This window comes from Blautia sp. MCC270 (assembly GCF_018785605.1).
GTDB lineage: Bacteria > Bacillota > Clostridia > Lachnospirales > Lachnospiraceae > Blautia_A > Blautia_A fusiformis.
In genome coordinates this window covers 1-57671 of sequence record NZ_WQQD01000029.1, presented here as the reverse complement: position 1 = coordinate 57671, position 57671 = coordinate 1, and the positions used below count along the sequence as shown (strand labels likewise).

Sequence of the window (57671 nt, the reverse complement as noted above, 5' to 3'; positions counted from 1 at the left end):
ACAGAACAACATCAATGCGATCCGTACCTGTCATTATCCGGATGCATCTCCGATCTACCGTCTCTGTGATGAATATGGTATTTACATGATCGCAGAAAACAATCTGGAATCTCACGGAACCTGGGATATAGCAGAATTTACCGGAGATCACACGGATATCGTTCCGCACAACAAACCGGAATGGCTGGGCATGATGCTGGACCGTGTAAATTCCATGTATCAGCGTGACAAGAACCACCCGGCGATCCTGATCTGGTCCTGTGGAAATGAATCCTTTGGTGGAAAAGATATCTTTGAGATGTCTGAGTTCTACCACAAGAATGATCCTACAAGACTGGTACATTATGAGGGGGTTTTCCATGACCGCAGCTACAATGCCACCAGTGACATGGAAAGCCAGATGTATCCTTCCGTAGAAGCGATCCGGGAGTTCCTTGCAAAGGATGACAGCAAGCCGTTTATTTGCTGTGAGTATACCCATGCAATGGGAAATTCCTGCGGCGCAATGCATAAATATACAGATCTTACAGATACAGAACCGAAATATCAGGGTGGCTTTATCTGGGATTACATTGATCAGTCTATTTATAAAAAAGACCGTTACGGTAAAGAATTCCAGGCATACGGCGGAGACTTCGGTGAACGTCCTACAGATTATAATTTCAGTGGAAACGGTATCGCATACGGCGGAGACAGAGATGCTTCACCAAAGATGCAGGAGGTAAAATTCAACTACCAGAATATCACTGCGCAGGTAAGTGAGGATTCTGTTAAGATCATCAACAAAAATCTTTTTGTAAATACGGACACATTCCGATGTGAAGTGACTCTTGCAAAGAACGGTCATGTTCTCCGCACAGAGACACTGGATACAGCGGTGGAGCCTTTAAGCCAACAGACCTACAGACTTCCATTTGGAAAACAGCAGCGCCCGGGCGAATATACGGTAACCGTAGCCTTCCTTCTCAGAGAAAAAACACTTTGGGCAGAGGCAGGACATGAGGTTGCTTTCGGCCAGTATGTTTATCAGGTGGAAGGAACACCGGAAGCTCCTGCGTGTGGCGTGGAGCTTGTGAGAAGCCTTCATAACATCGGTGTCCGCGGGGAAAATTTCGAAGTGCTGTTTTCCGTTCTCAATGGTGGTTTGGTTTCGTATAAATATGCAGGAAGAGAAATGATCGAAGCGATTCCGAAGCCCAACTTCTGGAGAGCACCTACAGATAATGATTGCGGAAGTCTGATGCAGATGCGCTATGCACAGTGGAAGATCGCCAGCATGTACGCAAGTCATAAGGATTACCGAAAAGGCATGTATGGTCCGGCCAATGCTCCGGAGACAACGGTTCACGAAAACAGCGTGGAGGTTGCTTTTACCTACATCCTGCCAACTACGCCTGCCAGTGAATGCCGTCTTGCCTATGAGGTAACCGGAGATGGAAGAGTAAAGACAACGCTGACCTATGATCCTGTAAAAGAGCTGGGCGATATGCCGGAGTTCGGAGTACTCTTTAAATTCAATGCGGATTATGATCATGTTCAGTGGTACGGCCTGGGACCGGCAGAGACTTATGCAGACCGGAAGCATGGCGCAAAGCTCGGCATTTATGAGAATCTCGTGACAGACAATATGGCACGCTATCTTGTGCCGCAGGAATGCGGAAACAAAGAGGAAGTACGCTGGGCAAAGATCACAGACAGAAAGGGTAGAGGAATGCTCTTTGAGATGGATAAAGAAAACGGCCCGATGATGTTCTCGGCACTTCCATATACTCCTCATGAAATGGAAAATGCCATGCATCCCTATGAGCTTCCGGCAATCCATTATACCGTTGTCCGTGCCGCAAAGGCGCAGATGGGTGTTGGAGGAGATGACAGCTGGGGTGCCCGCACCCATCCGGAATACCTTCTGGATACCAATGGAAAGATGAAATTTTCCTTTGTGTTCAAAGGCCTTTAAAATGTCATAAAATAACAGAACATAAAGTCAGAAAAAAGCTTCCGGCGACTGTCCGGAAGCTTTTTCATTTCATAATAATGCACAGAAAATAAACAGGTTGAAAAAAAACCTGTGGATATTTCATGAAATGAAAAAAAACTTGGATATGCACTTGTTTTTTCATGGTAAATAGTTTAGAATGATTACATAAGTGGTAGAAAGTGGTGAATAGTGGTAGCGAATGGGGATGAGTGGCAGAACACACCATTTGCACCCTGGAAGCACGAAGGGGAGAATCGTGTTTCACGAGAGTAGGTGGGTTTCATGTTCATGGGCGAGTATAATCATACGATCGACGCGAAGGGGCGTCTGATCATCCCTTCCAGGTTCAGGGAACTCTTAGGGGAAGAGTTCGTACTGACAAGAGGGTTGGATGGTTGCCTTTCTATTTATCCGATGGATGAATGGGTTGCTTTTGAAGAGAAACTCCGAGCATTACCACTTACAAATAAAGACGCAAGAACCTTTTCACGTTTCTTTGTAGCCGGAGCTACAACATGTCAGCTGGATAAGCAGGGAAGAATCCTGGTGCCGCAGACGCTGCGCCAGTTCGCTGGTCTGGATAAGGATGTGGTGCTTACGGGTAATCTGAACCGGATCGAGGTTTGGAGCAAAGAGAAGTGGAGCGAGAACTGCAATTATGATGATATGGACAGCATTGCGGAAAGCATGCAGAACATAGGAATCGTCATTTGAGCATAACGCAGGTAGAAATCCCACAGGAGACGGATATGGAATTTAAGCATAAATCTGTATTACTCAATGAGACCATTGACGGCTTAAGGGTAAAGCCGGATGGAATCTATGTGGATGGCACTTTAGGAGGAGCGGGACACGCCACAGAGGTGTGTAAGAAACTTTCTGCCAAGGGGAGATTTATTGGCATAGATCAAGACCAGGATGCGATAATTGCTGCGAGTGAACGGCTGTCAGCCTTTAATCAGGTGACAATCATTCGCAGCAATTATTGTTACATGGCAGATGAGCTGAGATCCCGTGGCATTGAGAAGGTGGACGGGATCCTGCTGGATTTGGGAGTGTCATCTTATCAGCTGGATAATGAAGAGAGAGGTTTTTCCTATCGGTACGATTCTCCTCTGGACATGCGAATGGACAGAAGACAGAGCCGTACAGCCGGTGATATAGTCAACGGTTATGAGGAACGGGAGCTGTATCGGATTATCCGCGATTACGGCGAAGATAAATTTGCCAAAAATATAGCGAAACACATTGTGGCTGCCAGAGAGCAGGCACCGATCCGGACAACCGGAGAACTGACAGAGATCATACGGGGTGCGATCCCCATGAAAATACAGGCTACAGGAGGACATCCGGCCAAGAGGACTTTCCAGGCAATACGTATTGAGCTCAACCGGGAGCTTGACGTGCTCCGGGATTCCCTGGACGGCATGATCGATCTCCTGGATGACGGAGGAAGGATCTGTATCATTACATTCCATTCTCTGGAAGACAGGATCGTTAAGACCATTTTCCGAAAAAATGAAAATCCCTGTACCTGCCCGCCGGATTTTCCGGTCTGCGTATGCGGAAAGAAATCCAAGGGTAAGGTGATCACAAGGAAACCGATCTTACCGGGAAAAGAGGAAATGGAAGAGAATCCGAGATCCAAAAGTGCGAAGCTTCGTATTTTTGAACGGAAAATGTAGTTGAGAGATGGAAGGTAGGCAAATGGCGAAGACAGGAAGAGGGACTACAGCCAGAAGAAATCGAAATACCGTCAGGAACAGCAGAGAAATGTATGTTCAGGGAAATGCGGTAAAACGGCTGCAGGAAGTTCCTCAGAGGACTGATCTGCCCGAGATACAGGAAAGGCGACGGCTGGCTCAGAAAAGAAAACAGAAATCCGCAGTACCTGTGACACCGGCAAAACAGGTGGTAAGCAGACAGGCACAGCGGAACCGGGAAAAGGCAATGGCCATGAACAAGGGGTTCGTTCTGTTTCTTACGGCAGTTTCCATCGCGGTACTTTTTACCTGTATCAATTATCTTCAGGTAAAATCCGAAATCACGGCGAGTATGAAAAATGTTGCAAATCTGGAATCTGAGCTTGCACAGCTGAAAGAAGATAACGATGCATATTACAGTCAGGTCACTTCTGCAGTGGATATCAGCGAGATCAAGAAAAAAGCTATCGGCGAGCTTGGAATGAAATATCCTTCGGAGGATCAGATAAAGACCTATACCACGGAAGGAAACAGTTATGTGAGACAGTATCAGGATGTGGACACACACAAGTAACAGAAGTACAGTTTTTAAGCAGGTGATCGATTGAGTACAAGAAGGCGCAGGCCGGTAAAAAAAATAAATTACAGTATGAAGAAAAAGCTGGCAGTACTATTTTCCTTAGTATTGCTGGCTTTAGTCGGTTTGGTGGCAAGAATTACCTATATCAATGCCACCAGCGGAAGCAAATATCGAAAGCAGGTGCTGAGTCAGGCTCAGCAGAAATATGAAAATCAGACACTTCCGGCAAAAAGAGGAGATATCTATGACCGGAACGGGAATATCCTGGCAACCAGCAACAAGGTCTATAATGTGGTCCTTGACTGTCTGGAGGTTAATAAGGATCAGGATTCCGTGGAGCCTACCATAAAGGCTCTTGTGGAAGTCCTGGGATTGGATGAAGATGAGATGCGGAAGCTTCTCACTGACAGCAGTACAAAAAAAAGTCAGTATCAGATCGTAAAGAAACAGATCTCCATGGACGACAAAAAAGCCTTCGAAAAATACGAAGATCCGGGAGACGACAGTGAACTAACTGCCACGCAGCTGAAAGAACGTTCCAGGATCACAGGTGTATGGTTTGAGGAAGATTATCTCAGATCTTATCCGTTTAATGAGACTGCCTGTGATACCGTTGGATTTACACTTTCCAGAGATGTGGCGGATGCCGGACTGGAAGGATATTACAATGCGACACTTACCGGCGTGGATGGAAGACAGTACGGATACATCAACAACAATTCCGACGTAGAACAGACGATCATCGAACCGACGGATGGCAAAAGCATTGAGACCTCGCTGGATCTGGGACTTCAGCAGATCGTGGAAAAATACGTAAATACCTTTGAAGAAAAGATGGGAGCCAAAAATGTAGGTGTGATCATCGAGGATCCGAAAACAGGAGAAATCCTGGCAATGGACGGCGGTGATCGTTATGACCTGAATAACCCGAGAGATCTTTCAAATGTGTATTCCCAGAGTGAGATCGCTGCCATGAACGATGAGGAAACCGTGGAAGCGCTGAACGGAATGTGGAGTAATTTCTGCGTGACAGATGCCTACGAGCCGGGATCGGTTGTAAAGCCTATCGTTATGGGCTCCGCACTTGAAATGGGAGCGATTTCTGAGAGCGATAATTTTGTCTGTGACGGCGGACAGTCTTTTGGAGCGGAAGGTGCGACTACTTTTATCAAATGTGCGGTATGGCCGGATGCTCACGGGACAGAAGCTCTTTCCGATGTCATTGCCAATTCCTGTAACGATGGTATGATGCAGATCGCAGCAAAGATGGGAAAAGATAATTTCCTTAAGACACAGAGCGTTTTCAATTTCGGAACAAGAACTGGTATCGATCTTCCCAATGAGGGAAGCGGTGTGATCCATACCAGCGATACCATGGGAGAAACGGAGCTTGCATGCTCTGCTTTCGGACAGGGCTATACACTGACCATGATCCAGGAGATCAATGCAATGTGTTCTGTGATCAACGGAGGATACTACTATCAGCCTCATCTGGTGACGAAGATCAAGGACAGTAGCGGTGGAATCGTAAAAACGATCTCTCCGACACTGATGAAGCAGACGATTTCCGAGAAGATATCTGCAGATATCCGCTCTTACATGGCTGCCAGCGTAGACCATGGTACCAGCCGTACCTCCAAGGTGCAGGGCTACAGCTCCGGTGGTAAAACCGGTACTGCCGAGAAGCTTCCGCGAGGCAATGGCAAGTATCTGGTATCCTTTATCGGATTTGCACCGGTAGATGATCCGGCGCTTGTGATCTATGTAGTTGTGGATGAGCCGAAGGTAGATGATCAGGCAAGCAGTACGTACGCACAGTACATTGCACAGGGAATCCTTTCCGAAGCACTTCCGTATCTGAATGTACAGCCGGATGAGGCAGAGGATGGAGAAGTTCCGACTACAGAGCTGTGGGAACTTTTTAAGGGAATCAGCGATTCTGCAACAGGAACCGGCGCGGACGGGCAGAAGGAGGCCATTTCCGATGAGAATGTACCAAGTCCGCCGGAAGATGAGTCGGAGGACAGTGATACCGAAGATAATAACGATATGCAGAGCGAAGGTCTTACCAACGAGGAGGCCGGTCTGGAATAGATAAAAAGAATACCCTCTCAGAGGAACGTCATATATTACAGTGACGACCTCTGAGAGGGATTTTTTTATGATCCGGACCATGGTTTATCACAGGAAAAAAATATGGATGGTTTTTCTGATCTGCATAATGCTTCTTCTGGGACTTGTGGGAAGACTCTGGTATCTTATGAACGTTCGGGCAGAATATTATTCAAAAAAGGCGGAGGATCTTCATGAGAGGGAACGTGACATAAAAGCAGCTAGGGGAAAGATCCTGGACATCAGGGGAAATATTCTGGCAGATAACCGGACAGTCTGCACAGTATCGGTGATACACAGCCAGATCAAAGATCCTGAAAAAGTGATCCGTGTACTGTCCGGAGCATTGTCTGTAAAAGAAGAGGAAATCCGAAAAAAAGTTGAAAAAATTTCTTCTATTGAAAGAATACAGACAAACGTGGAAAAAAGCATTGGAGACAGGATCCGGGAATATGACCTTGAGGGAGTGAAGGTAGATGAGGATTATCGGAGGTATTATCCTTATGGATCTCTCGCTTCAAAAGTACTGGGATTTACCGGAGGTGATAATCAGGGGATCATTGGTCTTGAAGTGAAATACGATGAGATCCTGAAAGGAGAGCCCGGAAAGATCCTCACAGTTACGGATGCACGTGGTGTGGAGATCGACGGAACCGGAGAACGGAGGAAGGAACCGGTGTCAGGAAATACTCTGCGTACCAGTCTGGATGTTAATATCCAGGAATATGTGCAGCAGGCAGCCGGTAAAGTCATGGAAGAAAAACAGGCGGAGAGAGTTTCCATACTGCTTATGAACCCTCAGAACGGAGAAATCTATGCCTGTGTCAATGTGCCTGAATTTGATCTGAACGATCCGTTTACTCTGAATACAGAAGAAACAGCAGCAGAGGGAGAAAAGAAGCAGGATCTTCTGAACCGGATGTGGAGAAACCCCTGCCTGAATGATACCTATGAACCTGGCTCGACTTTTAAGATCATCACTATGGCAGCAGGGCTGGAGGAAGGAGTGGTGTCAACAGAGGATCGTTTTTTCTGTCCGGGCTATAAGGTGGTGGAGGATCGGCGGATCCACTGTGCAAAGAGAACAGGACATGGTGCGCAGAGTTTTGTAGAAGGTGCCCAGAACTCCTGTAACCCGGTATTTATTGAGGTGGGTCTGCGGCTTGGAGCAGACCGTTATTATAAATATTTTAAACAGTTCGGACTTTTGAAAAAAACAGGAATAGATCTTCCGGGAGAGGCAGGAACGATCATGCATAACCCCAAAAATATGGGCGAGGTGGAACTTGCCACGGTATCCTTTGGCCAGTCGTTTCAGATCACACCGATCCAGCTTGCAACAACCGTCAGTGGGATCATCAATGGCGGAAACCGGATCACACCTCATTTTGGGATCAGCGTGGAAAGTGCGGACGGAACAAAGGTGCGGACACTGGAATATCCGGTGGAAAGCGGGATCGTGTCCGGTGAGACTTCCCGGACAGTACGTACGATCCTGGAAACTGTAGTTTCAGAAGGCTCCGGAAAAAATGCCGGGATCCAGGGATTTTCCATTGGGGGAAAAACAGCTACCTCTCAGACACTGCCCAGAGGCTCCGGCAGATATATTTCTTCATTCCTGGGGTTTGCCCCGGCAGAGGATCCGAAGGTCCTGGCTCTTTGTATCATCTATGCACCCCAGGGTATGTATTATGGTGGGATCATTGCCGCACCGGTGGTACGCAGTATTTTTGAAAATGTACTTCCCTATCTTGGGATCGAGAGGACAGTTACGGAAACTCCATTCGGGGAAAACCGGGCAGATGGGGTTGATTAATGAGGATAAAAGCCTTATACTGTTGAAGAAGTATAAAAAAACGAAAGAATTAGAGGTGTGAGGATGGAGTTTCATGTTGTGATCCCTGTGCTGATCTCATTTGCGATCAGCCTTGTATTAGGACCGATTGTTATCCCTTTTTTAAGAAGACTTAAAATGGGACAGACAGAGAGAGAGCTGGGTGTGCAGTCCCACCTGAAAAAGAACGGTACCCCTACTATGGGTGGGGTGATCTTTCTCATTGCAACAACTGTAACATCACTGTTTTATATCAGAGATTATCCGATGATCATCCCGGTACTTTTCCTGACACTGGGATTTGGACTGATCGGATTTCTGGATGATTATCTGAAGGTAGTTCTGAAGCGTTCTGACGGACTTCTGCCATGGCAGAAAATGGCACTGCAGATCGTTGTGACAGCTGTATTTGCTTTTTATCTTGTAAATTATTCCAACGTATCCCTGACTATGAAGATCCCGTTTTGGAGCGGACATTATCTGAACCTGGGATGGTTTGCGGTTCCGGTACTGTTCTTTGCGGTGATCGGTACAGTAAACGGAGTCAATTTTACGGATGGACTTGACGGACTGGCTTCCAGTGTTACCCTGATCGTGGCAGTATTCTTTACGGTGGTTTCCCTTGGAATGAACAGTGGTGTGGAACCGATCACCTGTGCAGTTGTGGGCAGTCTGATGGGATTTCTTCTGTTTAATGTATATCCTGCCAAGGTATTTATGGGAGACACCGGTTCTCTGGCATTGGGTGGCTTTGTGGCTGGTGTGGCTTATGCCATGCAGATGCCGCTGTTTATCATCCTGGTCGGACTGATCTACCTTGTGGAGGTATTGTCTGTTATGCTCCAGGTATCCTATTTCAAGGCAACACACGGAAAAAGAATCTTCAAGATGGCGCCTATCCACCATCATTTTGAGCTTTGTGGGTGGTCTGAGACACGAGTTGTTGCAGTGTTCTCTGTTGTAACTGCTATTATGTGCCTGATCGCTCTCCTGGCATTATAAGGAGGAACAGAAAAAATGGATTTAAAAGGAAAAAAAGTTCTCGTTTTCGGAGCCGGAAAAAGCGGCATTGGAGCAGCTGATCTGCTTGGAAGTGCAGGAGCACAGCCGGTAATCTATGACGGAAACGCAGATCTTGATAAAGAGGCAGTTTTACATAAAACAAACGGAAAATACACCCCGGAGATCTGGGCCGGAGATTTTCCGGAGAGAGCGCTGGACAGTCTTGATCTTGTAGTGCTAAGTCCGGGAGTTCCCACAGACCTGCCGCTGGTAAAGAGCTTCTATGAAAAGGGCCTTCCGGTATGGAGCGAGGTGGAGCTTGCCTACCGTACAGGCAAGGGAGAGGTTCTTGCGATCACAGGAACCAACGGTAAGACAACAACAACAGCACTCCTCGGAAAGATCATGGGAGATGCCCGTGAATCTGTATTTGTTGTAGGAAATATCGGAACTGCATATACATCCAAATCATTGGAGATGAGGGAGGATTCCGTAACTGTTGCGGAGATCAGCAGCTTCCAGCTGGAGACCATCGACCAGTTCCGCCCGAAGGTAAGTGCGATCCTCAACATCACAGAGGATCATTTGAACCGGCACCATACCATGGAGGAATACATCCGTGTAAAAGAACTGATCACCAAAAATCAGGGACCGGAAGATGTATGTGTTCTGAATTACGAGGATGAAGTCCTTCGTAAATTCGGTGAAAATATCGTTCCGAAGGTGGTATATTTCTCAAGCCTTCGTAAACTGGATCAGGGAATCTATCTGGACGGAAACCAGATCATTCTGAAAACAGAAAAAGAAGAGATCCCGATCGTAAAAACCGGAGAGCTTAAGATCCTGGGACGTCATAATCACGAGAATGTAATGGCAGCAGCAGCCATGGCATATTATGCGGGCGTTTCTGTGGAGAGTATCCGCAAGAGTGTCTGTGAGTTTGTGGCAGTTCCACACAGGATCGAGTATGTGACAGAGAAAAACGGTGTTGCATATTACAACGATTCCAAGGGAACCAATCCGGATGCGGCCATCAAGGGGATTCAGGCAATGAACTGTCCGACTCTTCTGATCGGCGGTGGCTATGACAAGGAATCCAGCTATGATGAGTGGATAGAATCCTTCGACGGAAAAGTCCGTTATCTTGTTCTCATCGGTCAGACGAAAGAGAAGATCAAAGCAGCAGCAGAACGTCTTGGATTTACAGATATCATCCTCTGCGAGGATCTGAAGGAAGCTGTCCGGGTCTGTGCGGAAAAAGCCAATCCCGGAGATGCGGTTCTGCTTTCACCGGCATGTGCGAGCTGGGGACAGTTTGATAATTATGAGCAGCGCGGTGACATGTTCAAGGAATACGTGAAAGCACTGTAATAATCCGAAAAATACATACATAAGCTGAAATAAAGACCACTGTGGAGGCCATGCATGAAGGCAGGACAGAAACAGACCGGAAAGACAGATACCGTTCTCTGGGTACTGGTTCTGATTCTGGTGGTATTGGGACTCGGGGCGCTTTTTTCGGCAAGTGAATATAATGGCAGAGTACGTTTCCACGACTCTGCCTATTATTTTAAGAAGCAGCTCTTTGCCACGGCACTGGGGCTGCTTGTTATGTATCTGGCATCACGGGTAGATTACCGACTGTCTGTAAAGCTGGCGCCGGCTGCCTATATTTTTTCGCTTTTTCTGTCTGCTGCAGTCCTGCTTTTCGGACAGGAGATCAATGGATCGAAGAGGTGGCTGAACCTGGGGCCGCTTTCCTTTCAGCCGTCGGAGTTTTCCAAGGTGGCAGTGATATTGTTTCTGGTGTGGCAGATCAGCAATACAAAAAGCAAAACAACCGGATTCTGGTTTATCTGCAGGACTATGATGACTTTGCTTCCGGTAGCAGGTCTGGTGGGCTCCAATAACTTAAGCACAGCGGTGATCATTCTGGGGATCGGTGTGCTGCTGATCTTTGTGGCCAATCCCAGGTATCTGCAGTTTCTCGCACTTGGAGGTGCGGGGATAGGATTTATTGCGGTTTTTCTTGCCGCGGAGAGTTATCGTCTGGAACGCCTGGCAATCTGGCGGGATCCGGAAAAATATGAAAAAGGATTTCAGACTATACAGGGCCTGTATGCGATCGGAAGCGGAGGGATCTTCGGCAAGGGGTTCGGGAACAGTCTGCAGAAGCTGGGATTTGTCCCGGAAGCCCAGAATGATATGATATTTTCTATTGTGTGTGAGGAAACGGGGATACTGGGAGCCTTTCTGACACTTTTTCTGTTTGGTATTCTGATCTGGAGGCTTTGTATTCTGGCATTAAACTGCCGGGATCTGCAGGGAACGCTGCTGTGCGCCGGGATCATGGCACATATGGCGATCCAGGTAGTCCTGAATGTTGCAGTAGTAACGAATACGATTCCCAACACCGGGATCACTCTGCCCTTTGTAAGCTATGGCGGAACTTCTGTTGTTTTTCTTCTGGGGGAAATGGGGCTGGCCTTAAGTGTCAGCAGTCACAGACATGGAAGGATCACATAGAATAACAAGTAAGAGGCCCTTTTAGGAGTGGAATACTTGAATGAGATCGATGAGATCATCGTGACCGGAGGCAGGCCGCTGCATGGAAGCGTCCGGATCCAGGGGTCAAAAAATGCGGCACTTCCGGTTATGGCAGCAGCACTCTTAAGTACCGGGACCAGTGTACTTCGGGGATGCCCGAAAATCAGTGATGTATATTTGATGGAAAAGATCCTGAAATATCTGGGGGCAGAAACCTGGTGGGAAGGTCAAGATCTTTATCTGGACTGCAGCCATGCGGACGGCACCATGATACCGGAGTGTTATTCCGGAAAAATGCGTTCTTCCGTGATCTTAATGGGAGCAATGCTGGGGCGGAGCAAAAAGGCACAGACAGGATATCCCGGAGGCTGTGTAATCGGGAAGCGGCCGGTGGATCTTCATATCCAGGTTTTGCGCCGCCTTGGTGCAGCTGTGGTGGAAAACGGCGGGATGATCCGGGCATCCTGTGGAAAACTCCGAGGCGCAGAGATGTTTTTTCAAAAAAGAAGTGTAGGCGCTACAGAACAGGGCATTCTGGCAGCGGTCCTTGCAGAGGGGAAAACAGTCCTTAACGGCTGCGCCTGTGAACCGGAAATTTATTGGCTTTGCCATTATCTTACCGGAATGGGGGCAAAGATCCGGATTCGTGAAAATGGCTGTATCTGTATTGAAGGGGTGGAGAAGCTTGAAGCTGGCGATAGCTGCATTCCACCAGACCGTATTGTCGCCGGGACCTATCTCATGGCAGCGGCGGCAACCAGAGGAGAGATCATCCTGGAAAATCCGCCTCTGGAGGAAATGGATGGAATCCTGGACGTATATCGGAAAATGGGTGGACAATGCCGCAGGGTAGGTGGTAAACTAATAGTCAACGGAAAAAATACAGGTTTTCCCCTGGAGCTTCTGGAAACAGAAGTTTATCCGGGATTTCCTACAGACCTGCAGTCTCCTGCGATGGCGGTATTGGCCACGATCCCGGGAGTGAGCAGGATCCGCGAGAAGATTTTTGAAGACAGATATAAAACAGCTTCATGGCTCTGTAAAATGGGAGCACAGATCCAGATCCGGGATGGAGTTGCTGTGATATACGGAGGGCAGCCCCTGACCGGTTGTACTGTGGAAGCAGAGGAACTTCGCGGTGGTGCGGCACTTGTGATCGCAGCACTTGCCGCGCAGGGGATTACCAGGATCCGGGGCTGTTGTTTCATAGAAAGAGGCTATGAACATATCTGTGAGGATCTGACCGCACTGGGCGGTCTGCTGATAAAGGACAGAGGAACTTTATGAAAACATCAAAAAAAAAGCCACTGAAAGCAGTTGGCGGACTTCTTGTCCTGCTGCTGGCAGGAATTATTTTCTTTTTTACGTATTATCAGGTAGATGAAGTGCAGGTGATGGGCAGCAACCATTATTCTGAAAAACAGATCAGGAAGATGGTGCTTAGGGGGCCGCTGGCATCCAATTCTGTTCTTGCACCGCTTCTTTATACTAAGCAGAATACAAAGGATGTTCCCTTTATAGAAGGCTATACCGTAACAAGGCTGAACCGGCACACCATCTGTGTCAGTGTGAAGGAGAAGGATATCGTTGGCTGTATCCCTTATCTGGACAGTTATATTTATTTTGACAGAAACGGTATTTTTGTGGAAGGATCCACGGAACGTAACGAAAAAATCCCGTTTTTTGACGGGATCAAAGTCAAAAAAGTGATCCAGAACGAGAAACTCCCCATCAAGGATGAAACGGTGATGAACACGGCAGTTGCTCTTTCTACTATTTTTGCAAAAAATGATAAGGTTCCGGATCACATTGAATTTGAAGACGACGGACAGATCAGTCTTGTTTACGGGGATATCACAGTTAAACTTGGAAAGGATGAATATCTGGAAGACAAAATGACCAGAGTTCTGGCTATCCTTCCGATGATTTCCGAAAAAAAAGGAATTCTCCATGCAGAAAATGTAAATGATAATTCCAAGAACATTACCCTGGAGCAGGAACAGGATGAGAGCCAGACTTCCGCAGAAAACTGGACCGGAGGCTATGATGAGGAAGGAAATTACACCGGAGAAGGCGAATACGACGAAAATGGCAACTATGTAGGACCGAAACCGCAGACGGATCTGGAGTATGCGCAGGAAAACTGGGTAGGTGGCTATGATGAAGAGGGAGATTACACAGGCAGTGGAGAGTACGATGCCAACATGACCTATGTAGGCGAAGCCCCCACAGAAGAAACCATGGCAGAAAAAGGAAACTGGAAGGGCGGTTACCGGGAAGACGGAGGCTATGACGGAGTCAGTGAATATGACCGTGATGGCAATTATGTAGGCACTCTGGAGGATTATCAGGCTTCGGCAGAAAGCTCCGGAGACGGAACAGACTCCGAAGATCCAGATGCTCAGAGTACGGATACCGAAGATACAGAAAATGAAGAAGACTCTTCAGACAGCAGTACGGACAGCACCGAGGAAGAGGCTGATTACAGCAGTGATCAGGAAGAAGGCGCTGAGGATTATGATGAAAATTCGTACAGCGATTACAGTGATGAGTCCGATTATGAGTAAAGATAAAAAAGCTTTCTTAATATATAGTACCGGTATTTGGGCATTTTGCCAGAGATTGTTTTGTAAATGTTTCGGTTAATAGAAACAGTGCCGAAATTTAGTGAAAAAAGTATAAAAAAACAAAATTAATGGTTGATTAATTACCGAAAAAAATATATGATATAACTATGTGTATATGTAGCTTGGAATAGATTATTACACTGAATCGGATATCAGGTAGAAATAAAGGAGGAAGTACATTGTTAGAGATAATGACGAATGAGGCTGAGTCTTCTGCGAAAATTATTGTAATTGGAGTAGGCGGCGCAGGTAATAATGCGGTAAACAGAATGGTGGAAGAGGCCATTGGCGGAGTTGAGTTTGTAGGTGTTAATACCGATAAACAGGCTCTGACACTGTGTAAAGCTCCGACTGTACTTCAGATTGGTGAGAAAATTACGAAAGGTCTCGGCGCCGGTGCACAGCCGGAGGTTGGACAGAAGGCAGCTGAGGAGAGCATTGAGGAAGTTAAGAAGATCATCGAGGGAGCGGACATGGTTTTCGTTACCTGTGGTATGGGAGGCGGAACCGGAACCGGAGCTGCTCCTGTGATCGCCGGTGCGGCAAAAGAGATGGGTATCCTGACTGTCGGTGTTGTTACCAAGCCTTTCCGTTTTGAAGCAAAGACCCGTATGAACAATGCACTTGCGGGAATCGAAAATCTGAAGAAAGCAGTTGACACTTTGATTGTCATCCCTAATGACAAATTACTTGAGATCGTTGACAGAAGAACAACCATGCCGGAAGCACTGCGTAAGGCTGATGAGGTTCTTCAGCAGGCAGTACAGGGTATTACAGACCTGATCAATCTGCCGGCTCTGATCAACCTTGACTTTGCAGATGTGCAGACAGTCATGACAGACAAGGGAATCGCTCATATCGGTATCGGTGAGGCAAGAGGTGATGACAAGGCTATGGAGGCTGTACAGCAGGCGGTATCTTCTCCGCTTCTTGAGACAACCATCAAGGGCGCTACTCATGTGATCATCAACATTTCCGGAGATATTTCTCTTATGGATGCCAACGATGCTGCAAGCTATGTACAGGAGCTTACAGGTGAGGATGCAAACATCATCTTTGGTGCTATGTATGATGATTCTGTTGCAGATTATGCGAGAATTACAGTTATTGCTACAGGTCTTACAGACAATAACCTTCAGAACACACCATTTGGAAACAGAGCTTCCAATTCTGTATTCGGAAACACCAAAAAAACAAGCCAGTCACAGCCAGGCGGTATGAACCTTAACATGCCAAGCTTCAGCCTGCCGACTATGAATTCCACACAGTTTGGAACAAAGGCTCCTACAAGCACTGTTCAGAAAAAGGACATCCAGATCCCGGATTTTCTTAAGAACAGATAATAAATGAACATGATAAGATCCGGCAGAGACTCCATCTGGAACGCTGCCGGATCTTTTTGACTTTCTGATCAAAAGAAACAGGAATGTCTGCTCTGTATGGAAACAGGATTTCTGTTCAGGATATCAGCATTCGCAGCTGAAAGTATCACATTTTGTATCACAGCAGCGATGTGCATTGTCACCGGATACATTGATGGAAGCTGCGGTGCATTTGCAGTGCTCATTGTAGGTGCAGTTGTGTGCTTTGCAGTCGATGTTAATGGTCTCACACCCACAGCAGGGATCTGCGGAATTTTTTACAGCGCACTCTTCCTGGTCACGGAAGCTTTCACAGGCGGTGTCGTCCGCATAACGAGCATCTGCACCTTCGACACTGATGGATCCCCTGGAGCAGAGAGAATTTTTGTTATAGCAGCAGTTGTGTGCGGAGCATTTAAGACTTGTCATAAAAGTGTCCTCCTGATAATTATGATTTTACCGGAAACCGTCAGCCTGCCGGAATGCGCATCCTGTCTGATCGTCAGCACTGCGGTAAGGCTTGACAGATTCCGATGTTGCATAGTATGTCCGGAAGAAGAAAAATTTATACTCAAAAAATAAATACATAATAATATAAAAAACAGTTGACAAATAGCAGACACCATGGTATCCTCTTAAAGTACGTAGCGAAAAGAAAGCAGAGTTCACTCTCACCTCAGCGCTGAAGATAAGCGACTCAGGTCAATATTGCACAGTACTGCGAACGGACCAACCATCAGTGCGCAGGTGTAATTATTTGAAGTGTGGACATCTGTCTGCGCTTTTTTTGTGCGGCTTAAGCTACATTAATGAGAAAGAAAAAAATAATTCTATCATGTTCATGGAGGTGTACAACAATTAGCGGTTTAATGATTAACGAACAGATCAGAGACAGAGAGGTACGCTTGATTGGTCCGGACGGAGCTCAGCTTGGAATCGTGTCCGCCAGAGAAGCGATGGCGAAAGCGCAGGAGGCAGGACTTGACCTTGTAAAGATTGCCCCACAGGCGAAACCGCCGGTATGCAAGATCATCGATTACGGTAAATACCGTTACGAGCTTGCAAGAAAAGAAAAAGAGGCCAGAAAAAAGCAGAAAACCATCGATGTCAAAGAAGTGCGTCTTTCCCCGAACATTGATACGAATGATTTGAAGACGAAGGTAAATGCAGCAAGAAAGTTCCTTAGCAAGGGCGACAGAGTTAAGGTTACACTTCGTTTCCGCGGAAGAGAGATGGCACATATGTCCAGCAGTAGGCATGTGCTTGATGACTTCGCAGATCTTCTGTCCGATATAGCGACTGTAGAGAAGGCTCCGAAGGTAGAAGGCAGAAGCATGACTATGTTTCTGACTGAGAAACGGTAGATATCTCAGTCTTCACGGCAACAGCCGGGCAGAACGGGATGCTATATAAAATTTAGAAGTACCAAATCAAGGAGGAATTCATAATGCCAAAAATTAAAACTTGCAGAGCAGCAGCAAAGCGCTTTAAAAAAACAGGTACAGGAAAATTAGTAAGAAATAAAGCCTACAAGAGCCATATCCTTACAAAGAAATCTCAGAAGAGAAAGAGAAATCTGAGAAAATCTACTGTTGTTGATTCTACTAATGTAAAGAGCATGAAGAAAGTATTACCATATTTATAAGATAGAGAAGACGAACAGGAGGAGAATTAAGAAATGGCAAGAATTAAAGGCGGATTAAACGCAAAGAAAAGACATAACCGTACATTAAAACTGGCAAAAGGCTACAGAGGAGCCCGTTCCAAACAGTATAGAGTAGCAAAACAGTCTGTAATGAGAGCTCTTACAAGCTCCTATGCAGGAAGAAAACAGAAGAAACGTCAGTTCAGACAGCTCTGGATCGCTCGTATCAACGCAGCAGCAAGAATGAACGGACTTTCCTACAGCAAAATGATGCACGGCCTTAAGGTTGCAAACATCGACATCAACAGAAAGATGCTTGCAGAGATGGCTGTTAATGATGCAGCAGGCTTCACAGCTCTTGCTGAGATCGCTAAGAAAGCAATCGCATAAGTAAAGTATTAAGAGACGAAGGAGTCCAGGGAATTTTTCCCTGGATTTTTTTGTAAAAAAATTCAGACAATTTGCCGAAAAACGACACAAGCTGTACAGCGGACAAGTGTCCGTGTTGTGCAATCAGACGAAAAACAACAGATAACTAAATTTGCCCTTGAAATAAAAAATATGCGATGCTATAATTTTACCATTAAACATTAGTAACGCGACAAAGCGCAGGAGGAGAGATTATTATGAAGAATTGGAAGAAAGTAATCGGCGTTGCATCAGCAGCAGCGATGACAGCAGCTATGATGATGCCTACATCAGTTTTTGCAGCAGATGAGACATTTAAGATCGGTGTGATCGGACCGATGACAGGTGATTACGCACAGTACGGTACCAACGTATACAACGCAGCCAAGATCGCAGCTGATGAGATCAACGAGAACGGTGGATTCAACGGATATAAAGTAGAGATTCTTGACGCAGGTGATGACCAGGGAGATCCGGAGAAGGCTGTTAACGCATACAATGACCTGATCGATAAAGGAATGCAGATGCTTTGTGGAACTGTAACATCCGGTTCCTGTATCGCAGTAGGAGCTGAGGCAGCTGAGGATACATTCCTCTTCACACCATCCGCAACAGCACTTGACTGTATCACAGCAGGAACAAACGAGTTCCGTATGTGCTTCACAGACCCGGCACAGGGAACCAAATCTGCTCAGTACATTTCCGAGCACAAACTTGCAACGAAAGTAGCAGTACTTTATGATTCCGCTGCTGACTACAACTCCGGTGTACATGACGCATTCGTTGCAGCAGCTGCTGATGACGGACTTGAAGTAGTTGCAGATGAGGCTTACACAACAGACAGCAACACAGACTATTCTGTACAGCTTGCAAAGATCAAGAAGAGCGGCGCTGAGCTTCTTTTCCTTCCAAACTACTATTCCGACAATGCGCTGATCCTTCAGCAGGCATCTGAGGCAGGACTTGACATTAAATTCTTTGGTGTAGATGGCATGGATGGTATCCTCAATGTAGAGAACTTCGATAAATCCCTTGCAGAGGGTGTTATGCTTCTGACACCATTCTCCGCAACAGCTACAGATGAGAAGAGCCAGAACTTCGTAAAAGCATACGGCGATGCTCACAACGGTGAGATCCCGAACCAGTTTGCGGCAGATACATATGATGTACTTTACGCAATGCAGCTTGCAGCTGACGATGCAAAGATCACACCAGATATGGAAAATGCAGACATCAGTGCAGCAATGAGCGCATCCATGGCAAACATCGAGCTTGATGGACTTACCGGAAAAGCAAAATGGACCGAGGATGGCGAGTGTGATAAAGAGCCGAAAGCATTCGAGATCAAAGACGGTGCTTATGTAGAGATGAAATAAGGAATTTCTGTTAACGTTAGGGGTCAGGGGACGGTCACCTTTAGTGGGAACCGTCCCCTTTTTCCCTTATCAATAAACAATTAAAAGAGGTGCGTTATGAGTTTTATATCTTATTTAAAAGACGGCATCAGTCTTGGCAGTATCTATGCAATCATCGCACTTGGATATACCATGGTTTATGGTATTGCCAAGATGCTGAACTTCGCACACGGAGATGTTATCATGGTGGGAGCTTATATCATCCTTACCTGTATCACAAGAGGCGGCATGTCACCGATCCTTGCTGTGATCCTTTCCGTTGTGATCTGTACACTGCTTGGTGTTGTCATTGAGAAGGTAGCTTACAGTCCACTTAGAAAAGCTTCCTCAAACCTGGCCGTTCTTATCACGGCTATCGGTGTCAGTTATCTGCTTCAGAACCTGGCACTTCTGATCTTCGGTGCAGATGCCAAGAGTTTCGTAGCTGTTATCAAAGTTCCGTCCATCACACTGTTTGACGGTGAGCTTACCATCAAGGGAATCACCATCGTAACCATCCTTGCATGTATCATCATCATGGTGGGACTTTCCCTCTTTGTAAAAAAGACAAAACCTGGCCGTGCCATGCAGGCGGTTTCCGAGGACAGAGATGCGGCACAGCTGATGGGAGTTAACGTCAATGCGACAATTTCCCTCACATTTGCCATCGGTTCCGGACTTGCAGCGATCGCAGGCCTTCTGCTCTGTCAGACTTATCCGACACTGACTCCTTACACAGGAGCCATGCCTGGTATCAAAGCTTTCGTAGCTGCTGTATTCGGTGGAATCGGTTCGATTCCGGGAGCTATGGTCGGCGGCATCCTTCTGGGAATCATCGAGATCTTCGGAAAAGCTTATATTTCTTCTCAGGTTGCAGATGCGATCGTATTTGCTGTCCTGATCGTCGTGCTTCTTGTAAAACCTACCGGACTGTTCGGCAAGAACATCCAGGAGAAAGTGTAAGGTGGCCGATATGAAGAATATGAAAAACAAAACAACAAAAAATAACATGATCAACTACGGAATTGTCATTGTACTCTTTGTGATCGTACAGGCACTTTCCTCAACTGGAAATCTTTCCAGACTTCTTATGGGACTTCTTGTTCCCCTTTGTGTTTATACCATTGCATCAGTTTCCCTGAACCTGGTAGTCGGTTTTTCCGGTGAGCTGAGCCTTGGACATGCGGGCTTCATGTGCGTGGGAGCTTTTTCCAGTGCCCTGTTTTCACAGGTTGTTGCAGACTCCATTCCGCAGGTTCCTCGCTTTATCCTTGCAATCCTTGTAGGTGCGGCAGTTGCAGCACTGTTCGGTGTGATCATCGGTATTCCGGTACTTCGTCTCCGCGGTGACTACCTGGCTATTGTTACACTGGCTTTTGGTGAGATCATTAAGAACCTGATCAATGTACTTTACATTGGCGTGGATGACAAAGGACTTCACGTTGCAACAAGTGCAGCCGGTCTTCATCTGGAAGCCGGCGGAAAGCAGATTCTCAAAGGTGCCCTTGGTATTTCGGGAACAGCAACTCTTTATAAAGATATCAAGAATTACTTTTTCCTGATCGGCGTGATCCTGCTTCTTCTCACATTGTTTATTGTACAGAACCTTGTAAACTCCAGAAGCGGACGTGCTATTATGTCAACCAGGGACAACCGTATTGCAGCGGAGTCTGTAGGAATCAATATCACCAGATACAAACTGCTTGCATTTACAATTTCCGCAGCCCTTGCAGGAGTTGCAGGTGTGCTGTATGCACATAACCTTTCTCTTCTTAAGGTTTCTGTATTCGATTACAATATGTCCATTCTGGTACTTGTGTATGTAGTACTTGGAGGAATCGGAAATATCAGAGGATCTATCATTGCAACCATTATCCTTTATGCACTGCCTGAGCTTCTCCGTGGATTCGCAAACTACCGTATGCTGATCTATGCCATCGTACTGATCATCATGATGCTCTTTAACTGGGCACCGGCAGCAAGAGACTGGAGAGCACGCATGGTAGAGAAATTTAAAGGCAAAAAAGAGAAAAAGGAGGTGGCCTGATCATGGCAATGCTGGAAGTAAATAATCTGTCTATCCAGTTCGGCGGTCTTCGTGCTGTTGACGGCTTTAATATGACCATTGAGAAGGGACAGCTCTATGGACTGATCGGACCTAACGGTGCCGGTAAGACAACGGTATTCAACCTTCTCACAGGTGTATACAAACCAACAGAGGGAATCATCAGACTGGACGGCCAGGACATCACCGGAAAAAGCACCATTGAGATCAACAAGGCCGGAATTGCAAGAACCTTTCAGAATATCCGTCTTTTCAAGGATATGCCGGTTCTTGACAATGTAAAAGTAGGACTTCACAATCATCATCCATATTCCACACTGACCGGGATCTTAAGACTGCCGAAATATTACAAGGTAGAAAAAGAGATGAATGAACGTGCCATGGAGATACTGAGGGTGTTTGATCTGGATAAGGAAGCAGACACTCTGGCAGGAAATCTGCCTTATGGTAAACAGCGTAAGCTGGAGATCGCCAGAGCTCTTGCCACAGAGCCGAAGCTTCTTCTCCTGGATGAGCCGGCGGCTGGTATGAACCCGAATGAGACACAGGAGCTGATGGATACTATCCGTTTTGTGCGGGAGCATTTTGATATGACTGTTCTTCTGATCGAGCACGACATGAAACTGGTGGGCGGTATCTGTGAGGAACTTACAGTTCTGAACTTCGGTCAGGTACTGATCCAGGGTGAGACATCTGCAGTGCTGAAAGACCCGACGGTTATCACTGCATATCTGGGAGAATAAGGAGGAACGAGACAATGGCAATGTTGGAAGTAAAGGACCTCCAGGTCTATTATGGTGTGATCCAGGCTCTGAAGGGAATTTCTTTTCATGTAAATCAGGGAGAGGTTATTGCGCTGATCGGTGCCAACGGTGCCGGAAAGACAACCACACTTCAGACACTTACCGGAATTCTTTCTCCGAAGTCCGGAAGCATTGTGTTTGAGGGAAAAGACCTCACAAGAACACCAGCCCATAAGATCGTAGAAATGGGAATGGCACACGTTCCGGAAGGAAGACGAGTATTTGCGGATATGTCCGTTTATGAGAATCTGCTCCTTGGAGCCTATACAAGAAAGGACAAGGCAGAGATCGCAGAGAGCCTTGCTGGTGTATACAAGAGATTTCCGCGTCTGGAAGAACGTAAAGGACAGCGTGCCGGAACACTTTCCGGTGGTGAGCAGCAGATGCTTGCCATGGGACGTGCACTGATGAGCAGACCAAGGATCATTTTGATGGATGAGCCGTCCATGGGTCTGTCGCCGATTTTTGTAAATGAGATTTTTGACATTATCCGCGAGGTAAGTGAGAGCGGAACTACAGTGCTTCTGGTTGAGCAGAATGCGAAGAAGGCTCTTTCCATTGCGGACAGAGCGTACGTTCTGGAAACAGGAAGCATTACTATGGATGGAAAGGCAGAGGATCTTCTGAATGACGAGGCCGTTCAGAAGGCATATCTTGGAGAGTAGGGGGAAAGACATGGATAATTTCGTAATTACCATTGCAAGACAGTATGGAAGCGGTGGACGTACCATCGGAGAGGAGCTTGCAAAGAAATTAGGGATTTCTTACTATGACAAGGATATCATCCGCATGGCATCTGAGGAGAGCGGCATTCATGAGCAGCTCTTTGGAAGGGCAGATGAAAATGTCAGCACAAAGCAGAGATTTTTTGCAAAGTCCGGAATCTACAAGGGTGAGCTGATCCCGCCTCAGAGCAAGGATTTTACATCCGATGAGAACCTGTTTAATTATCAGGCAAAGGTAATCCGGCAGCTGGCAGAAAAAGAGTCCTGTGTGATCATCGGACGTTGTGCAAATATGATCCTGAAGGATTATTCCAATGTTCTTCGTGTGTTTGTTTACGGAGACTGGGATTTCCGTATCCGTGAGGCAAGCAAGAAGCTCAGCGGAACCACAAAGGACATTGAGAAATTCATGCATAAAGATGACAAACGCAAAGAAGATTTCTGCAAACGTTTCATGGGTGTTGACTGGGCAGACATGACGAAATACAATCTGTGCCTGGATAACGGTACCCTTGGTTATGAGAAATGCGTGGAGGAGATCGAGAGTGCACTTGAGATCCTGAAAAAATAAGACATATATCAGAGAATATTCCCCGGGAAAGAAAAGCCAAAAGTCTTTTCCCGGGGATTTTTTCATATATTGTGGAAAAGTATATTTGATCCGGCGGGAAATATGGATAAGCGAAAAAAATATTTCTGTGTAGTGGCAATGGTATTGATTCTGCTCAGCGGATATGGAAAAATCTCAGACAGTGCATTTCGGATGCGGGTGACCAGAATGATCGCCGGTGAGGGGATGCTCCGGCTGGTGGCGGCGCAGTACGGACAAAAAGCAGCAGAACCGGTGGCTGAGACAGCCTCTGACAGAAGCGAAAAAGAGGATCGTCCACGTGTGGCTCTTACCTTTGATGATGGACCGCATGCAACATATACACCTCTGCTTTTGGATGGCCTGCGGAAGCGTGGGATCCATGCCACATTTTTTCTTATGGGAAAAAATATCCGAGGAAATGAGGAAATCGTAACGCAGATGCAGAGAGACGGTCATCTCATCGGTAATCACACGTATGATCACGTGCAGCTTGATAAGCTTCCTGGTGATCAGGCATGTCAGCAGATCATAAAGACGAATAATGAGATCTACGAGATCACCGGAGAATATCCCATGTATCTTCGCCCGCCCTACGGTGCCTGGCCGAAGGATCTGGAGCTCTGTGTGACCATGCTGCCGGTATTCTGGGATGTGGATACCCTGGACTGGAAATCAAAAAATGTCCGTTCTGTGGAAAATATCGTAAAAAGACAAGTGAAGGATGGCTCCATTATCCTGATGCATGACAGCTTTTCTACATCCGTGGAAGCGGCCCTGGAGATCGCGGATATGCTTACGGAAGAAGGATATGACCTGGTAACTGCAGATCAGCTGCTGGTGATGTAACTGTGATTTGCCGAAAAGGCAGAAACGATTGCTTTTTTATGTGCAAACAGGTAAAATTATAAAAATAAGGAATCTGTCCGTATGCCGGAAACAAATGAAACGATCGTTGCCGGATACAGATCTATGAAAAGAATACGGATCGTGAATATCCGCTTTTTACAGAAAATACAGGAGTGAAAACCATGGATTTATTTGAATACGCAAAATCAAAAACGCTGGACCAGGAGTCGCCTCTGGCATCCAGACTGCGTCCGCGAACGCTGGATGAGGTGGTGGGACAGCAGCACATCGTAGGAAAAGATAAATTGCTGTATCGTGCCATAAAGGCGGATAAGCTGACATCTGTTATTTTTTACGGCCCTCCGGGAACCGGAAAGACCACCCTGGCAAAAGTCATCGCCAATACCACAAGCGCCAGCTTTACCCAGATCAATGCAACCGTAGCAGGGAAGAAAGATATGGAAGCAGTTGTAAAGCAGGCACAGGACGATCTCGGCATGTATGGGAAAAAGACCATTCTGTTCATTGATGAGATCCACCGTTTCAACAAGGGACAGCAGGATTATCTTCTTCCCTTTGTGGAGGATGGAACCATCATTCTTATCGGGGCCACAACAGAGAATCCATATTTTGAGGTAAACGGAGCGCTTCTTTCAAGATCGATCATCTTTGAATTGAAGTCCCTGGAGATACCGGAGATAAAGGAACTGATCTTGCGTGCGGTTAACGATCCGGAACGTGGAATGGGAAGCTATGGGGCGGTGATCGAGGAGGATGCTTTGGAATTTCTGGCAGATATGGCAGGAGGAGACGCCAGAAGCGCTTTAAACGCCATAGAATTGGGAATCCTCACCACACCCCGTGATACAGACGGTAAGATTCATCTGACCCTTGAGGTGGCTTCTGAGTGTATCCAGAAGCGGGTGGTGCGCTACGATAAGAACGGGGACAATCATTATGATATCATTTCTGCCTTTATCAAGAGCATGCGAGGCTCCGATCCGGATGCGGCAGTCTATTATCTGGCAAAAATGCTCTATGCAGGAGAAGATGTGAAGTTTATTGCAAGGAGGATCATGATCCTTGCTTCCGAAGATATTGGAAATGCAGATCCGCAGGCTCTCTGCGTGGCAGCAGCAGCAGCTCAGGCTGTGGAACGTGTGGGAATGCCGGAGTCCCAGATCATTCTTTCCCAGGCAGTTACATACATGGCCTGTGCACCCAAGAGCAATTCTGCAGTAAATGCCATACAGGAAGCCATGCGCTGCGTGAAGGCGAAGAAGACAACCGTTCCGGTGCATCTGCAGGATGCCCATTATGGTGGCCACGAAAGTCTGGGTCATGGTATCGGATATAAATATGCCCATGATTATCCGAATCACTATGTAAAACAGCAGTATCTGCCATCAGAAATCGAAGGAGAACATTTTTACGAGCTCAGTGATATGGGATATGAAAAGAAACTGAAAGAGCATATGAAGAAGATCCACGAAGAAGCGAAATAAATGAATATAAGTAAAACGGAGGAGCCTCTCAGAGAAGCTCCTCCATTATTTTGTCATAAACATTCTGGTATTTATAAGGCCAGCTTTCACATACAGACTGTGCAGCAGCAAGATTTGGCACATTGATGCTGAGATCAACGATGCTGACGCCGCTTTCGATGATCCGCAGACGTACCGAGTAGCTACCCTCTTTGGTGGGATAGTAATCTGCAGGAGTCAGGAGATGTTCTTCGATCTTGCAGTGGAGGGAATTGAGATATTCTTCCACTTCTTTCTTGATGTCAGAGGAAAGTTCTTTGGAAAAATATTTCAGAGTGTTTTTTCCCTCGGAGGTCAGTCGATAGTAACTGCGGTTGGACTGTGAAGACATTTCCACCAGATCTGCCTCCACAAGTTCGGAAACTGCCTGCTGGAGCTGAAAATAATTGGTGTATTTCCGGTCCAGGATAAAATCGGTAATCTGGGAATTTGTGAGATCCCCATCGGAATTCTGCAGCATATATAAAATAATAAGCTTATAGGTTGTAAAAGGTGATGCCATAAGAATCCTCCTTTTTACTGGCTGCGGGAAAGGGCTTCGAGAGCTTTTCCCTGAAAACTTGCTCTTTCTTTCATCCGGTGATGAAGAAGGTTTAAAACTTCTCGTTTGCGGCTGGCCCATAAAGGTGCGATCAGCAGATCCTTCGGTCCATCGCCGGTGACCCGGTGGATCACGATATCCGGTCTGAGATGTTCCAGACAGTCAATGACAAGGTTCAGATACTCGTCCCGTTCATAAGTGCGGAAAAGACCGGCTTCATGATCAGCGGCAAGATCTGTACCACGCAGTACATGAAGAAGCTGCAGCTTGATCCCCTGGATATCCATGGCGTTCAGATAAGCCATTGTTTCCAGGATATCCTTCCGGCTTTCACCGGGAAGCCCCAGGATGGTGTGGACGATCACTTCGATGCCGCCTGCGCGGAGATTTTTTACTGCGGTATCAAAACAGGACAGTGGATAGCCGCGCCGTATATATCTGGCGGTATCTTCATGGATAGTCTGGAGTCCCAGCTCCACCCACACCGGTTTGATCTGGTTCAGGGAATAAAGAAGATCCAGTACATCATCTCCCAGACAGTCCGGTCTGGTACCAATGGACAGTGCCACGATATCCGGATGGGAGATGGCTTCTGTGAAGATCTTACGCAGGTGTTCCACAGGAGCATATGTGTTTGTATATGCCTGAAAATAGGCGATATATTTATGGATCGGGCGTTTGGAAGAGAGACTTTTGATCTGTGTGTTGATCTGCTCTGTAATGGAAAGAGCGGCGTTTGCTGCAAAATCTCCGCTTCCGCCCTGGCTGCAGAAGATGCAGCCTTTTTTGCCCAGGGTGCCGTCACGGTTGGGACAGGACATGCCGCCGTTTAATGCAACCCGGTAGACCTTTTCGCCGTATCGCTCCCGGAGCATATAGTCCAGAGAATGATATGGCTTGTCGTTCCAGCGCTTCATTATGCCTCTTTCGGTTCGTTTTTCTCTTCGCCGTTTTCTTCGTTTTCATCTTTCGGTATATAGTTATCGAAGATCTTTACAAAGATCTTCGATTTCCAGTACGCCAGCGTAGAAAATCCCATCAGAATAAAAAGCATGATCAGGATGGATGTAAACCGTGCGTAGCTCACATAAGCAAAAAGCCACATCAGTAGGAGTGGGGACGCAGAGATCACAAGCATCAAAAGTGTCAGCGGAAGATGGCGGACGGACATCAGGAATGCATTTACAAAGGTATTCTTGACGGAATTAAAAAATTTGGAAAGGATCGGATAAATGTACAGAAGGATCATCGCATAGATCAGTGCAAATGCAATGAACAGACTGAAAAGTCCTTTGTACATAGCTCCGCTTCCGACTCTGGCGATCCGAAGATCGATAAACAGAACAGCAGCGGTGAGGAGCATGATGATATTGATGATGGTCGCCTGTTTGAAGTTCTGTTTGAAGGAGTGGAAAAAGCTGCGGGCAATATAGGATTCCTCGTCTCTTGCCATCTTTAGTGTGACATAGTAGAGAGCTGTTATGGAGGCGCCTGCGGTGACAACCGGAATGCAGCAGAGGATGCACAGAAAATTCAGAAGAAGCAGGTCTGCTACGCGTCCCATGAACACGAAGAATTTGTTGTCCATGTTGAAAAAACGATTCATTTGATAAGTCTCCTTTTCTTTTGGATATTATTTTAAGTATACCCAATCACAGCAGAAAAAGCAAATCCCAAATGTTTTCCGGGGCAGTGGAAATGGGAAAATCATGTGTCCGCCATAGAAAGACAAAAAAGAGAAATAGTTTATTAAATTTTCCTAAAAGGCTTGCTTATCACGATTTAGAGTGTTAAAATATCAGTATTGTATTAGACGAAATTCATGTATTTTAAAGGAGCGTAACAATGAGCAAAAAAATCAGGACGGAGGCTGTGGATCATCTTTTTGAAGCGATCCTGTGCCTGAAGGACAAGGAAGAGTGTTATACATTTTTTGAGGATGTGTGCACCATCAATGAGCTGCTTTCTTTATCTCAGCGCTTCGAGGTAGCCAAGATGCTTACTGATAAGCGTACATACCTTGATATTTCCGAGAAAACAGGAGCTTCCACAGCTACGATCAGCCGTGTGAACCGTTCCCTGAACTATGGAAATGATGGTTATGAGATGGTATTTGCACGTATGAAGAAGGATAACGGGGAGCAGGGCGGCGAAGCAGAATAAGGCTTACGTCCATACCGTGATGATAACGGATAATGCTGTAACGAAAAAGAGACAGGCGATCGTGCGTCTGTCTCTTTTTTTTCGGTGCGCCCGGCGACGCACGTTTATGACCGGATGTGAGCTCCGGATATTATTTGTCTTTTTTTGAGGAATCCGTATCTTTTGAGGAATTCATGTGGTCGATCATGTTTTCGATGATCATTTTTTTCATGTATACGTCGAAGCTAAGAAGACAGATAAAGGAAAACTGGTGAAGGAATTCCTTATCCTCCGGGTCGGCGTCCTCAAAAATTTCTCCGGCACTTTTGAAACGGCGCATAAGATCCTTTTCCAGGTAACGGATCTGTGACTGCTCCATACTGAAAACCTCCTGGTAGATGTAAGTCATGTCCTTTTCTGTAACGGACTTGAAGTATTTCTCGGTGATCGGTCCCAGAAGGGTCTGGATATCACTGATGGAGAGGATATTCTTAAAATAGTAGATAAAGATCAGCATCAGCAGATGCTCCCGGGAATAGCGCTTCTTTTCCGGCGGGGGAAGGAGCTTGTTCTTTGCGTAATTGTTGATCATGGTCTTGGTCAGGATCTTGTCATCATGATGACGCTTGGTGGAAGCGAGATTATCTTCCATAAAGGTTGTGACCTGATCCATGTAAAGAGCAATATTGGGAATTTCATCGGGTTTTATATAATCAAGCTCAGCAATTTTTGCAAAAATGCTGTTCATCATTTCTTTTTCGTTTTCTGTCATCGTATTATCACCTCTGCTCCTTATTATATAGTTTTAAATACTACTTGTAAAGAAACTTTTTTTCAGAGAGGTGGGTTTACCGGAAAGTAAAGTCATGATAGTATATAAAGATACTGTTCATATGGAAAAAGAAATGGAGATCAAAATGAGTATACATGATGCTTTGGACACATTGAATCCTATGCAGCGGGAAGCTGCCGTACATACAGAGGGACCACTTCTGATCCTTGCAGGAGCCGGTTCCGGAAAAACAAGAGTGCTGACCCACAGGATCGCCTATTTAATGGAAGAAAAGGGTGTAAACCCATGGAATATCCTGGCGATCACCTTTACCAACAAGGCCGCCAGTGAGATGCGGGAACGTGTGAATAAAATTGCGGGAATGGGTGCGGAGAGCGTATGGGTCTCCACCTTCCATTCCGCCTGCGTGAGGATCCTGCGCAGACATATTGAGGTGCTGGGCTTTGGCAGTAATTTTACCATCTATGATGCCGACGACCAAAAAACAGTCATGAAGGAAATCTTCCGGAAGTTTGATATCAATACCAAGATTTACAAGGAACGAGGCGTTCTTGCTGAGATTTCCCATGCCAAGGATGAACTGATCACACCGGAAGAGATGGAGCTGAATGCAGGCGGCGATCCGGATGCACGGAAGATTGCCGGTATGTATAAGGAATATCAGTCTATCCTCAGGGGAAACAATGCGCTGGATTTTGATGACCTGATCGTGAAGACTGTGGAGCTTTTTCAGCATAATCCGGATATCCTGGACTATTATCAGGAACGTTTCAAATATATTATGGTGGATGAGTATCAGGATACCAATACTGCCCAGTTTAAATTTGTAAGTCTTCTTGCTGAGAAATACAAGAATCTCTGTGTGGTTGGTGATGATGATCAGTCCATCTATCGTTTTCGTGGAGCAAATATCGGGAATATCTTAGGCTTTGAGAAGGTTTTTCCTGAGGCTAAGGTGGTGCGCCTGGAACAGAATTACCGTTCTACCCAGAACATCCTCAATGCAGCCAATGAGGTGATCGTCAACAACACAGAGCGTAAGGAAAAACGCCTCTGGACAGAGAACGAAGAGGGCGATAAAGTACATTTCCGTCAGTTCAACAACGGATTTGAGGAAGCGGAGTATGTTGCAGGAGAGATCATCCAGGGGCGCCGCAACGGGAAATTCCAGTACAAGGACTGTGCAGTACTTTATCGGACCAATGCCCAGTCTCGTCTCTTTGAGGAGAAATTTCTCCTGGCAAATGTTCCTTATAAGATTGTCGGCGGCGTGAACTTTTATGCCCGCAAAGAGATCAAGGATCTGTTAAGCTATCTGAAGACCATTGACAATGCCAGTGATGATCTGGCTGTGCGCAGGATCTTAAATGTGCCAAAAAGAGGAATCGGACTCACCAGCATCGGCCGTGTCCAGGACTATGCGGATATGATGAACCTGAGCTTTTACGATGCGCTCCGCGTGGTGGAGGAAGTACCGTCCATTGGCAGGGCAGCAGGAAAGATCAATGATTTTGTATCCTTTATCCAGGGACTGAAAAGTAAGGCAGAGGCCTATACAGTCCGTGAAACCCTGGAAGAGGTCATTGAGCTTACCGGTTATGTGAAGGAACTGGAGGCAGAGAAAACGGAGGAGGCTCAGGCGAGGATCGAAAATATCGATGAGCTGATCTCCAAGACAGAATCCTTCCAGGAAGCCATGGAGGAGGCCGGACAGCCGGCAACACTTTCTGCATTTCTGGAGGAGATCGCACTGGTGGCAGATATCGATTCTGTTGATCCGGATCAGGATTATGTGTTGCTGATGACCCTTCACAGTGCCAAGGGACTGGAATTCCCCAATGTATTTATCGTGGGAATGGAGGACGGTGTTTTTCCGGGATATGCTTCCATCTGGTCCGGTGATCCGTCGGATATCGAGGAGGAGCGAAGGCTCTGTTATGTGGGAATCACCCGTGCCATGAAGGAACTGACTTTAACCTGTGCAAAACAGCGGATGATCCGTGGGGAGACTCAGTATAACCGTGTGTCACGTTTTGTAAGGGAGGTTCCACGGGAGCTGGTAGATCTTGGACATACCATTCAGGAGAAAAAGCCCAGAGTAGATGATATCGTATCTCCGAAAAGCGCCTATGCCCAGATGAAAATGAATTTCCAGGCAAAGAGCACCCTGCAGAAAAAAGATTTCACAGTGAAGAAGGCGGACAGCCTGGACTATGGTGAGGGAGACACGGTCCGTCATGTGAAATTCGGAGTCGGTATCGTAAAAAATATCGCAGACGGCGGCAGAGACTACGAAGTGACGGTAGACTTTGACAAAGTCGGCGTGAAAAAAATGTTCGCCGGTTTTGCCAAGCTGAAGAAGATCTGAGAGGGATCTCTCCGGGCAGACTATTTCTGCAAAAAACTGTAAAAATCCGGCCTCAAGGTTGTAATTGGAAAACCGGTATGTTAGAATCAGTATCAGCGTAATTGAATTGCTGTGAAGTGAACAGTATCACCGGCACATATGCTGCCGGATACTGTGAGGAGGGAATCGGGTAAAAAGCCTGAGCGGTTGCGGCCACTGTATACAGAAGAAGGGATTTCACATGCCATTGCAGAAACTCATGTGAGAAGGCGAAATCCCGATGTCAGAGAGATTCTGGAGAAAATTCTGATACATCATTCATGATTGGCTAAAAGATGAATGGTGTATCAGTTTTTATTTTGCGGAGTTTTTTCTGAGTCTGTAAGTCAGGAAACCTGCTTGACAGTATGTAAGTGGGAGCTTCCGTACAAAGTGTTCCGTGCAGATTTTATGAAGCCCCATCTTTTCGGTTACCCATAGGCAACAGGAGATAAAACAGGCGAAAAGAGAGGAAATGAAATGAAAAACAAGTATGTATCCACAAGAATCATGGCAATGGTAATGGCAGCGGCAATGACCGTATCAGCAGCTCCGGCTGTTTATGCCGCAGAGAGAGCAGACTCCGAGACCATCAAGGAAGACAACCAGCCGGCAGCAGAAGACAGTACAGAGTCTGCAGACATCGAAGATTCTTCCGCAGAGGCAACCAAGACAGAATATCCTCTGACCATCACAACCTATGATTACGATGGAAACGAAATCGAAACCACTTATGAAAAAGCACCGGAAAAAGTCCTTGCTGTATATCAGGGAAGCATTGAGACTATGCTCGCACTTGGTCTGGAAGACCACCTGGTAGCTACCGCAGGTCTTGATAATGAAGTTCCGGAAGATCTCAAAGAAGCATTCTCAAAAACAAATTATCTTGACGAATTTACCCCATCCCTTGAAACTGTAACAATGCTGGAGCCGGACATGATCTTATCCTGGAGCTCTCTTTTCTCTGATAAGAATCTGGGAAATGTAACAGACTGGATCGACAAAGGCTGCAACACCTACTACAACACCAATACTCGTCCGGACGGCGACAGAACACTGGAAAATGAATTCACAGATATCTTAAATATCGGAAAGATCTTCGATGTACAGGACAAAGCACAGGCTATCGTTGATGATGCAAAAGCAGTGATCGACAAAACTCTTACTGCAACTGCAGATGTAAAAGACAAACCAAGCGTAATGGTATTGGAGCCTCTTGGAGATGACATCACAAACTATGGCGTAAAGAGCCTTGGCGGAGATATGGTAACACAGTTAGGCGCAACTCTTGCAAACCCGGATGCTTCCACCGTTGGAAAAGAGGATATCATCGCAGCCAACCCTGACGTGATCTTTGTGGTTTACATGCCATATGCAGGAGATGATCCGGAAACTGTTAAGAACAGCCAGCTTGCAGTGATCCAGGATGATGAGTCCCTGAAGAGCCTTGACGCAGTAAAGAACGGACGTGTTTACCCGATCATGCTCAGTGAGATGTATGCAAGTGCAACACGTACCCAGGACGGAATCGAAACTTTTGCAAAGGGATTATATCCGGACGTAAATCTTGACTGATCGGAGAAAATGCAGTGAAAGAAACAGCTTCACAGAGAAAAAAAGATAAGGTGCTCAGAACATCCATGTATGTGGCAGTTCTCATCGGACTTGCAGGATTCCTTATTTTTTCCATACTTGCAGCCATCACTTTTGGAAATGCGGATCTGTCACTGAAGGATGTATACAGCGTTATCGCTTATAAATTGTTTCATATAAAAAGTCTGTCCGCCTATGCGGAAGGCGCAGTTCATGATGTTGTGTGGCTGATCCGGCTGCCTAGAGTCCTTCTGGCTCTGGCAGTTGGAATGGCTCTTTCCGTGTGCGGCGTGGTGATGCAGGCTATCGTGCAGAACCCGCTGGCAGACCCGTATGTGCTGGGTATCTCATCTGGTGCATCTCTGGGTGCCACACTGGCCATCATGCTTGGAATCGGAAGCTTTCTTGGTGGAAACTCTGTGGGAATCACAGCTTTCATTGGCGCGATGATCACTTCTTTTGCGGTGATCGCCATTGCAAACATGGGTGGAAAGGCAACTTCCGCAAAACTGATCCTTGCGGGAATGGCGGTCAGCGCAGTCTGTTCTGCTTTTTCCAATTTTGTCATTTATATTACCAATGACAAAAATGCGGCAACAGAAGTTATGAAGTGGAGCATGGGAAGTCTTGCCGGAGCAAGCTGGACCAGAGTGGGTGTAATGCTTCCGGTCACGCTGGTGTGCGTGGCTGTTTTCTGGACGCAGTACCGGAACCTGAATCTGATGCTTCTGGGAGATGACGTATCCATTACCCTTGGAACAGATCTGCACAGACTGCGGACTTTTTATCTGATCGTTGCTTCTGTTATGATCGGATTTGCCGTGTACTGTGCCGGTGTGATCGGATTTGTGGGACTGGTGATCCCTCATGTGGTCCGGATCCTTTTTGGAACAGATCACAGAAAACTGCTCCCCTTAAGTGCGCTTCTTGGTGCATCGTTTCTGATCTGGTGCGATGTGGCATGTCGTGTGATCCTTAAAAATTCCGAGATGCCCATCGGTGTGCTGGTATCCATTATCGGTGCTCCCTGCTTTATTTATCTGCTTGTGCGGAAATCCTATGGATTCGGAGGTGCCCGGTAATGAAGATCACCACAGAAAATATTCAGGTTGGCTTTCACGCCAGACAGATCTTGAAGGGAATCTCCATGGAATCCCAGGATAAGGAACTGGTAGGAATCATCGGACCAAACGGAAGCGGAAAATCCACTTTGCTGAAATGCATTTACCGTATTCTGAAACCAGACGCAGGAGCCGTGTATCTGGACGGCGAGGAGCTTCATTCCATGAGTGTTCGAAGCTCTGCGAAAAAAATGGCCGTGGTGGCACAGCACAATTATTATAATTTTGATTTTACGGTCCGCGAGGTGGTTCTTATGGGGCGTGCGCCTCATAAAAAGACTCTGGAACGGGACAATGCAAAAGATTACCAGATCGTGGATGAAGCGCTGAAAACCGTACAGATGGAGGCGTTTGCAGACCGTACCTTTTCCACTCTTTCCGGAGGAGAGCAGCAGAGGGTGATCCTGGCAAGAGCACTTGCCCAGCAGACCTCTGCACTGATTCTGGATGAGCCTACCAATCATCTGGACATTACCCACCAGATCATGCTGATGGAGCTGGTGAAAAAACTTAATGTAACCGTGATCTCCGCTATTCACGATCTGAATATTGCAGCAGCATACTGTGATAAGATCTATGTACTGAAGGACGGAGTTCTGGAAGGTTACGGAACGCCGGAAGAAGTCCTGACCCCGGAGCTGATCCGCAGGATCTATAAAGTAGAAGCGGAGATCGTTTACGACAGCCGCGGAAAGATGCATATTTTGTTTTTATGATTCTGGCTGTGAGGCGGGATGCATAGAGGGAAAAAGATGAAAAAGATCGGGATTTTGACATGCCTTAATTCCAATGATGTGTGTACCAGGGCAGGATGTCTGTCTGCATTTCGGGAAAGAAGAGATTTTTTTTCCGGCTATCCGGAAGATACGATTCTGGCAGCTGTGATGACATGCAACGGATGCAAAGAAACCAATGCAAAAGAACCTGCTGAAGATGAGGGGATTTTGGAAAAGGCAGATCGGCTGGTCAGTGAAAAGATCAGCGTCATCCATGTCGGGGTATGCCGTCTGAATGAGGAAAAAAAGGAATGTCCGCGGATAACACAGATCTGCGGTCTGATAGAAGAACGCGGGATCAAAGTGATTCGAGGAACCCATAAAGAATAAGAGAAAACCGCCGTATCTTTCCGGAAATGCCGGAAATACGGCGATTTTTTTATAGAATGTTTCTGCGAAAATTTGTGTAAGTTCTGGTAAAACCAGACATATGGTGGTATAATAAGAACATTAAAAAAAGGCTCGGGTGCAGCGACCTCAAAAAACGCTGCGCTGCAGATTTACTGACAGAAAGTACAGCCGAACAGAAAGAAAGGATGGTGCAGTGTTATGAATTTAAATACAACAAAACTTGAAGAACTGCTCGCAACACTGAAGAAAAAAGAAGAAGAGAAAGATAAGAACACAGTCCTTTGGGTACTGGCGATCATCGGTGCTGTTGCAGCTGTTGCCGGTATTGCGTTTGCAGTATACCGTTTCTTCGCTCCGGATTATCTGGAAGATTTTGAAGAAGATTTTGATGATGACTTCGATGATTATTTCGAGGATGAGGAAGAGTAAGAACTTTCACTGCAGAGGCTGTTTTGAGCAGATCAGAATGGCTGTCTGTTATGTATGAATATGAGAAGCGGATAATTGAAGCCCCGGCGCGATACCGGGGCTTGATTTTTGAAGACGGACCGTGAAACGCTGGCGTTCATGAGCAGACAGTAAAGAGGATCCTGAATGTTCGAATTATTGTCTGCTGGTTATAAAACAGAAAGAGGATTTATGAAAAAAGGTGAAATTTACGAAGGTATTATAGAAAAAGTGGAATTTCCAAACAAAGGTTTTGTTTGGGTTGATGACCAGAAAGTAATTGTAAAAAACGGAATCCCGGGACAGAAAGTCCGGTTTATGATCAATAAGAAACGTTCCGGCCGGGCGGAAGGACGTCTTCTGGAGGTCCTGGAGAAATCTCCCCTGGAAACAAGAGAACCTGCCTGTCAGGAGTTTCCGGCATGCGGCGGCTGCATGTACCAGACCATGAGCTATGAGGCGCAGAAGGAGATGAAGGAGCGCCAGGTGAGAGAACTTCTGGATGGGGCAGTAAAAGAAAGTCTGGCTAAGATCGGGAAGAACGGTGATGGGACGGAAGAAGCTGAGGCTGCAGATCATTTATATCACTGGGATGGGATTTATGGCAGTCCTATTGAGTTTGGGTACCGCAATAAGATGGAGTTTTCCTTTGGGGATGAGTATAAGGATGGGCCGCTGTCCCTTGGACTTCACAAGAAGGGAAGCACTTACGATATCCTGAATACGGATGACTGTAAGCTTGTCCATCCGGATATGACGAAGATCCTGGTCTGCGTGCGGGAGTTTTTCCTGGAGCGTAATGCTAGCTTCTATAAAAAGCTGCAGCATGTGGGGTATCTTCGACATCTTCTTCTTCGAAGAGGCGTCACAAGTGGTGAGATCCTGGTCCATGTGGTAACCACCACCCAGGAAGAATATGATCTGGAGCCTCTGAAAGATCAGCTTCTTGCACTTCCGCTGGAAGGGAAGATCGTGGGGATCATGCACATTTTAAATGATTCTTTATCCGACGTGGTACAGAGCGACGAGACGAAGATCCTTTATGGAAAGGATTATTTCTATGAAGAACTCCTTGGACTGAAATTTAAGATCAGCACCTTTTCCTTTTTCCAGCCAAATTCCCTGGCTGCAGAGATCCTGTATTCCAAGGTGCGGGAATATGTAGGAGATACCAGGGATAAGGTAGTGTTTGATCTTTACAGCGGAACTGGCACCATTGCCCAGCTTGCGGCGTCCGTTGCCAGCGAGGTGATCGGTGTGGAGATCGTGGAAGACGCGGTAAAAGCCGCCAGAGAAAACGCTGCACTTAACGGCATTGATAACTGCCGTTTTATTGCCGGGGATGTGCTGAAGGTTCTGGACGAGGTGCCGGAGAAACCGGATATGATCATCCTTGATCCGCCCAGAGATGGCGTTCACCCCAAAGCCCTTCCAAAGATCCTGGCTTACGGCGTAGACCAGATCGTATACATTTCCTGCAAGGTTACAAGTCTTGTGAGAGACCTCCCGGCATTTTATGAGGCAGGATATGAGATGACCCACGCCTGTGCAGTGGATCAGTTCTGCCAGGGCGTTCATGTTGAGACGATTGTTCTTTTGTCCCAACATCGAGACAAGAGTACTCGTCTCGATGAACGCGGCAGTCGGCAAATCGAGATGCAAGCATCTCGGCTTGCCTCGTTGCTCGCGCAAAAACCAGATGACACGATAGAGAGCGACTTAGACTTAGATGAGTTGGATGCAACCAGTGCTGAGTTGAAGGCTCGTGATTAGATGGAATGGGTCAGATTGGTAAATGGTATTCGTAATATGGCAGAAGAGATTGTGTTAAAAGAATTGGTGTTCTAAAGCGTGGAAGGCTCCTTCGGGAGCTTTTTGCTGTTTATAAGATAAATTTTGTCGGAGATTTATTATAAAACATTGCTTTACAAGAAGAATAAAAAAGCATATAATTCTTTTATAATATATTTAATAAAAGAGGGTAAGAAAACGGAAAATAAAGATAAAAAAAATATAACAAGAAAAAGAATAATTAATTATGTGCTGAACAATCATATTACATCCAAGGCGGGAATCGCAAAAGATTTAAATTTGAGTATGCCGACTGTGTTAGCAAATGTGAATGACTTGTTAGAAAAAATGGTGTTGGAAGAAACTGGGGAATATGCTTCGACCGGTGGACGAAAGGCAAAAAGTATAGGGATTAATAAGTCATACTGTCATGCAATGGGAATTTTGATTACAGCGAATCATATAGAAATGGTATTAGTAAATCTTGGAGATGAGATTATAAAAAAAGATCGCATCCGTTTAAAATTTACGGCAGAATTATCCTATTGTACAGAAGTGGCACAAAAGGTCAAAACTTTTCTTGAAGGCGAATTAGCGAAGGATACGCTACTTGGGATTGGAGTGGCGATTCCGGGAATTATTGATCAGAAAGAACGGATCGTTTTAAAATCCCATGCTTTAGGTATAGAGAATTATAGTCTGCGCTTTTTAGAGCAGGCTTTGGAAATTCCAGTATATTTTGAAAACGATGCTAATGCTGCAATGCTTGCAGAAAAAAAGCAAAAGTATCCAAATGCGATATATCTGTCTTTGAACCACACCTTAGGAGGCGCATTCTGCATAGATGGAAAGCTGTTTCGAGGGCAGAACCAGAAAGCAGGTGAGTTTGGTCACATGATACTCGTTCCCGGTGGAAGAAAGTGTTATTGTGGTAAAGCAGGATGTGCAGATGCATATTGTGCTGCAAGTGTACTGACACAAGATAACAGGCAGTCACTGGATGCATTTATGGAAAAAATTGAAAGTGGTGATGAAAAAATTTTGCAGACATGGAATGAGTATCTGGATCATCTTGCTGTTTTGATATCAAATCTGCGGATGGCATATGATATGGATATCATACTAGGAGGTGATGTGGGAGGTGTATTGTCAGATTATATGATACCACTGGGAGAAAAAGTGATGGCATATAATGGCTTTGAGCATGATGTTTCATACTTAAAAAATTGTTCGTATAAGAAAGAAGCGTCGGCTGTTGGAGCCGCGAAATACTTTTTTACAAAACATATGGCAGAATTGTAAATTTTTTGAACGCAGATAAGCAGTCCACCGCATCTGGTGCGCAGGGCATCAAGCGTTGGGTAAGGGGATGTTCACTCTGTTGGAGTTAAAAGCTCCCACTGACAGGTTGCAAAGTGAATGCAGATGTCCGCTTTATATGTGTGAAAAACGAGAAGTTGTGTAAAATTAGAAAAAGATATTATAGTAAAAAACGGAAAGAAAACAGTAACTATGGTTTTCTTTCCGTTTTTTTGCGTGTTAATTGTAAAAAATATACAAAAAATGTATTTTGAAATTATGAAATATATAAAAATATGAAAAAACATATTGACAAATTGTGTTTACAGGGCAATAATGTAATTACTTTAATAAAATAATTTATAAAAGATAAAATAAAACAATATAAATAAGGAAGAAACAATTATGATAAAAAAGGAGAAAACAGTTATGTTACAGCAGGTAATGACAAATCCAGGAGAAATTATTTTCAGAGAGGTTCCGGTTCCGGAGGTAAAGGAAAATCAGGTGTTGGTAAAGATTATGAATATTGGTGTTTGTGGATCAGATATTCATGTTTATCATGGAAAACATCCGTTTACAAAATATCCGGTAACACAGGGACATGAGGTTTCCGGTGAGATTACAGAACTTGGAAAAAATGTCACAGAGTTTCATGTGGGACAGAAGGTGACGATAGAGCCTCAGGTATATTGTGGACATTGCTATCCATGTCGTCATGGAAAGTATAATCTCTGTGAGGAATTAAAAGTAATGGGATTTCAGACGACAGGAACAGCATCTGAGTATTTTGCAGTGGATGCATCTAAAGTAACACCTATTCCAGAAGATATGTCCTATGAAGAAGGAGCTATGATCGAACCTCTTGCTGTGGCAGTCCATGGTGTAAAACAGATGGGCGATGTGGCTGGCATGAATATTGCAGTCCTTGGAGCAGGACCGATTGGAAATCTCGTGGCACAGGCAGCAAAAGGAATGGGGGCAGCGAAAGTGATGATCACAGATATCAGTGATCTTAGACTGGCAAAGGCAAAAGAATGTGGAATTGATGTGTGTGTGAATACCCAAAATAAAGACTTCGGTGAGGCAATGATCGAAGCATTTGGACCGGATAAGGCAGATGTGATCTACGACTGTGCCGGAAACAATATCACAATGGGACAGGCAATTAAATATGCAAGAAAAGGAAGCACGATCGTACTGGTGGCTGTTTTTGCAGGAATGGCAGAAGTAGATCTTGCAGTGGCAAATGACCACGAACTTGACATTAAGAGCACGATGATGTACCGCCATGATGATTACATAGATGGAATCAGACTGGTAAATGAGGGTAAAGTTCATTTGAAACCGCTCATCTCAAAGACATTTGCTTTTAAAGATTATCTGAAGGCATACCAGTATATTGATGATAACCGCGAGACAACGATGAAAGTAATTATCAACGTCAGTGAAAAGTAAGGAGTTCGTATGGAAAATAAATATGGAATTGTCGGAGTTGCCCATGTCGGGCTTCCGACAAACGATTTGCAGAAAACAGTTGAGTTTTATAAGAGTCTTGGATTTGAAGTAATTATGCAGTCTTATAATGAAAAAGCAGGGGAAAAAGTGGCATTTTTACAGATAAAAAATTACTGTATAGAGACTTTTGAAAATGGGCAGGCGGCAATGTCAGACGGTGCGTACCAACATGTTGCACTTGATGTGGAAGACATTGAAAGTATGTATCAGAAAATCTGCAATGAAAAATACACAATTATTACAGACGGAATCGAAGAACTGCCATTTTGGGAAAATGGTGTGAAGTTTTTTATGATCAAGGGACCAAATGAGGAAAGAATAGAGTTCTGTCAGAAACTCTGATAAAAATAGGAGGGACATATGGGAAGCGAAAACAAAAATGGAAAAGTACCGCTGATCAGTAAGATTGCATATGGGTTTGGTGATGTCGGATGTAATTTTAGCTGGATGTTCGTCAGTAATTTTCTGATGATATTTTATACAGACGTGTTCGGAATCAGTATGGCGGCTGTGTCAGCACTTATGCTTTTTTCAAGATTTTGGGATGCGATCAATGATCCAATCGTCGGGGGACTTACGGATAAAACAAAATCGAGATGGGGACGGTACCGTCCATGGCTGTTAGTAGCGGCACCAATTACAGCGATTCTTCTTGTTATGACATTCTGGGCAAGACCCGACTGGCCGCAGAATGGAAAGATCATTTATATGGTAATTACATATTGTCTGCTGGTTTTGGGGTATACCTGTGTGAATATTCCATATGGAACCTTGTGTGGTGCTATGACACAGGATATTGATGAACGTGCAAAAATAAATACATCCCGTTCGGTTGCAGCGATGATTGCAATTGGTGTGTTAAATATTATCACAGTTCCACTGCTCAGCAAATTCGGCAGTCACAGTGCAAAGACAGGATATCTGACGGTGGCGGTCATATATGGATGTATTTTTACAGCCTGTCATTTCTTCTGCTTTGCGAAGACGAAAGAGGCAGTGATTACTCCGGAAAAAGAAAAAATTTCTGTAAAGATACAGTTGAAAGCAGTTATGCAGAACAGACCATATCTTCTTGCATTGGCAGGACAGATATTATTTGGATTTACATTGTATGGTAGAAACGCAGATATTCTGTATTATTTTACATATGTGGAAGGGAATGCCTCCTACTACACAACTTATTCGATGTGCATTATTATTCCTTCTATCATCGGGGCAGCCTGTTTTCAACCATTATTCCGCAAGTTGAATAACAAAGGAAGAACAGCATCTCTCTTTGCTTTATTTACAGGAATTTCCATGTTGTTTATGTTTTTCTTCAATGCCAAAGAATCACCAGCTATTTTTTATGCATTATCTGGTCTCACACAGTTTTTCTTCTCTGGATTTAATACCGCAATCTATGCAATTATTCCAGACTGTGTGGAATATGGGGAGTGGAAAACCGGACTTAGAAATGACGGTTTTCAGTATGCATTTATTTCACTTGGAAATAAAATCGGAATGGCAGTTGGAACAGCACTTTTAGCAGGATTACTTGGAAAATATGGTTATATTGCAAATCAGACACAAAATGCAATTGTACTTTCAATTATGAAACATGCATTTACGACGATTCCGGGTGTACTGTGGATTGTGACTGCGGTTGTATTATTTTTCTACCGGTTAAATAAAAAACGTTATAACGAGATTGTGGAGGAACTGAAAAATGGAAGAAAAAGTTGATATCGTGGCATTGGGAGAGTTGCTTCCTATGATCCAAATTATCGCTCATCTCTTTGGAAGAGCAAAGAGTATGCAGTGAAAAAAATGAGATCTGTCATAGAATTGGTAGATGTTATGAAGGTATCAGATGAAGAGAGTACTCTGTTGACAGAGGCGAAAAGTTATGAGCAGGCTACAGATCAACTCCTTGCCATGGGACCAAAGCTGGTTGCCATTACATTGTGAGAACAAAGCGTTCTTATGGCAACAAAAAGCAGAAAAGAAATCATCAAAGCATTTCAGACACATGCGGTCGACACGACTGGGGCAGGTGATTCATTCTGGGGAGGCGTAGATTCCAGCATGGAAGTATATTAAGTTTATGGTATTCTTACCATACGTTATCAGCTCCACGATCGTTGGATTTTTTGCAACACTGATATTTGACCCGAACCTGGGATTCCTGAATAACATTCTTGCAAAAATGGGAATGAGTGCGGGAGCATGGTTTGGAGACACCCACTGGGCATTTAAACTGTTGATGCTTATGGTACTCTGGCAAGGTTCTGGATCTGGTATTATGATCTTTTATTCAAACTTTATGGATATTTCTCAGGATGTTATGGAAGCGTGCCGTGTGGACGGCTGCAAAGAGTGGCAGAGATTCCTCTATGTACTTCTGCCGCTGTCTCTGCCATCCTGTGCATCGATTATTACCATGAGTACCATCTGGGCACTGGCAGTGTTTGACTTTCCGTTTATTTTGGGAGGAACCAACGGAGGTGTAAGTGGATGTTTGGATTTTGCAAATACAGTATTCTACCGATATACCTTTGGAAGTGGACTGAATGGAAAATCAGACCTGGGATTTGGTGCGGCAATCTGTATTGTGATGTTCCTGATCATGCTGATTGTAACCTTTATACAGAACAAAGTACTTTCGAAATTTGAGTATGACAATTAAGGAGGAAAATATAATGGCAAAAAAGCAAAAGCACAGGAAGTTTCCTCCAGCTCAGGAGTGCTTTCTACTAGCGGAAAAATAATACGCTATATAGTCAGCCTGATTCTGATCTTATTTACATTTTTTACAATTTTTGTAATTGGAGTAACGGTAATAGATTCTCTCAAAAGTCAGACGGATTTTGTTACAAACTTTATCGGGCTGCCGAAGAAAATTTCTTTTTCCAGCTATGCGGCAGTGTTCAACAATGATTTTCTCAGATATTTTATGAACAGTATGATTTTGACGGTATGTGGAACTGCAGGCTGTATCCTTCTTTCCTCTATGGCCGCTTACGGCATTGCCAGATATGAGTTTAAAGGAAAGAGACTTCTGTCCAGTTATTTTATGATTGGTATGATGGTTCCTGTTCAGGTAAGTATTCTGCCGCTGTTTCTGATCCTGAGAAAGATTGGGCTGCTGAACAACCTTCTGGGAATGATACTGATATATATTTCCGGAATTTCAATGTCCTGTCTGATCTTTCAGAAGTTTTTCCGGACAATTCCGACGGCAATCGAAGAGTCTGCAAGACTGGACGGCTGTCATGACCTGGTAGTATTTTTCAAAATCATTCTTCCAATCTGCAAACCGGTCATGTTTACTATGGCCTTAATAACTGCAATCGGACAGTGGAATGATTTCTATATGCCAATGGTATTGTTGGGAGACAAAAAAGTAACAACTCTGACTCTTGCGATTTACAGATATATCGGTCAGTTTACACGATATATGAGTGAATCCATGGTAGCAGTAGTAATTACGTTGATTCCAATTATTATATTTCCTGTTCTCTTCACAGATTGTAGAAGGACTGACAGGTGGAGCTGTAAAAGGCTGATAATGAAAATGGGCAGTGCAGAATGGGCATTGCCCATTTACTTTAACTGGTAAATATAGTTTAAGAAACAGGAGAACAAGAACTATGGCGGAGACAAAAACAAACTGGATCTGGATGAGAAACTGGACAGCAGAGGATAAAGAAGAAGCGGCACTTGTTCTGTTTCGAAAAGAAATTGATATCCAGAGGATGCCACAGAAGGGAATTATTCAGGTTTCAGCAGATTCAAGATATAAATTATATGTGAATGGACAACTGGCAGAAATCGGACCATGCAAAGGAGACAGACAGATCTGGTTTGCAGACAAGGTAAATCTGATGCCTTATCTGAAAAAAGGAAAAAACGTGCTGGCTGTTCGTGTGTTGAGATATCCAACGGTTCAGAATAAGGGCTGCTTCGGAATTTACCGGACGGAATTCCCGGGATTTTTTGCAGAAGGAAAAATTCTGGATGATGAAGGAAAAGAGTACAGTCTGGATGCCAGAGACGGATGGAAAGTAAGAAAAGATGAAAACTTTCACATTGTATCGGAGTCGGAACTGTTTGCACCACTTCAGATCCTGGAAAATACCAGGGGTGCACTCTGGCAGGCAGGATGGATGAATCCGGGATATGATACAGAAGGCTGGGAAGCACCTTACAGATATTCAGATATGAATCAGGCAGTTAGTCCGGGAAATCTGCAAAAAAGACCCATACCGTTTCTGTTTCGAAAAGAAAGCAGGTTTGGAGACGTTGTACAGACGCAGGATAAAATTATCTCAAAAGAAGAATGGCAGAAATTTCTGAACGGTGAACAGAGTATTCTGATTCCGCCGAATGCAAAAGTGTCAGTTGAAATCAGTGCAGGTGTAGAGAGAACCGCATATCTGCATCTGGCATTAGAACAGGGTGCAAAGGCGCAGATTTCTATTCTTCAGTCAGAAGGATATGTACTTGGAGGAGAACGAGGTGATCTGAAAGTTCCTGTAAAGGGAAACCGAGAAGATTACAAAGCAGGATTTCTTGCAGGATTTACAGACCACTATATATGTGCCGGATTCGGAACAAAAGAAAGTCCGGAAGTTTATGAACCATTCTGGTTTCGGACATTTCGTTTTATACGGTTTGAAATGAAAACTTATGAAGAACCACTGGTATTAAGAAACTTTACTTACACGGAAACAGGATATTCTTTGAACGTTCAGACAAAAGCAGATGCATCGGATGAACGCTTCAAAAAAATCTGGGAGATCAGTGAAAGGACATTACGCTGCTGTATGCATGAAACTTATGAAGACTGCCCGTTTTATGAACAGCTGCAGTATGCTATGGATATAAGAGCACAGATTCTGTATACTTATGCAATTTCTGCTGATGACCGACTTGCCAGAAAATGTATGGAAGATTTCAGAAGGTCACAGAGGTATGATGGTTTGTTAAACTGTGCTGCACCAAGGTACGATGCCAGTGTAATACCGGGATTTTCTATTTACTATATCCTGATGCTGTATGACCATATGATGTACTTTGGAGATAAGGAATTACTGGAGAACCATATGCCGACGGTGGAAGGGATTCTGCAGTTCTTCCATCGAAACAGGAATTCAAAAGGATATGTGGAAAAAATTGGAGGACTTAATGGAAAGGCACGCTTCTGGTCTTTTATTGACTGGGCTGTGGAGTGGGAAAATACAACTGGAATACCACCTGCAGTACTGAAAGGACCTGTAACGATGGAGAGTCTTCTGTACATTCTGGGACTTCAGAAAGCTGCGAAGATAGCGGAGTATCTGGACCGAAAAGAACAAAGTGCACTTTTGATGCAAAGAGCAGAACAGGTGCAGGAGGCGGTGAGAACATTCTGCACAGGAAAAGATGGAATGTTACAGGATGGACCGGGAATTGAGGAGTACAGCCAGCACACACAGGTGTTTGCTGTTCTGACAGACACGGTTGCAGGTGAGCAGGCGAAAGAGAATCTCAGAAAGACAATTCTTTATAAGGAAAAATATTCACAGTGTTCTGTTGCTATGGTATACTATTTATTTAGAGCACTGGAAAAAACAGGAATGTATGAATTGACAGAATCTTACTGGAATATCTGGCAGAGGATGATTGATAAGTATACAACAACTTGCGTAGAAGATGAAGTACAGGAACGAAGTGAATGCCATGCGTGGGGTGCACTGATCCTGTATGAACTTCCATCGGTGATTCTTGGAATTCGCCCGTCAGCACCGGGATATGAAAAGATGGAAGTAAAACCGGTGCCTGGATATCTGAAATCAGCCAGAGGACAGGTGATCACTCCGAAAGGAATGGTTAATGTAGAATGGTACAGAGAGAATAAAGAAATTCATATAAAGCTGGAAACGTCCGAAGGAAAAGTAGAAAAAGAGATGGAGGTACAGGAATGAAACTGAAATATTATGCAAAATCACCTGTGTTTGGCAGAGAGAGAAATTTTGAGCAGACGATTGAAATGACTGAAGATATTCGTGGTATTGAGAGTCAGGTAGTGAATATTTATCCAGAGCTGAGCTATGAAACGTTTGAGGGATTTGGAGGTGCAGTCACAGAAGCAGCAGGATATATCTATTCGCTGATGAATGATGAACAGAAAAAGAAAGTAATAGAAACGTATTTCTCTCCGGAAAAAATGAACTATCGTCTGGTACGTGTGCACATGGACAGTTGTGATTTTTCGCTTGGTCTTTATGAAGCAATGTCAAATTCGGAGGATACGGAACTGAAAAGTTTCTCTTTTGAGCGGACAGAAAAATATATTCTTCCAATGCTTGAAGATGCGAAGAAAACAGCAGGAGAAAATCTGAAACTGATGCTGACTCCATGGTCACCGCCTGCTTTTATGAAAACAAATGGGAAACGTACAGGAGGCGGAAAACTGAAACCAGAATACCGGAAACTCTGGGCTGAATATATTTGCCGGTATATAAGGGAATTCCAGAACAGAGGATTTGAGGTGCAGCGCATTTCTATTCAGAATGAACCAAAGGCAGTACAGACATGGGATTCTTGTCTGTTTACTGCAGAAGAAGAAAAGAGTTTCCTTCGGGATTTCCTTTATCCGACAATGAAATCTCATGGATTTGAGAACATAGAAGTGTTTATCTGGGATCATAATAAAGAGAGAATTTATGAGAGGGTCAGAGATACTGTGGATGAAGAGACCAGAGAAATGGTAAGCGGAGCTGCTTTTCACTGGTACAGCGGAGATCACTTTGAGGGTCTGGAACTGGTACGTCGCCTGTATCCGGAACTGAAGCTTATCATGTCAGAGAGCTGCCTGGAATATAGTATTTTCGATGAGAAAAATATCGAAAGTGTAACAAATAAATTATGCCATGAAATTATCGGAGATCTGAATCATGGAATGTGTGCTTTCTATGACTGGAATCTTCTGCTGGACGAAAAGGGTGGACCGAACCATGTAGGAAATTACTGTCATGCTCCGTTTTTATACGACGTTGAAAAGAAGAAACTGCTTCCGCAGAAAACACAGGAACAGTATGAGATGTTTTCACATTTTATCTGTCCGGGATCAGTACGTGTTCAGACTACAAAATTTACAGAACAGATAGACACAGTGGCATATCGAACTCCAGATGGCAGAATTGTCCTGATTCTGCTGAACAAAGGAAAAGAACTGGAGGCTGTGAATATACGACTTGGAAAAATGGTGGGAAGTTTACTTCTTCCGGCAGGAATACTGGCAGCGTGTGAGATAGAAATGTAAGAAAATACTTTGAAACATGTGGAAATGGGTGCTAACATAAGAGTACCCGGGACTTCTGGTGTTTCAGGGTATGTTTATTTTGGAAAAGGACGTAATATTATGAACATAGGGCTTCTTCTGAAGCAGGACAGTCACCTTGCTATTGCGGGCTCAGTCAAAGCAAGAGGAGGTATTTATGAAGTACTGAAGCATACAGAAGATATTTTCCTGGAACCAAGTGCATGTGCAGCTTTCCAGGGACCGATCAGGCTGAATCAGGAAGAAACCGTAAAAGAATACCTGAAAGCCCAGGGACTTGTTGAAAAAAATGGAAAATGCCATACATATTGCACGGGCAACAGGTGGAAGTCTTGTGCCGGAAGAAATCCCTCCGCAGCAGCTGGCGCTGTTTGCGGAAGAGATCATCTTCCCGTTGTTTCTATATCGTGGTATTATTCAGCTTTTATCTCTCCATCATACTGATAGACTCAATTCCGACACTTCCGCCGCGGACAACTTCGATATGCTTGAACTCTTCTTTGATAAGCTTGATGACCGCGTCATTTTTGGTTGCGGTCTGGACGAATTCCAGAAGGAGGCTGTCTTTTCCATAGTCGATGACACGTGCCTTGAAAGTCTCAGCAATCTGGAAAAGTTCTACTTTATCTTCCGGGGAGCAGCCCTTTACCTTGATGTAAAGGATCTCCTTCATTCGAACGAACACGTCTGTAAAATCAATAACCTTGATCACCTCGATCATACGGTTCAGCTGTTTTTTGATCTGCTCAAAGGTTTCATCATCGCTGACTGTGGCGATGGTCATTCTGGAAACTGTTGGGTCCTCCGTGGTTCCAACTGTAAGACTGTCCAGGTTATAGGACTTTCCGGAGAAAAGACCGGAAATCTTGGAAAGAACACCGACCTGGTTTTCAACGTAGAGAGAGATCCATCTTTTTTTCATTCCTTTATCCATCATTCATTCCTCCTAACAATCCATGATCAGATCAGCCAGGGTGCCGCCCGGCTTGACCATCGGGTAAACCATTTCCTCCGGATCAATGATAAATTCGATGATCGTAGGAGTTTTTGTATTCTTCTTAGCCTCTTCGAAAGCAGCCGCAATCTGATCCTTCTCAGTTACGCGGATACCCTTTGCCCCATAGCTCTCTGCGAGACGGATGAAATCCGGTGTGTATTCCGGATATTCCTGACCGCCTGTGCGGCGGGAGAGCGCACCGGCCTTCAGATTTGTCATGGCGTAACGTTTTCCGTAGAAAAGCTTCTGCCACTGGCGGACCATTCCGAGATATTCATTATTAAAGATACAGCAGATGATCGGAAGCTCCTCCAGAACTGCGGTAGCCAGCTCCTGAATGTTCATTTGCATGCCGCCGTCACCGGAAACGGAGATGACCGGTGTATCCGGATTACCGATCTTGGCACCGATAGCACCTGGAAGGCCGTAACCCATGGTTCCAAGTCCGCCGGACATGATCAGCTGACGGTTCTCGGTGATGTCTGCATACTGGCTCACCAGCATCTGATGCTGACCTACATCGGTAACAAGAATGGCCTTGTCAAACTGGCGGTTGATCTCGCCGATGATATCCAGCGGTCCCATAATACCACGGTCTTTCATGGTAAGAGGATGCTCTTCCTTCCATTCCTGGATCTGCTTCAGCCATTTGCCGGTATTACAGTCCTGGACATATTCATTCATTTTTGTTATTGCCTCTTTTGCATCGGCAACGATGGGGATGTCTACATGGATATTTCTGGAAATGGAAGCGGTGTCAATATCGATGTGGACGATCTGTGCATGTGGGGCAAATTCATGGAGCTTGCCTGTGATACGGTCGTTAAAACGGGTTCCGATGGAAAACAGAAGATCGCATTCATTCACGGCCATATTTGCGGCATAAGCGCCGTGCATACCGAGATTTCCGATAAACAGAGGGTTCTTTGTGGAAATGGCGCCACGTCCCATAACGGTTGTGACAACCGGGATCTGAGTTTTCTCAACAACCTGGGTGAAAATCTCCTGCGCGCGGGAAATGATCACACCGCCGCCAGCAAGAAACAGAGGTTTTTTGGCCTTCTGCAGCATTTTGAGGGCACGCTTCAGCTGTCCGATATGCACGCTGGTGTTAGGCTTGTAGCCGCGGATATTGACGGTCTTTGGATACTCAGCACTTCCCAGCTCGGCCATTACATCCTTTGGAAGGTCGATGAGAACCGGGCCTGGGCGTCCGGTGCGTGCGATATAGAAGGCTTCCTTGATGATACGTCCAAGATCCTCACGGTTGCGGACGGTAACACCGTATTTTGTGATGCTTCTGGTGATTCCGACAATATCAACCTCCTGGAACGCATCGTTTCCGATGAGGTGACGGGCAACCTGTCCGGTAAAGCATACAAGCGGAACGCTGTCATAGTTGGCAGTTGCAAGGCCTGTAACAAGGTTGGTAGCTCCGGGACCGCTGGTAACGAGACATACGCCAACCTTTCCGGTAGTTCTGGCATAGGCATCTGCTTCGTGTACAAGGGCCTGCTCGTGACGTGGCAGGATGATGTCAATGCCGCTCTGTTTATATAATTCATCGCTGATATCGATGGTGCAGGCACCAGGATAGCCGAACAGAACATCAACGCCTTCTTCTTTTAAGGCTTTTACAAGCAATTTGTTTCCGGAAATCTGTTTCATGAATTGGTTCCCTCCTTTGATGATGTGAAAAGTTAAGCAGATAAGGGCTGCCGCGAGAAATTTTTCCAATAAAAAAGTCCCGGCATATCGGATAAAATATGCTCAGGACGGATGATTCCGCGGTACCACCTGTTTTCAGAGGTAAAACTCTGCTCTCTGCCAGTACAAAATTATACTGCCTCCCTGTAACGTGGGAATGACGATGAAGCCTACTGCATGAAGATCCATGGTTCAGTCCACTGCTCGAGGGCTACTTCCACAGTTCAGTCACGAAGATTCTCACCGGCCATCTTCTCTCTGTGCATCCGGAGACTGTGTACTACTCCCTGTCATTGCATTTAGTAAATATGAATAAAAATTTTCTATCATTATAATATAAAATATCGGAACTGTCAATCAAAAATCCTGATGGCTCAACGGGTGAGCCGGGGATTACGATAACAGTTCCGATATGGATGATATTAAGTATTAAATATTTTTTCGGTACATCAGCTGTTTATTGTTACGGAGCTGGAGTCTGCTTGCTCAGGATTCGGTATTATTCCGTGTTTCAGGATCTTTTTCCGGAAGGTAGACATGCACTTTCTCGATACGGTTTTTATCCAGCTTTTCTACGATCAGACGGATTCCGTCCTCTGTGATCACTTCGTCACCGGCAACAGGCAGACGATCCAGATGTTCGATGATAAATCCACCCAGGGAATCATAATCCTCGGAATCCAGTTCCGTATCCAGATGATCATTTACGTCATCCAGATGCATGGAACCTTCGATGATATATTCCCGGTCGGAAATCTTCTGGACAAGCTCGTCCTCCTTCTCATCGTATTCGTCATGGATCTCACCCACGATCTCCTCCAGGATATCCTCCAGTGTGATCAGTCCGGCCATATCACCGTATTCATCCAGTACAATGGCAATGTTGAAGGTGGAGTCCTTCATTTCCACAAGAAGATCGGAAATGCTTTTTGTTTCGTAAGTGAAATGCGGCTTCCGGAGGAAATGATCGATAACAAATTCCTCATTTTTGTCGTAAAGAAGAAGATCCTTCATGTTGATGATTCCCACAATGTTGTTCTGGCTGTCCTTATAAACCGGCAGACGCGTGAACTTATCCTCGCGGAAAATATCGATCAGCTCATCATAGGTGGATTCCACATCCGCAAAGGTAACATGTACTCTTGGAACCATGATATCCTTGGCTGTGGCATCTCCAAGATCAAACACATTGTAGATCATTTCTTTTTCGTCGGATTCAATGACACCGTCCTCATGGCTGACGTCCACGATAGTACGAAGCTCCTCCTCGGTCATGGCCTTGCTGGCTGCATCCGGATCCACACGCATCAGGCGCATCACACCTCTTGAAAAGAGATTGATGATGAAGATCACCGGTGTCATGATAGTCATAAGAAATTTAAAGACCGGGATATAGCGGAGGGTGATCTTTTCAGAGTTAATGGTTGCGTAGTTCTTGGGGGTAATTTCACCGAAGATCAGGATCAGAACCGTCAGGATCACCGTCACGATGCTGACCATATATCCGCCAAAGCTGTATGCAAGTGTGGTTGCAAGGGAAGAAGCTGAAATGTTCACAATGTTGTTTCCGATGAGAATCGCACTGAGAAGCTTGGGCGTTTGGTTCTCCAGGATATCGAGAGCCATGGCTGCACGCTTGTTTCCCTCGTCTGCAAGAGAGCGGAGACGGATCTTGTTTACCGACATCAGCGCGGTTTCGTTAGATGAGAAAAAGGCTGACAATGCCAGCAGAATAAGTAATATGATTATCTGGTAAGTGTCGCTGGGGTCCACTTTCAATATTCACTCCTTTAAAAATAAGATTATTTGGTTAAAAATATACAGATACTCCCACATTATATACGTTTTACTGGATTTTGGCAAGAGCCGGACCGGTACAGCGCATATAGATATTTGGAGATGATTATTTTGGAGGATATTTCTCTGATACAGAGATCCGGGACATCCCTTCAAAATATATCGGCTCTGTTATTGATCTGGAAGCTCTTACAAAAATATCCAGGCAGCTGGATGTTTCCATGGGAGATATGATGGGAATGATGTATGGATTTTCCGTGATCATTTTCCTGGTGGTGATCTATCTGCTTTCCAAGGTCATCATCGAAAAAAATGCCCAGTCGATTTCCATGACCAAGATCCTGGGCTATACAAATGGTGAGATCAGCCGTTTGTATATACTTTCCACATCACTTGTGGTGGTGTTCTGCCTGCTGTTAAGCCTTCCGGTTGAACGGCAGATCATGGAAGTGCTGTTCCGCGAGATGATGCTTTCCAGTATTTCGGGATGGATCACCATGTGGGTGGATCCCATGATCTATGTGAAAATGACAGCGATCGGAATCGCAGCCTATGCAGTGGTAGCAGTGCTGGAATTCCGGAGGATCCGTCATGTGCCCATGGATGAAGCACTGAAAAATGTGGAATAATATGTGACATCTGTATATATATCCGGAAAAATAATTCAGGATATCCGAAAATTTTACAGAATATGCAACAGGATCAGGAGTATGTGTGGTTTAACTGAATGCGGATGCTTTTATCTGCTTGAACAGTTGTCTGTGAATAACCACATATACTCCTTAAATATTCATAAATTTTCCGGAATACTGGAAATATTACTACAAACTTGTTATAATAATCCCATACTTCCCGTTGGAGGGAATAATTCAAACAGGAAATCAGGTGAGGAACATGGCAGGCAGAAAGAAGGATCCGCTGTATAAAAGCTTCGGATATGCGTTTCAGGGGATTTTTACCTGCATCCGCAAGGAAAGAAATATGAAGATCCACTGTATGGTGGCAGCGCTTGTGGTGATCGCAGGACTGATCCTTGGGATTTCCGTGACAGAGTGGTGCATCTGCCTAGGGCTGTTCGGAATGGTGATGGCGCTTGAGCTGGTGAATACGGCAGTGGAAGCTGTTGTGGATCTGGTCACAGAGGAACGTCACCCATTGGCAAAGATCGCCAAGGACACAGCGGCCGGAGCAGTACTGATCGCAGCGATCATGGCAGCGATCGTCGGACTGATCATTTTTGTTCCCAAGGGACTTGCTTTTCTGGGAATATGACAGGAACAGAAAACTTTTGTTTCAGGATAGGGTCTGGTGTCGGACTGTGGTGTGATGGTCCGGCAGCTGCCGGTTTCAGGAAAGGAGAAAATATTATGGAATTAGGTGAAGGACTGAAGAAAATTTTACTGGTGGGTATTGGTACAGCAGCAGTGACAGCAGAGAAATCCAAAGAAATCCTGGATGAACTGGTAAAAAAGGGTGAGCTTACGGTTGAACAGGGTAAGGTTCTTAATCAGGAGCTGAAGCATAACATCAAATCAACAGTTAAGACAGCTGCTGATTCTGTAAAGGAATCTGCAGCCAGAAAGAATGATCAGGAAGAACTGAAGGCAACGATTTCCAGGCTGACACCGGAGCAGCTGGCTGCTGTGAAGGCGCAGATCGAGCGCATGCAGGCCGAGGCTGCTGAGGAGAAAGCCGAGACAGCAGAAGAACCGGCAGAGGAAGCTGTACAGGAAGCTTCTGCGGAAACAGAAAATGCAGAAGATACCGGGAGCGAAGAACAGGCAGCAGAGTAACCGACTGCGGATCGCAAATATCCGCTTGACTAAACGACAACGCAGACGAAGCAGTAAATGGAGAAATTTATGGGCAGAGAAGAAAAGGAGAAAAAAGAGAAAGGCGGATATGGAGAGCGGCTGAGAGAGATTACAGCCGTTTTGAAAAAGCATGCCATTACCCGTGGTGTTTCTCCTGAGAAGCTCCGGCTCATACTGGAAGATCTGGGCCCAACTTATATTAAGTTGGGTCAGATCATGTCTCTTCGTTCCGATATTCTGCCGAAACGCTACTGTGACGAGCTGATGAAGCTCTGCTCAGAGGTACCGCCGATGCCTTTTTCCCAGGTAATCGAGGTACTGGAAGAGTCCATGGGCTGTCCGTGGCAGGCAGAATTTCAGTATATTGAGCAGAAACCTCTGGGAGCAGCATCGATTGCCCAGGTGCATCGGGCCACGCTGAAAACAGGTGAAGAGGTTGTGATCAAGGTTCAGCGAAAAGGAATCTATGAGACCATGGCCAGGGATATCGGCCTGATGCATAAAGCAGTGCGCCTGATGCCGCCGGTGAGCATTAAGGGCATGGTGGATCTGAACATGGTTTTAAGTGAACTGTGGACTGTGACTCAGGAGGAGATGAATTTCCTGACGGAAGCTGCAAATATGGCGGAATTTGCAAAAAAGAACAAAGATGTGGCTTTCGTTAAAGTACCGATTCTCTACCGTGAGTATATTTCGCCGCATATTCTTGTGATGGAATATATTGACGGTTTTGCTGTCAATGACAAGGCTGCGCTTCTGGCCAATGGTTATGATCTTAATGAGGTTGGAACGAAATATGTGGATAATTTCATCAAACAGGTGATGGAGGATGGCTTTTTCCATGCGGATCCACATCCGGGAAACGTGCGGATCCAGGATGGAAAGATTGTCTGGATCGATATGGGAATGATGGGACGGCTTACAGAGCACGATCGTCAGCTGATCGCAGAAGCTATTGAAGGGGTTGCCATGAACAACATCGGCAAGATCCAGGATGCAGTCCTGGCTCTTGGGGAGTTTAAAGGCAAACCGGATTCCAGCAAGCTTTATGAGGATATCCGCGGACTTATGGAGAAATATGGTACTGCGGATATGGGAAATATTGATGTGGCAGAGGTAATGGTGGACCTGATGGAGGTCATGAAAGAAAATAAGATCATGATGCCTCACGGACTGACCATGCTTGCGAGAGGACTGACTCATGTGGAGGGGGTTCTGGCTGAGATATGTCCGGACATCAATATGACACAGATTGCCGCAGCAAGGCTCAAGGAGCAGTTGTTCAGCAACGGGAACTGGAAGCGTGAGATAAAAAAAGAAGGAAAAAATCTTGCCTGGTCCCTGAAACGTGCAGTGGATATTCCTTCTCTGGCAGCAGATTTTCTTCAGGGCTGTATGAAAGGGCAGACAAAGATCAATCTGGATCTTCATGCCTCGGATGATCTGGCGTGGCTTTTGCGGCGGCTGGTGCGGAATATTGTGATGGGGCTGTGGGTGATGGCACTTCTGATCAGTTCCAGCATTATCTGTACTACGGATATGAAACCAAAGCTGTGGGGGATTCCGGCGTTGGGCGCCTTTGGTTATGTGTTTGCTTTTATTATTGTTTTGTATGTGTTTATCAAGCATTTCTTTTCCGGAAAATAAAAGACGGAGATCATTTGCAGAGTCTGCGGGATGGTTTCCGTCTTTTTTTGCTGTTATGGAATTGTTTCGGTCTGCTGTTATAACTGCGATTAGGAGCTATCATCTTCCGACCAGCTGGTAAAGGACGGAGTGCGGGTGTCTGGTCAGGTGTAGATGGTTCCGCTGTAGGCTTTGCGGAATTCCTTTGGGGTGTAGCCGGTTCCCTGGCGGAAGTAGTTGCAGAAGGAGGGAGCGTCCCGGAAGCCGCAGGAGAGAGCTGCTTCTGTGATGGTGCAGGAGGAGGAGCAGAGAAGCTGGGTTGCCATCTGGAGGCGGTGTTTCAGGAGATATTGTTTTGGGGAGGTGTTTTCATGTTCCATGAAGATTCGGTAAAGATAGGAACGGTCGATTCCTACGTAGTGTGCCACGTCTGAAATCTGGATGGGGTAGGCATAGTTGTTTCTAATGTATTCGGAGGCTTTCTGAAAGTACAGGTTTGAGATGTCGGTCCTGCTTTCGGAGGGCTTTTTTTGCATGTCGGATAATATCAGGAGGAGGTTTCCTGTGGAGGCAAGGTCGTTTCCATTGTTTTCGGAAAAGGTGTCAAGTAGGCTTTGCATGTGGGTGAGTAGGCTGTTTTGCCGGGAGGGTGTTTCCGGGGTGAAGATGGGGGTGTCGGAAAATACGGTTTGCTTCAGGATTTCTTTGCAGACGGAGCCGTCAAAGCCTGCCCAGGCATAGCTCCAGGGGTAGGAGGTGTCGGCGCGGTAGTAGATGGAGTCCATGGGGCGGATGAGAAAGGCGTCGCCTGCTTTCAGATGGTAGGTGTGGCCGCTGCACTGGTAGATGCCTTTGCCGTGGAAGATCACGTGGAGAAGGTAGTGTGGGCGCATGGCCGGGCCGAAGGAGTGGTTCGGGCCGCAGTCTTCCTGGCCGCAGAAGTAGACGGAGAGGGTGTGCTGTGGGTTGGGTTCTTTTTTCATTTGGTTGGGCCTCCTGTTTTTTGTTATGCAGCAAAAACTAAATGTAATTTTGGGTTACAAAATGGGGTGGATGTTGTATGAGATGATTATACAATATTGGGGTGGGGAGGGCAATGGAAAAGGGGGAAAGGGGGAAAGGGGACGCCCGTGAGGCGTGTGCTGTCTGTCACCGGGGCTTCGTCGGGGGCTGGCTTCTAAGGCGCCGGAATTCTGCTAAAACCGCTTCAAAAATTCTCGAACTCGCGTCTGAAGCCGCTCAGACAGCGAGAATTTTTGAAGCAACGCAGATTTCCGGCGCCTAAGAAGCAGCTCCCCTCCTGCAGAGTCCGGTGACAGACAGCACACGCCTCACGGGCTGGCTTTTCAGGGCGGAAGGGATAGAGTGGCGATGGCGGGAGGGATTACAGGTAAGGAGGGAGCAGATAGGAAAATGAGTAGACGGAGTGGGAATTTGGTTCAGAGTGGGAAGTGAGGTGGTTTCCCGGGAGTTGGATGGGTCATCAGCGCTGCGCTGGATGACTGGGACGAAAGGCTGAGTTTCCCTGTGGCCTGCCGGGGAAGAATGGGTCGAGGCGCTTCGCTGTCGACTTGGAGGTGAGTTGTTGTGGTAATGTATTGGCGCTGGGGCGAGATGTGATATTGATATTGTAGAATACATCGGCATCCTCATCGGCATAGCGCAGCATTATCAATACCGTAGAATACATCGGCATCCTCATCGGCATAGCGCAGCATCATCAATACCGTAGAATACATCGCCGTGCCAATACACTAACACATTCCCACAGCGTACGACAATATAGCGTGCCCGGAAAGGGGGAGCGCGAGGGGGAAAAACGGGCCAATGCCATTTAGATAGAACATTTTGTAGATGATTCTTTATGTTACATTCTGTAATGTTTTGATATTTGGAGTGC

The 57671-nt window shown here is 45.5% G+C and carries 52 protein-coding genes, 2 pseudogenes, 1 riboswitch and 1 other annotated feature (1 of these 56 running past the window's edge); of the genes and pseudogenes, 45 read left to right on the top strand and 9 right to left on the bottom strand.

Annotation, left to right across the window (positions count from 1 at the left end; all coding sequences use genetic code 11):
• The 12 genes from GPK58_RS09465 to ftsZ form a co-directional block, all read left to right on the top strand.
• Positions 1-1957, top strand: the 3' portion of a protein-coding gene (locus tag GPK58_RS09465) for a glycoside hydrolase family 2 TIM barrel-domain containing protein (protein ID WP_215638558.1). Its footprint begins 1088 nt before the window's first position; the window shows 1957 of its 3045 coding nt (coding positions 1089-3045); the start codon falls outside the window, past its left edge; it ends in the stop codon at positions 1955-1957.
• Between the two features lie 303 nt (positions 1958-2260).
• Positions 2261-2692, top strand: coding sequence for a division/cell wall cluster transcriptional repressor MraZ (mraZ, locus tag GPK58_RS09460; protein WP_021651636.1), 432 nt, complete (start codon positions 2261-2263; stop codon positions 2690-2692).
• A gap of 35 nt (positions 2693-2727) precedes the next feature.
• Complete coding sequence (rsmH, locus tag GPK58_RS09455) at positions 2728-3663, top strand: 16S rRNA (cytosine(1402)-N(4))-methyltransferase RsmH (protein ID WP_015526106.1); 936 nt, start codon at positions 2728-2730, stop codon at positions 3661-3663.
• Positions 3664-3685: 22 nt separating this feature from the next.
• Positions 3686-4255 (top strand): hypothetical protein, encoded by a 570-nt coding sequence (locus GPK58_RS09450; protein ID WP_215638557.1) that lies wholly within the window; start codon positions 3686-3688, stop codon positions 4253-4255.
• 30 nt (positions 4256-4285) lie between these two features.
• Positions 4286-6355, top strand: a complete 2070-nt coding sequence (locus tag GPK58_RS09445) for a peptidoglycan D,D-transpeptidase FtsI family protein (protein WP_227588587.1) — start codon at positions 4286-4288, stop codon at positions 6353-6355.
• Between the two features lie 67 nt (positions 6356-6422).
• A complete protein-coding gene (locus GPK58_RS09440; protein WP_215638556.1) occupies positions 6423-8189 on the top strand; it encodes a peptidoglycan D,D-transpeptidase FtsI family protein in 1767 nt (588 codons plus the stop codon).
• Positions 8190-8252: 63 nt separating this feature from the next.
• Positions 8253-9209 carry a phospho-N-acetylmuramoyl-pentapeptide-transferase gene (mraY, locus tag GPK58_RS09435; protein WP_015526100.1) on the top strand — a complete coding sequence of 319 codons (957 nt, stop codon included), beginning with the start codon at positions 8253-8255 and terminating at the stop codon, positions 9207-9209.
• A gap of 15 nt (positions 9210-9224) precedes the next feature.
• On the top strand, positions 9225-10580 hold the full coding sequence (murD, locus tag GPK58_RS09430) for a UDP-N-acetylmuramoyl-L-alanine--D-glutamate ligase (RefSeq protein WP_215638555.1): 1356 nt from the start codon (positions 9225-9227) through the stop codon (positions 10578-10580).
• 54 nt (positions 10581-10634) lie between these two features.
• Positions 10635-11735, top strand: a complete 1101-nt coding sequence (locus tag GPK58_RS09425) for an FtsW/RodA/SpoVE family cell cycle protein (protein ID WP_015526098.1) — start codon at positions 10635-10637, stop codon at positions 11733-11735.
• A gap of 27 nt (positions 11736-11762) precedes the next feature.
• Positions 11763-13043, top strand: a complete 1281-nt coding sequence (murA, locus tag GPK58_RS09420) for a UDP-N-acetylglucosamine 1-carboxyvinyltransferase (protein WP_330627239.1) — start codon at positions 11763-11765, stop codon at positions 13041-13043.
• Positions 13040-14323 (top strand): cell division protein FtsQ/DivIB, encoded by a 1284-nt coding sequence (locus GPK58_RS09415; protein ID WP_110102934.1) that lies wholly within the window; start codon positions 13040-13042, stop codon positions 14321-14323. Before murA ends, GPK58_RS09415 begins: the two co-directional genes overlap by 4 nt.
• Before the next feature lie 251 nt (positions 14324-14574).
• Complete coding sequence (gene ftsZ, locus GPK58_RS09410; RefSeq protein WP_015526094.1) at positions 14575-15726, top strand: cell division protein FtsZ; 1152 nt, start codon at positions 14575-14577, stop codon at positions 15724-15726.
• A 123-nt stretch (positions 15727-15849) separates the two neighbouring features.
• Here ftsZ and GPK58_RS09405 read toward each other — a convergent pair whose 3' ends face one another.
• A complete protein-coding gene (locus tag GPK58_RS09405) occupies positions 15850-16173 on the bottom strand; it encodes a DUF1540 domain-containing protein (protein ID WP_015526093.1) in 324 nt (107 codons plus the stop codon).
• Between the two features lie 440 nt (positions 16174-16613).
• Here GPK58_RS09405 and infC point away from each other — a divergent pair, with 440 nt between their 5' ends.
• The 11 genes from infC (at position 16614) to GPK58_RS09350 (ending at position 25727) form a co-directional block, all read left to right on the top strand.
• The gene (infC, locus tag GPK58_RS09400) at positions 16614-17108 is read left to right on the top strand and encodes a translation initiation factor IF-3 (protein ID WP_015526092.1); all 495 of its coding nucleotides are present in this window, start codon (positions 16614-16616) and stop codon (positions 17106-17108) included.
• Positions 17109-17191: 83 nt separating this feature from the next.
• The gene (gene rpmI / locus GPK58_RS09395) at positions 17192-17389 is read left to right on the top strand and encodes a 50S ribosomal protein L35 (RefSeq protein ID WP_021651646.1); all 198 of its coding nucleotides are present in this window, start codon (positions 17192-17194) and stop codon (positions 17387-17389) included.
• Between the two features lie 33 nt (positions 17390-17422).
• Positions 17423-17779: a 50S ribosomal protein L20 gene (gene rplT, locus GPK58_RS09390; protein WP_015526090.1), complete on the top strand. Its 357-nt coding sequence runs from the start codon at positions 17423-17425 to the stop codon at positions 17777-17779.
• A gap of 236 nt (positions 17780-18015) precedes the next feature.
• Positions 18016-19173, top strand: a complete 1158-nt coding sequence (locus GPK58_RS09385; protein ID WP_015526089.1) for an ABC transporter substrate-binding protein — start codon at positions 18016-18018, stop codon at positions 19171-19173.
• A gap of 96 nt (positions 19174-19269) precedes the next feature.
• Positions 19270-20154 carry a branched-chain amino acid ABC transporter permease gene (locus GPK58_RS09380; protein WP_015526088.1) on the top strand — a complete coding sequence of 295 codons (885 nt, stop codon included), beginning with the start codon at positions 19270-19272 and terminating at the stop codon, positions 20152-20154.
• A gap of 10 nt (positions 20155-20164) precedes the next feature.
• Positions 20165-21238: a branched-chain amino acid ABC transporter permease gene (locus tag GPK58_RS09375; protein WP_021651649.1), complete on the top strand. Its 1074-nt coding sequence runs from the start codon at positions 20165-20167 to the stop codon at positions 21236-21238.
• A gap of 2 nt (positions 21239-21240) precedes the next feature.
• Complete coding sequence (locus GPK58_RS09370) at positions 21241-21999, top strand: ABC transporter ATP-binding protein (RefSeq protein ID WP_147603281.1); 759 nt, start codon at positions 21241-21243, stop codon at positions 21997-21999.
• 14 nt (positions 22000-22013) lie between these two features.
• Complete coding sequence (locus tag GPK58_RS09365; RefSeq protein ID WP_015526086.1) at positions 22014-22724, top strand: ABC transporter ATP-binding protein; 711 nt, start codon at positions 22014-22016, stop codon at positions 22722-22724.
• A gap of 10 nt (positions 22725-22734) precedes the next feature.
• The gene (locus tag GPK58_RS09360) at positions 22735-23355 is read left to right on the top strand and encodes a cytidylate kinase-like family protein (RefSeq protein ID WP_215638554.1); all 621 of its coding nucleotides are present in this window, start codon (positions 22735-22737) and stop codon (positions 23353-23355) included.
• Positions 23356-23457: 102 nt separating this feature from the next.
• Positions 23458-24222, top strand: coding sequence for a polysaccharide deacetylase family protein (locus GPK58_RS09355; protein WP_092071246.1), 765 nt, complete (start codon positions 23458-23460; stop codon positions 24220-24222).
• Between the two features lie 182 nt (positions 24223-24404).
• Positions 24405-25727, top strand: coding sequence for a replication-associated recombination protein A (locus GPK58_RS09350; RefSeq protein ID WP_215638553.1), 1323 nt, complete (start codon positions 24405-24407; stop codon positions 25725-25727).
• A gap of 28 nt (positions 25728-25755) precedes the next feature.
• Here the strand turns inward: GPK58_RS09350 and GPK58_RS09345 are convergent, their stop codons facing one another.
• The 3 genes from GPK58_RS09345 to GPK58_RS09335 are packed head-to-tail and all read right to left on the bottom strand — an operon-like array spanning position 25756 to position 27913.
• Positions 25756-26268, bottom strand: coding sequence for a DUF4364 family protein (locus GPK58_RS09345; RefSeq protein WP_059086750.1), 513 nt, complete (start codon positions 26266-26268; stop codon positions 25756-25758).
• Positions 26269-26282: 14 nt separating this feature from the next.
• Complete coding sequence (locus GPK58_RS09340) at positions 26283-27224, bottom strand: TIGR01212 family radical SAM protein (RefSeq protein WP_015526081.1); 942 nt, start codon at positions 27222-27224, stop codon at positions 26283-26285.
• Positions 27224-27913: a YesL family protein gene (locus GPK58_RS09335; protein WP_110102929.1), complete on the bottom strand. Its 690-nt coding sequence runs from the start codon at positions 27911-27913 to the stop codon at positions 27224-27226. The genes GPK58_RS09340 and GPK58_RS09335 overlap by 1 nt, the downstream gene beginning before the upstream one ends.
• Before the next feature lie 239 nt (positions 27914-28152).
• Here GPK58_RS09335 and GPK58_RS09330 point away from each other — a divergent pair, with 239 nt between their 5' ends.
• On the top strand, positions 28153-28470 hold the full coding sequence (locus GPK58_RS09330) for a YerC/YecD family TrpR-related protein (protein WP_015526079.1): 318 nt from the start codon (positions 28153-28155) through the stop codon (positions 28468-28470).
• Between the two features lie 130 nt (positions 28471-28600).
• On the opposite strand, the gene GPK58_RS09325 is transcribed toward GPK58_RS09330, so the two are convergent.
• Entirely contained in the window at positions 28601-29221 is a 621-nt protein-coding gene (locus GPK58_RS09325) for a DUF1836 domain-containing protein (RefSeq protein WP_015526078.1), read from the bottom strand.
• A 145-nt stretch (positions 29222-29366) separates the two neighbouring features.
• Here GPK58_RS09325 and pcrA point away from each other — a divergent pair, with 145 nt between their 5' ends.
• The 17 genes and pseudogenes from pcrA (at position 29367) to GPK58_RS09235 (ending at position 48274) form a co-directional block, all read left to right on the top strand.
• Positions 29367-31610, top strand: coding sequence for a DNA helicase PcrA (gene pcrA / locus GPK58_RS09320; protein ID WP_161209765.1), 2244 nt, complete (start codon positions 29367-29369; stop codon positions 31608-31610).
• 101 nt (positions 31611-31711) lie between these two features.
• Positions 31712-32002: riboswitch (cobalamin riboswitch) on the top strand.
• Positions 32003-32108: 106 nt separating this feature from the next.
• Positions 32109-33203 (top strand): ABC transporter substrate-binding protein, encoded by a 1095-nt coding sequence (locus GPK58_RS09315; protein ID WP_015526076.1) that lies wholly within the window; start codon positions 32109-32111, stop codon positions 33201-33203.
• Between the two features lie 14 nt (positions 33204-33217).
• Positions 33218-34303 carry a FecCD family ABC transporter permease gene (locus GPK58_RS09310; RefSeq protein ID WP_227574163.1) on the top strand — a complete coding sequence of 362 codons (1086 nt, stop codon included), beginning with the start codon at positions 33218-33220 and terminating at the stop codon, positions 34301-34303.
• A complete protein-coding gene (locus GPK58_RS09305; RefSeq protein WP_021651662.1) occupies positions 34303-35058 on the top strand; it encodes an ABC transporter ATP-binding protein in 756 nt (251 codons plus the stop codon). The genes GPK58_RS09310 and GPK58_RS09305 overlap by 1 nt, the downstream gene beginning before the upstream one ends.
• Before the next feature lie 36 nt (positions 35059-35094).
• Positions 35095-35448, top strand: a complete 354-nt coding sequence (locus GPK58_RS09300) for a CGGC domain-containing protein (protein ID WP_044961569.1) — start codon at positions 35095-35097, stop codon at positions 35446-35448.
• Between the two features lie 219 nt (positions 35449-35667).
• On the top strand, positions 35668-35898 hold the full coding sequence (locus GPK58_RS09295) for a hypothetical protein (RefSeq protein WP_015526073.1): 231 nt from the start codon (positions 35668-35670) through the stop codon (positions 35896-35898).
• A gap of 210 nt (positions 35899-36108) precedes the next feature.
• Positions 36109-37689, top strand: a complete 1581-nt coding sequence (rlmD, locus tag GPK58_RS09290) for a 23S rRNA (uracil(1939)-C(5))-methyltransferase RlmD (RefSeq protein WP_215638552.1) — start codon at positions 36109-36111, stop codon at positions 37687-37689.
• A 147-nt stretch (positions 37690-37836) separates the two neighbouring features.
• A complete protein-coding gene (locus GPK58_RS09280) occupies positions 37837-39009 on the top strand; it encodes an ROK family protein (RefSeq protein WP_330606101.1) in 1173 nt (390 codons plus the stop codon).
• A 426-nt stretch (positions 39010-39435) separates the two neighbouring features.
• The gene (locus GPK58_RS09275; RefSeq protein WP_044962122.1) at positions 39436-40464 is read left to right on the top strand and encodes a zinc-dependent alcohol dehydrogenase; all 1029 of its coding nucleotides are present in this window, start codon (positions 39436-39438) and stop codon (positions 40462-40464) included.
• A gap of 9 nt (positions 40465-40473) precedes the next feature.
• Positions 40474-40866, top strand: coding sequence for a VOC family protein (locus GPK58_RS09270; RefSeq protein WP_008369413.1), 393 nt, complete (start codon positions 40474-40476; stop codon positions 40864-40866).
• An 18-nt stretch (positions 40867-40884) separates the two neighbouring features.
• A complete protein-coding gene (locus GPK58_RS09265; RefSeq protein WP_015526067.1) occupies positions 40885-42249 on the top strand; it encodes an MFS transporter in 1365 nt (454 codons plus the stop codon).
• Positions 42250-42333: 84 nt separating this feature from the next.
• Positions 42334-42606, top strand: a pseudogene (locus GPK58_RS09260) (carbohydrate kinase family protein).
• Positions 42607-42610: 4 nt separating this feature from the next.
• Positions 42611-43192, top strand: a complete 582-nt coding sequence (locus GPK58_RS09255; RefSeq protein WP_215638551.1) for a carbohydrate ABC transporter permease — start codon at positions 42611-42613, stop codon at positions 43190-43192.
• 267 nt (positions 43193-43459) lie between these two features.
• Positions 43460-44125 (top strand): carbohydrate ABC transporter permease, encoded by a 666-nt coding sequence (locus GPK58_RS09250; protein WP_215638550.1) that lies wholly within the window; start codon positions 43460-43462, stop codon positions 44123-44125.
• A gap of 31 nt (positions 44126-44156) precedes the next feature.
• Positions 44157-46472: an alpha-L-rhamnosidase-related protein gene (locus GPK58_RS09245; protein WP_118608124.1), complete on the top strand. Its 2316-nt coding sequence runs from the start codon at positions 44157-44159 to the stop codon at positions 46470-46472.
• Complete coding sequence (locus GPK58_RS09240) at positions 46469-47812, top strand: glycoside hydrolase family 30 protein (protein ID WP_118608123.1); 1344 nt, start codon at positions 46469-46471, stop codon at positions 47810-47812. The genes GPK58_RS09245 and GPK58_RS09240 overlap by 4 nt, the downstream gene beginning before the upstream one ends.
• Positions 47813-47911: 99 nt before the next feature.
• Positions 47912-48274: a hypothetical protein gene (locus GPK58_RS09235; RefSeq protein ID WP_215638569.1), complete on the top strand. Its 363-nt coding sequence runs from the start codon at positions 47912-47914 to the stop codon at positions 48272-48274.
• On the opposite strand, the gene ilvN is transcribed toward GPK58_RS09235, so the two are convergent.
• From ilvN to GPK58_RS09220, 3 genes are all read right to left on the bottom strand, one after another.
• The gene (gene ilvN / locus GPK58_RS09230; RefSeq protein WP_015526065.1) at positions 48255-48764 is read right to left on the bottom strand and encodes an acetolactate synthase small subunit; all 510 of its coding nucleotides are present in this window, start codon (positions 48762-48764) and stop codon (positions 48255-48257) included. The two genes, GPK58_RS09235 and ilvN, sit on opposite strands and share 20 nt — an antisense overlap.
• Before the next feature lie 12 nt (positions 48765-48776).
• Positions 48777-50495 (bottom strand): biosynthetic-type acetolactate synthase large subunit, encoded by a 1719-nt coding sequence (ilvB, locus tag GPK58_RS09225; protein ID WP_215638549.1) that lies wholly within the window; start codon positions 50493-50495, stop codon positions 48777-48779.
• 100 nt (positions 50496-50595) lie between these two features.
• Positions 50596-50837: a binding site (T-box leader), on the bottom strand.
• Positions 50838-51020: 183 nt separating this feature from the next.
• Positions 51021-52307: an HlyC/CorC family transporter gene (locus GPK58_RS09220; RefSeq protein ID WP_215638567.1), complete on the bottom strand. Its 1287-nt coding sequence runs from the start codon at positions 52305-52307 to the stop codon at positions 51021-51023.
• 122 nt (positions 52308-52429) lie between these two features.
• Here GPK58_RS09220 and GPK58_RS09215 point away from each other — a divergent pair.
• From GPK58_RS09215 to GPK58_RS09200, 4 genes and pseudogenes are all read left to right on the top strand, one after another.
• A pseudogene (locus GPK58_RS09215) lies at positions 52430-52960 on the top strand (FtsX-like permease family protein); the annotation flags it as partial.
• A gap of 265 nt (positions 52961-53225) precedes the next feature.
• Complete coding sequence (locus GPK58_RS09210; RefSeq protein ID WP_021652500.1) at positions 53226-53603, top strand: diacylglycerol kinase family protein; 378 nt, start codon at positions 53226-53228, stop codon at positions 53601-53603.
• Between the two features lie 95 nt (positions 53604-53698).
• Positions 53699-54124: a hypothetical protein gene (locus tag GPK58_RS09205; protein WP_180211336.1), complete on the top strand. Its 426-nt coding sequence runs from the start codon at positions 53699-53701 to the stop codon at positions 54122-54124.
• A 69-nt stretch (positions 54125-54193) separates the two neighbouring features.
• The gene (locus tag GPK58_RS09200) at positions 54194-55792 is read left to right on the top strand and encodes an ABC1 kinase family protein (protein WP_044962114.1); all 1599 of its coding nucleotides are present in this window, start codon (positions 54194-54196) and stop codon (positions 55790-55792) included.
• Positions 55793-55935: 143 nt separating this feature from the next.
• Here the strand turns inward: GPK58_RS09200 and GPK58_RS09195 are convergent, their stop codons facing one another.
• The gene (locus GPK58_RS09195) at positions 55936-56754 is read right to left on the bottom strand and encodes an AraC family transcriptional regulator (RefSeq protein WP_215638548.1); all 819 of its coding nucleotides are present in this window, start codon (positions 56752-56754) and stop codon (positions 55936-55938) included.
• Positions 56755-57671: the final 917 nt, after the last annotated feature.

Bases quoted from the DNA above. Each gene is read 5' to 3' on its own strand.
- mraZ (WP_021651636.1), top strand. From the start codon at position 2,261: ATGTTCATGGGCGAGTATAATCATACGATCGACGCGAAGGGGCGTCTG.
- GPK58_RS09365 (WP_015526086.1), top strand. From the start codon at position 22,014: ATGGCAATGTTGGAAGTAAAGGACCTCCAGGTCTATTATGGTGTGATC.
- GPK58_RS09210 (WP_021652500.1), top strand. From the start codon at position 53,226: ATGGCAGGCAGAAAGAAGGATCCGCTGTATAAAAGCTTCGGATATGCG.
- GPK58_RS09350 (WP_215638553.1), top strand. From the start codon at position 24,405: ATGGATTTATTTGAATACGCAAAATCAAAAACGCTGGACCAGGAGTCG.
- GPK58_RS09300 (WP_044961569.1), top strand. From the start codon at position 35,095: ATGAAAAAGATCGGGATTTTGACATGCCTTAATTCCAATGATGTGTGT.
- GPK58_RS09375 (WP_021651649.1), top strand. From the start codon at position 20,165: ATGAAGAATATGAAAAACAAAACAACAAAAAATAACATGATCAACTAC.
- GPK58_RS09360 (WP_215638554.1), top strand. From the start codon at position 22,735: ATGGATAATTTCGTAATTACCATTGCAAGACAGTATGGAAGCGGTGGA.
- GPK58_RS09325 (WP_015526078.1), bottom strand. From the start codon at position 29,221: ATGACAGAAAACGAAAAAGAAATGATGAACAGCATTTTTGCAAAAATT.
- GPK58_RS09345 (WP_059086750.1), bottom strand. From the start codon at position 26,268: ATGGCATCACCTTTTACAACCTATAAGCTTATTATTTTATATATGCTG.
- GPK58_RS09235 (WP_215638569.1), top strand. From the start codon at position 47,912: ATGAACATAGGGCTTCTTCTGAAGCAGGACAGTCACCTTGCTATTGCG.
- GPK58_RS09305 (WP_021651662.1), top strand. From the start codon at position 34,303: ATGAAGATCACCACAGAAAATATTCAGGTTGGCTTTCACGCCAGACAG.
- ilvB (WP_215638549.1), bottom strand. From the start codon at position 50,495: ATGAAACAGATTTCCGGAAACAAATTGCTTGTAAAAGCCTTAAAAGAA.
- GPK58_RS09250 (WP_215638550.1), top strand. From the start codon at position 43,460: ATGAACAGTATGATTTTGACGGTATGTGGAACTGCAGGCTGTATCCTT.
- GPK58_RS09370 (WP_147603281.1), top strand. From the start codon at position 21,241: ATGGCAATGCTGGAAGTAAATAATCTGTCTATCCAGTTCGGCGGTCTT.
- ilvN (WP_015526065.1), bottom strand. From the start codon at position 48,764: ATGGATAAAGGAATGAAAAAAAGATGGATCTCTCTCTACGTTGAAAAC.
- GPK58_RS09380 (WP_015526088.1), top strand. From the start codon at position 19,270: ATGAGTTTTATATCTTATTTAAAAGACGGCATCAGTCTTGGCAGTATC.
- GPK58_RS09405 (WP_015526093.1), bottom strand. From the start codon at position 16,173: ATGACAAGTCTTAAATGCTCCGCACACAACTGCTGCTATAACAAAAAT.
- GPK58_RS09450 (WP_215638557.1), top strand. From the start codon at position 3,686: ATGGCGAAGACAGGAAGAGGGACTACAGCCAGAAGAAATCGAAATACC.
- GPK58_RS09315 (WP_015526076.1), top strand. From the start codon at position 32,109: ATGAAAAACAAGTATGTATCCACAAGAATCATGGCAATGGTAATGGCA.
- infC (WP_015526092.1), top strand. From the start codon at position 16,614: ATGATTAACGAACAGATCAGAGACAGAGAGGTACGCTTGATTGGTCCG.
- GPK58_RS09265 (WP_015526067.1), top strand. From the start codon at position 40,885: ATGGGAAGCGAAAACAAAAATGGAAAAGTACCGCTGATCAGTAAGATT.
- ftsZ (WP_015526094.1), top strand. From the start codon at position 14,575: ATGACGAATGAGGCTGAGTCTTCTGCGAAAATTATTGTAATTGGAGTA.
- GPK58_RS09355 (WP_092071246.1), top strand. From the start codon at position 23,458: ATGGATAAGCGAAAAAAATATTTCTGTGTAGTGGCAATGGTATTGATT.
- rsmH (WP_015526106.1), top strand. From the start codon at position 2,728: ATGGAATTTAAGCATAAATCTGTATTACTCAATGAGACCATTGACGGC.
- GPK58_RS09385 (WP_015526089.1), top strand. From the start codon at position 18,016: ATGAAGAATTGGAAGAAAGTAATCGGCGTTGCATCAGCAGCAGCGATG.
- GPK58_RS09275 (WP_044962122.1), top strand. From the start codon at position 39,436: ATGTTACAGCAGGTAATGACAAATCCAGGAGAAATTATTTTCAGAGAG.
- mraY (WP_015526100.1), top strand. From the start codon at position 8,253: ATGGAGTTTCATGTTGTGATCCCTGTGCTGATCTCATTTGCGATCAGC.
- GPK58_RS09240 (WP_118608123.1), top strand. From the start codon at position 46,469: ATGAAACTGAAATATTATGCAAAATCACCTGTGTTTGGCAGAGAGAGA.
- GPK58_RS09335 (WP_110102929.1), bottom strand. From the start codon at position 27,913: ATGAATCGTTTTTTCAACATGGACAACAAATTCTTCGTGTTCATGGGA.
- GPK58_RS09245 (WP_118608124.1), top strand. From the start codon at position 44,157: ATGGCGGAGACAAAAACAAACTGGATCTGGATGAGAAACTGGACAGCA.
- rplT (WP_015526090.1), top strand. From the start codon at position 17,423: ATGGCAAGAATTAAAGGCGGATTAAACGCAAAGAAAAGACATAACCGT.
- pcrA (WP_161209765.1), top strand. From the start codon at position 29,367: ATGAGTATACATGATGCTTTGGACACATTGAATCCTATGCAGCGGGAA.
- GPK58_RS09295 (WP_015526073.1), top strand. From the start codon at position 35,668: ATGAATTTAAATACAACAAAACTTGAAGAACTGCTCGCAACACTGAAG.
- GPK58_RS09415 (WP_110102934.1), top strand. From the start codon at position 13,040: ATGAAAACATCAAAAAAAAAGCCACTGAAAGCAGTTGGCGGACTTCTT.
- GPK58_RS09425 (WP_015526098.1), top strand. From the start codon at position 10,635: ATGAAGGCAGGACAGAAACAGACCGGAAAGACAGATACCGTTCTCTGG.
- murD (WP_215638555.1), top strand. From the start codon at position 9,225: ATGGATTTAAAAGGAAAAAAAGTTCTCGTTTTCGGAGCCGGAAAAAGC.
- GPK58_RS09195 (WP_215638548.1), bottom strand. From the start codon at position 56,754: ATGAAAAAAGAACCCAACCCACAGCACACCCTCTCCGTCTACTTCTGC.
- rpmI (WP_021651646.1), top strand. From the start codon at position 17,192: ATGCCAAAAATTAAAACTTGCAGAGCAGCAGCAAAGCGCTTTAAAAAA.
- GPK58_RS09340 (WP_015526081.1), bottom strand. From the start codon at position 27,224: ATGAAGCGCTGGAACGACAAGCCATATCATTCTCTGGACTATATGCTC.
- GPK58_RS09200 (WP_044962114.1), top strand. From the start codon at position 54,194: ATGGGCAGAGAAGAAAAGGAGAAAAAAGAGAAAGGCGGATATGGAGAG.
- rlmD (WP_215638552.1), top strand. From the start codon at position 36,109: ATGAAAAAAGGTGAAATTTACGAAGGTATTATAGAAAAAGTGGAATTT.
- GPK58_RS09270 (WP_008369413.1), top strand. From the start codon at position 40,474: ATGGAAAATAAATATGGAATTGTCGGAGTTGCCCATGTCGGGCTTCCG.
- GPK58_RS09330 (WP_015526079.1), top strand. From the start codon at position 28,153: ATGAGCAAAAAAATCAGGACGGAGGCTGTGGATCATCTTTTTGAAGCG.
- GPK58_RS09440 (WP_215638556.1), top strand. From the start codon at position 6,423: ATGATCCGGACCATGGTTTATCACAGGAAAAAAATATGGATGGTTTTT.
- GPK58_RS09205 (WP_180211336.1), top strand. From the start codon at position 53,699: ATGGAATTAGGTGAAGGACTGAAGAAAATTTTACTGGTGGGTATTGGT.
- GPK58_RS09255 (WP_215638551.1), top strand. From the start codon at position 42,611: ATGGTATTCTTACCATACGTTATCAGCTCCACGATCGTTGGATTTTTT.